Source organism: Neotamlana sargassicola (assembly GCF_020523965.1).
GTDB lineage: Bacteria > Bacteroidota > Bacteroidia > Flavobacteriales > Flavobacteriaceae > Neotamlana > Neotamlana sargassicola.
On sequence record NZ_JAJAPX010000002.1, the window covers coordinates 173,014 to 230,684 of the forward strand.

General features: G+C 33.5%; 59 protein-coding genes (2 of these 59 only partly in view). 40 read left to right on the forward strand and 19 right to left on the reverse strand.

Annotation, left to right across the window (positions count from 1 at the left end; genetic code table 11):
- The 4 genes from LG651_RS05555 to LG651_RS05570 all read left to right on the forward strand — a co-directional run.
- Positions 1–52, forward strand: the end of a protein-coding gene (locus LG651_RS05555) for a DUF4136 domain-containing protein (RefSeq protein WP_226695162.1). It extends 470 nt beyond the left edge of the window; 52 of the gene's 522 nt are visible here — the last part of the coding sequence; its start codon lies off the left edge, out of view; the stop codon is at positions 50–52.
- Between the two features lie 36 nt (positions 53–88).
- Entirely contained in the window at positions 89–814 is a 726-nt protein-coding gene (locus LG651_RS05560; RefSeq protein ID WP_226695163.1) for an SDR family oxidoreductase, read from the forward strand.
- Positions 815–958: 144 nt separating this feature from the next.
- Positions 959–1,966 carry a YHYH protein gene (locus LG651_RS05565; RefSeq protein WP_226695164.1) on the forward strand — a complete coding sequence of 336 codons (1,008 nt, stop codon included), beginning with the start codon at positions 959–961 and terminating at the stop codon, positions 1,964–1,966.
- 107 nt (positions 1,967–2,073) lie between these two features.
- Positions 2,074–2,670 carry a hypothetical protein gene (locus LG651_RS05570; protein ID WP_226695165.1) on the forward strand — a complete coding sequence of 199 codons (597 nt, stop codon included), beginning with the start codon at positions 2,074–2,076 and terminating at the stop codon, positions 2,668–2,670.
- Here the strand turns inward: LG651_RS05570 and LG651_RS05575 are convergent.
- The 3 genes from LG651_RS05575 to LG651_RS05585 are packed head-to-tail and all read right to left on the reverse strand — an operon-like array spanning position 2,660 to position 10,719.
- Entirely contained in the window at positions 2,660–4,042 is a 1,383-nt protein-coding gene (locus LG651_RS05575) for a T9SS type A sorting domain-containing protein (protein WP_226695166.1), read from the reverse strand. The two genes, LG651_RS05570 and LG651_RS05575, sit on opposite strands and share 11 nt — an antisense overlap.
- A gap of 2 nt (positions 4,043–4,044) precedes the next feature.
- Complete coding sequence (locus LG651_RS05580; protein WP_226695167.1) at positions 4,045–4,542, reverse strand: hypothetical protein; 498 nt, start codon at positions 4,540–4,542, stop codon at positions 4,045–4,047.
- 45 nt (positions 4,543–4,587) lie between these two features.
- Positions 4,588–10,719 (reverse strand): alpha-2-macroglobulin family protein, encoded by a 6,132-nt coding sequence (locus LG651_RS05585; RefSeq protein WP_226695168.1) that lies wholly within the window; start codon positions 10,717–10,719, stop codon positions 4,588–4,590.
- 217 nt (positions 10,720–10,936) lie between these two features.
- Here LG651_RS05585 and LG651_RS05590 point away from each other — a divergent pair, with 217 nt between their 5' ends.
- Positions 10,937–11,887, forward strand: coding sequence for a tetratricopeptide repeat protein (locus LG651_RS05590; RefSeq protein WP_226695169.1), 951 nt, complete (start codon positions 10,937–10,939; stop codon positions 11,885–11,887).
- 510 nt (positions 11,888–12,397) lie between these two features.
- Positions 12,398–13,753 carry a UDP-N-acetylmuramate--L-alanine ligase gene (locus LG651_RS05595; RefSeq protein ID WP_226695170.1) on the forward strand — a complete coding sequence of 452 codons (1,356 nt, stop codon included), beginning with the start codon at positions 12,398–12,400 and terminating at the stop codon, positions 13,751–13,753.
- A gap of 164 nt (positions 13,754–13,917) precedes the next feature.
- On the opposite strand, the gene LG651_RS05600 is transcribed toward LG651_RS05595, so the two are convergent.
- The 8 genes from LG651_RS05600 to LG651_RS05635 all read right to left on the reverse strand — a co-directional run bounded on the left by LG651_RS05600 (position 13,918) and on the right by LG651_RS05635 (position 24,146).
- Positions 13,918–15,855 carry a DUF3732 domain-containing protein gene (locus LG651_RS05600; RefSeq protein WP_226695171.1) on the reverse strand — a complete coding sequence of 646 codons (1,938 nt, stop codon included), beginning with the start codon at positions 15,853–15,855 and terminating at the stop codon, positions 13,918–13,920.
- On the reverse strand, positions 15,852–16,328 hold the full coding sequence (locus tag LG651_RS05605) for a three component ABC system middle component (RefSeq protein ID WP_226695172.1): 477 nt from the start codon (positions 16,326–16,328) through the stop codon (positions 15,852–15,854). Before LG651_RS05605 ends, LG651_RS05600 begins: the two co-directional genes overlap by 4 nt.
- Positions 16,315–17,427 carry a hypothetical protein gene (locus LG651_RS05610; RefSeq protein ID WP_226695173.1) on the reverse strand — a complete coding sequence of 371 codons (1,113 nt, stop codon included), beginning with the start codon at positions 17,425–17,427 and terminating at the stop codon, positions 16,315–16,317. The genes LG651_RS05605 and LG651_RS05610 overlap by 14 nt, the downstream gene beginning before the upstream one ends.
- A 167-nt stretch (positions 17,428–17,594) precedes the next feature.
- Positions 17,595–18,692, reverse strand: coding sequence for an adenylate/guanylate cyclase domain-containing protein (locus LG651_RS05615; protein WP_226695174.1), 1,098 nt, complete (start codon positions 18,690–18,692; stop codon positions 17,595–17,597).
- Positions 18,693–18,991: 299 nt separating this feature from the next.
- Entirely contained in the window at positions 18,992–20,479 is a 1,488-nt protein-coding gene (locus LG651_RS05620) for a TolC family protein (RefSeq protein ID WP_226695175.1), read from the reverse strand.
- Positions 20,439–21,806 (reverse strand): HlyD family secretion protein, encoded by a 1,368-nt coding sequence (locus LG651_RS05625; protein ID WP_226695176.1) that lies wholly within the window; start codon positions 21,804–21,806, stop codon positions 20,439–20,441. Before LG651_RS05625 ends, LG651_RS05620 begins: the two co-directional genes overlap by 41 nt.
- A 5-nt stretch (positions 21,807–21,811) precedes the next feature.
- Positions 21,812–23,476: a peptidase domain-containing ABC transporter gene (locus LG651_RS05630; protein WP_226695177.1), complete on the reverse strand. Its 1,665-nt coding sequence runs from the start codon at positions 23,474–23,476 to the stop codon at positions 21,812–21,814.
- Positions 23,466–24,146 (reverse strand): TetR/AcrR family transcriptional regulator, encoded by a 681-nt coding sequence (locus tag LG651_RS05635; protein ID WP_226695178.1) that lies wholly within the window; start codon positions 24,144–24,146, stop codon positions 23,466–23,468. The genes LG651_RS05630 and LG651_RS05635 overlap by 11 nt, the downstream gene beginning before the upstream one ends.
- Positions 24,147–24,348: 202 nt before the next feature.
- On the opposite strand from LG651_RS05635, the gene LG651_RS05640 reads away from it, so the two are divergent.
- Together LG651_RS05640 and LG651_RS05645 are read left to right on the forward strand one after the other, a co-directional pair.
- Positions 24,349–25,473, forward strand: a complete 1,125-nt coding sequence (locus LG651_RS05640; protein ID WP_226695179.1) for an FIST signal transduction protein — start codon at positions 24,349–24,351, stop codon at positions 25,471–25,473.
- Complete coding sequence (locus LG651_RS05645) at positions 25,467–27,218, forward strand: ATP-binding protein (protein WP_226695180.1); 1,752 nt, start codon at positions 25,467–25,469, stop codon at positions 27,216–27,218. Before LG651_RS05640 ends, LG651_RS05645 begins: the two co-directional genes overlap by 7 nt.
- 7 nt (positions 27,219–27,225) lie before the next feature.
- Here LG651_RS05645 and LG651_RS05650 read toward each other — a convergent pair whose 3' ends face one another.
- Entirely contained in the window at positions 27,226–27,669 is a 444-nt protein-coding gene (locus LG651_RS05650) for a DUF1569 domain-containing protein (RefSeq protein WP_226695181.1), read from the reverse strand.
- Between the two features lie 46 nt (positions 27,670–27,715).
- Here LG651_RS05650 and radC point away from each other — a divergent pair, with 46 nt between their 5' ends.
- The 6 genes from radC (at position 27,716) to LG651_RS05680 (ending at position 33,302) form a co-directional block, all read left to right on the forward strand.
- On the forward strand, positions 27,716–28,414 hold the full coding sequence (radC, locus tag LG651_RS05655; RefSeq protein WP_226695182.1) for a RadC family protein: 699 nt from the start codon (positions 27,716–27,718) through the stop codon (positions 28,412–28,414).
- A gap of 81 nt (positions 28,415–28,495) precedes the next feature.
- Complete coding sequence (locus LG651_RS05660) at positions 28,496–29,797, forward strand: polysaccharide deacetylase family protein (protein ID WP_226695183.1); 1,302 nt, start codon at positions 28,496–28,498, stop codon at positions 29,795–29,797.
- On the forward strand, positions 29,787–30,476 hold the full coding sequence (locus tag LG651_RS05665; protein WP_226695184.1) for a YjjG family noncanonical pyrimidine nucleotidase: 690 nt from the start codon (positions 29,787–29,789) through the stop codon (positions 30,474–30,476). Before LG651_RS05660 ends, LG651_RS05665 begins: the two co-directional genes overlap by 11 nt.
- 52 nt (positions 30,477–30,528) lie before the next feature.
- A complete protein-coding gene (locus LG651_RS05670; RefSeq protein WP_226695185.1) occupies positions 30,529–31,053 on the forward strand; it encodes a hypothetical protein in 525 nt (174 codons plus the stop codon).
- A 1-nt stretch (position 31,054) separates the two neighbouring features.
- Positions 31,055–32,467, forward strand: a complete 1,413-nt coding sequence (locus LG651_RS05675; protein ID WP_226695186.1) for a DUF5723 family protein — start codon at positions 31,055–31,057, stop codon at positions 32,465–32,467.
- Positions 32,457–33,302: a hypothetical protein gene (locus LG651_RS05680; RefSeq protein WP_226695187.1), complete on the forward strand. Its 846-nt coding sequence runs from the start codon at positions 32,457–32,459 to the stop codon at positions 33,300–33,302. The genes LG651_RS05675 and LG651_RS05680 overlap by 11 nt, the downstream gene beginning before the upstream one ends.
- A 279-nt stretch (positions 33,303–33,581) precedes the next feature.
- Here LG651_RS05680 and LG651_RS05685 read toward each other — a convergent pair whose 3' ends face one another.
- Positions 33,582–34,865: a replication-associated recombination protein A gene (locus LG651_RS05685; RefSeq protein ID WP_226695188.1), complete on the reverse strand. Its 1,284-nt coding sequence runs from the start codon at positions 34,863–34,865 to the stop codon at positions 33,582–33,584.
- A 181-nt stretch (positions 34,866–35,046) separates the two neighbouring features.
- Here LG651_RS05685 and LG651_RS05690 point away from each other — a divergent pair, with 181 nt between their 5' ends.
- Positions 35,047–35,775: a rhomboid family intramembrane serine protease gene (locus LG651_RS05690; protein ID WP_226695189.1), complete on the forward strand. Its 729-nt coding sequence runs from the start codon at positions 35,047–35,049 to the stop codon at positions 35,773–35,775.
- Positions 35,776–36,037: 262 nt separating this feature from the next.
- Here LG651_RS05690 and rlmB read toward each other — a convergent pair whose 3' ends face one another.
- The 6 genes from rlmB to LG651_RS05720 form a co-directional block, all read right to left on the reverse strand.
- Positions 36,038–36,772 carry a 23S rRNA (guanosine(2251)-2'-O)-methyltransferase RlmB gene (gene rlmB / locus LG651_RS05695; RefSeq protein ID WP_226695190.1) on the reverse strand — a complete coding sequence of 245 codons (735 nt, stop codon included), beginning with the start codon at positions 36,770–36,772 and terminating at the stop codon, positions 36,038–36,040.
- 182 nt (positions 36,773–36,954) lie between these two features.
- Positions 36,955–37,434, reverse strand: a complete 480-nt coding sequence (locus LG651_RS05700) for a lipid-binding protein (RefSeq protein ID WP_226695191.1) — start codon at positions 37,432–37,434, stop codon at positions 36,955–36,957.
- A gap of 64 nt (positions 37,435–37,498) precedes the next feature.
- A complete protein-coding gene (locus LG651_RS05705; protein WP_226695192.1) occupies positions 37,499–38,242 on the reverse strand; it encodes a BT_2262 family domain-containing protein in 744 nt (247 codons plus the stop codon).
- 11 nt (positions 38,243–38,253) lie between these two features.
- Positions 38,254–39,711, reverse strand: coding sequence for a SusD/RagB family nutrient-binding outer membrane lipoprotein (locus tag LG651_RS05710; RefSeq protein WP_226695193.1), 1,458 nt, complete (start codon positions 39,709–39,711; stop codon positions 38,254–38,256).
- Between the two features lie 14 nt (positions 39,712–39,725).
- Positions 39,726–42,956: a SusC/RagA family TonB-linked outer membrane protein gene (locus tag LG651_RS05715; RefSeq protein ID WP_226695194.1), complete on the reverse strand. Its 3,231-nt coding sequence runs from the start codon at positions 42,954–42,956 to the stop codon at positions 39,726–39,728.
- A 240-nt stretch (positions 42,957–43,196) separates the two neighbouring features.
- Positions 43,197–44,879, reverse strand: a complete 1,683-nt coding sequence (locus LG651_RS05720; RefSeq protein ID WP_226695195.1) for a POTRA domain-containing protein — start codon at positions 44,877–44,879, stop codon at positions 43,197–43,199.
- 299 nt (positions 44,880–45,178) lie between these two features.
- Here LG651_RS05720 and rpsL point away from each other — a divergent pair, with 299 nt between their 5' ends.
- The 25 genes from rpsL to secY all read left to right on the forward strand — a co-directional run.
- A complete protein-coding gene (gene rpsL, locus LG651_RS05725; RefSeq protein WP_044626943.1) occupies positions 45,179–45,553 on the forward strand; it encodes a 30S ribosomal protein S12 in 375 nt (124 codons plus the stop codon).
- A 22-nt stretch (positions 45,554–45,575) separates the two neighbouring features.
- The gene (rpsG, locus tag LG651_RS05730) at positions 45,576–46,052 is read left to right on the forward strand and encodes a 30S ribosomal protein S7 (protein WP_044631093.1); all 477 of its coding nucleotides are present in this window, start codon (positions 45,576–45,578) and stop codon (positions 46,050–46,052) included.
- 6 nt (positions 46,053–46,058) lie between these two features.
- Positions 46,059–48,185, forward strand: coding sequence for an elongation factor G (gene fusA, locus LG651_RS05735; RefSeq protein WP_226695196.1), 2,127 nt, complete (start codon positions 46,059–46,061; stop codon positions 48,183–48,185).
- An 11-nt stretch (positions 48,186–48,196) separates the two neighbouring features.
- Positions 48,197–48,502, forward strand: a complete 306-nt coding sequence (rpsJ, locus tag LG651_RS05740; protein ID WP_044626940.1) for a 30S ribosomal protein S10 — start codon at positions 48,197–48,199, stop codon at positions 48,500–48,502.
- A gap of 151 nt (positions 48,503–48,653) precedes the next feature.
- Positions 48,654–49,271: a 50S ribosomal protein L3 gene (gene rplC, locus LG651_RS05745; RefSeq protein ID WP_226695197.1), complete on the forward strand. Its 618-nt coding sequence runs from the start codon at positions 48,654–48,656 to the stop codon at positions 49,269–49,271.
- Positions 49,271–49,900 carry a 50S ribosomal protein L4 gene (gene rplD, locus LG651_RS05750; protein WP_226695198.1) on the forward strand — a complete coding sequence of 210 codons (630 nt, stop codon included), beginning with the start codon at positions 49,271–49,273 and terminating at the stop codon, positions 49,898–49,900. Before rplC ends, rplD begins: the two co-directional genes overlap by 1 nt.
- Before the next feature lie 7 nt (positions 49,901–49,907).
- Entirely contained in the window at positions 49,908–50,198 is a 291-nt protein-coding gene (gene rplW, locus LG651_RS05755; RefSeq protein ID WP_044631097.1) for a 50S ribosomal protein L23, read from the forward strand.
- A 10-nt stretch (positions 50,199–50,208) separates the two neighbouring features.
- Positions 50,209–51,036 carry a 50S ribosomal protein L2 gene (gene rplB / locus LG651_RS05760; protein WP_044626936.1) on the forward strand — a complete coding sequence of 276 codons (828 nt, stop codon included), beginning with the start codon at positions 50,209–50,211 and terminating at the stop codon, positions 51,034–51,036.
- A gap of 3 nt (positions 51,037–51,039) precedes the next feature.
- Positions 51,040–51,318, forward strand: coding sequence for a 30S ribosomal protein S19 (rpsS, locus tag LG651_RS05765; RefSeq protein WP_013869040.1), 279 nt, complete (start codon positions 51,040–51,042; stop codon positions 51,316–51,318).
- A gap of 6 nt (positions 51,319–51,324) precedes the next feature.
- Positions 51,325–51,732, forward strand: a complete 408-nt coding sequence (gene rplV, locus LG651_RS05770) for a 50S ribosomal protein L22 (RefSeq protein ID WP_226695199.1) — start codon at positions 51,325–51,327, stop codon at positions 51,730–51,732.
- A 9-nt stretch (positions 51,733–51,741) separates the two neighbouring features.
- Positions 51,742–52,461 carry a 30S ribosomal protein S3 gene (rpsC, locus tag LG651_RS05775; protein ID WP_044626934.1) on the forward strand — a complete coding sequence of 240 codons (720 nt, stop codon included), beginning with the start codon at positions 51,742–51,744 and terminating at the stop codon, positions 52,459–52,461.
- Positions 52,462–52,482: 21 nt separating this feature from the next.
- The gene (gene rplP / locus LG651_RS05780; protein WP_044626933.1) at positions 52,483–52,902 is read left to right on the forward strand and encodes a 50S ribosomal protein L16; all 420 of its coding nucleotides are present in this window, start codon (positions 52,483–52,485) and stop codon (positions 52,900–52,902) included.
- A gap of 12 nt (positions 52,903–52,914) precedes the next feature.
- The gene (rpmC, locus tag LG651_RS05785; RefSeq protein ID WP_044626932.1) at positions 52,915–53,106 is read left to right on the forward strand and encodes a 50S ribosomal protein L29; all 192 of its coding nucleotides are present in this window, start codon (positions 52,915–52,917) and stop codon (positions 53,104–53,106) included.
- 12 nt (positions 53,107–53,118) lie between these two features.
- Positions 53,119–53,376 (forward strand): 30S ribosomal protein S17, encoded by a 258-nt coding sequence (gene rpsQ, locus LG651_RS05790; RefSeq protein ID WP_044626931.1) that lies wholly within the window; start codon positions 53,119–53,121, stop codon positions 53,374–53,376.
- 2 nt (positions 53,377–53,378) lie between these two features.
- Positions 53,379–53,747, forward strand: coding sequence for a 50S ribosomal protein L14 (gene rplN, locus LG651_RS05795; RefSeq protein WP_027138502.1), 369 nt, complete (start codon positions 53,379–53,381; stop codon positions 53,745–53,747).
- Between the two features lie 12 nt (positions 53,748–53,759).
- On the forward strand, positions 53,760–54,071 hold the full coding sequence (gene rplX, locus LG651_RS05800; RefSeq protein WP_226695200.1) for a 50S ribosomal protein L24: 312 nt from the start codon (positions 53,760–53,762) through the stop codon (positions 54,069–54,071).
- 2 nt (positions 54,072–54,073) lie between these two features.
- The gene (gene rplE / locus LG651_RS05805; protein ID WP_226543758.1) at positions 54,074–54,625 is read left to right on the forward strand and encodes a 50S ribosomal protein L5; all 552 of its coding nucleotides are present in this window, start codon (positions 54,074–54,076) and stop codon (positions 54,623–54,625) included.
- A 3-nt stretch (positions 54,626–54,628) separates the two neighbouring features.
- Complete coding sequence (gene rpsN, locus LG651_RS05810; protein WP_044626928.1) at positions 54,629–54,898, forward strand: 30S ribosomal protein S14; 270 nt, start codon at positions 54,629–54,631, stop codon at positions 54,896–54,898.
- A 73-nt stretch (positions 54,899–54,971) separates the two neighbouring features.
- Positions 54,972–55,370 carry a 30S ribosomal protein S8 gene (gene rpsH, locus LG651_RS05815; RefSeq protein ID WP_044626927.1) on the forward strand — a complete coding sequence of 133 codons (399 nt, stop codon included), beginning with the start codon at positions 54,972–54,974 and terminating at the stop codon, positions 55,368–55,370.
- Positions 55,371–55,388: 18 nt separating this feature from the next.
- Complete coding sequence (gene rplF, locus LG651_RS05820; protein ID WP_226695201.1) at positions 55,389–55,931, forward strand: 50S ribosomal protein L6; 543 nt, start codon at positions 55,389–55,391, stop codon at positions 55,929–55,931.
- A gap of 11 nt (positions 55,932–55,942) precedes the next feature.
- Entirely contained in the window at positions 55,943–56,299 is a 357-nt protein-coding gene (gene rplR, locus LG651_RS05825; protein ID WP_044626925.1) for a 50S ribosomal protein L18, read from the forward strand.
- Between the two features lie 6 nt (positions 56,300–56,305).
- Positions 56,306–56,830, forward strand: coding sequence for a 30S ribosomal protein S5 (rpsE, locus tag LG651_RS05830; RefSeq protein WP_044631107.1), 525 nt, complete (start codon positions 56,306–56,308; stop codon positions 56,828–56,830).
- A gap of 12 nt (positions 56,831–56,842) precedes the next feature.
- Complete coding sequence (gene rpmD / locus LG651_RS05835) at positions 56,843–57,022, forward strand: 50S ribosomal protein L30 (protein WP_044626923.1); 180 nt, start codon at positions 56,843–56,845, stop codon at positions 57,020–57,022.
- Between the two features lie 16 nt (positions 57,023–57,038).
- Positions 57,039–57,491, forward strand: coding sequence for a 50S ribosomal protein L15 (gene rplO, locus LG651_RS05840; protein WP_226695202.1), 453 nt, complete (start codon positions 57,039–57,041; stop codon positions 57,489–57,491).
- Between the two features lie 14 nt (positions 57,492–57,505).
- Positions 57,506–57,671, forward strand: the start of a protein-coding gene (gene secY / locus LG651_RS05845; protein WP_044631110.1) for a preprotein translocase subunit SecY. Its footprint extends 1,181 nt past the window's final position; only the first 166 of its 1,347 coding nucleotides appear in the window; the start codon lies at positions 57,506–57,508; the stop codon falls past the right edge of the window.

The following is a 57,671-nucleotide window of genomic DNA, read 5'->3' on the forward strand; positions in this document are numbered from 1 at the left end:
AATGCAAGCGATTGCTAAAAAAATATTGGCAGCATATCCGCCAGAATTATAATTTAAAAGAAAAACGAACAATTAAATAAACTATATTTTGAATACATTAAAACATAAAACCGCTTTAATAACCGGCGGATCAAAAGGCATAGGTTACGCAGCGGCTTTAGCTTTATTAAATGAAGGTATTAACGTTGCTGTAACGAGCAGAGGTAAAGAAGCTGCCAATAAAGCGGCTTCAGAATTAAACAAAACTAAAACTACAGAAGCTGAAGCTATAGGCGTAGAAGCCGATGTTAGAAGTTTTGAAAGTCAAGAAAATGCCGTAAAAGCAATTTTAGAGCGTTTTAAACAAATAGATATTGTAGTTGCCAATGCAGGTTTAGGGCATTTTGCAAGTATAGAAGATTTAACTTTGGAACAATGGCACGACATTATAGATACCAATTTAACAGGTGTTTTTTATACCATTAAAACTACGGTTGAAGCTTTAAAGCAAACTCAAGGTTATTTTATTAGCATTTCGAGTTTAGCGGGAACAAATTTTTTTGCAAAAGGGTCGGCTTACAATGCGAGCAAATTTGGTGTAACAGGGTTTACCCAAGCCGTAATGTTAGATTTACGCCAGCATAATGTAAAAGTTAGTACTATAATGCCAGGTTCTGTATCGACTTATTTTAACGGAAGAACACCAAGTGAAGACGAAGCATGGAAAATTCAAGGTGAAGATATAGGCGAGTTGGTGGTAGATTTGCTTAAAATGAATCCGCGTACTTTACCAAGTAAAATAGAGGTGCGCCCAACCATGCCGCCACAAAAATAGAATACGAAGAATTTAGATTTTTTTTTGATAATTAACGATTGAAGCTACATCTGTAGTTTTGGTCGTTTTTTTTTATTTATTCAAGCACAAGTTTTTTGTGAGTAAAGCATCTAAAACTATAAATCACGAAATTTTATATTAAATATGAAAAGTAATCTCATCTATAGTTTTGCAATCGCGTCTGTGTTTATGTTGTTTAATGCTTGTAGTGGGGCAAGTTCCTCAGATGATGAGGGTGATGAAACCTCTGAAGCTTCAACATTAGTATTAAATACAAGTTTATTTTCAAGCTATTCGCGAACTAGTGAGTTTGAGTTGGTAGATTGTACGTTGTCTGATGGAACGGAAACAAAATGTTATAAAGTAAGTTATACAAATTCACCTGAAGCTTGGGGTCCAGGTTGTCCTGAATATGTTGGTGAAGTAGGAGGCCTTGGTGTTTGGGATGGAAATACCAACCCAGGTTTACGAGCTTTAGATGATGAACTTTGGGCAGATTTTGCCACCGACGGTTACGATATAATTAACGACGATGGTTCAATTAATATACAAATTCCTGCTGGTGGTCCTGGTTCTGGTTTCATTGATGCTGGTTCTGGAATAAATGGCTCATGTTTAGATGCTAATTTAAACGATTTAACCATTACCTATTACATACCAGCGTATCCTGTAAAAACAACAAGAGCTTCTACAACAACTACTTTAGAGTATTGGGGCGTATCTTTAGATGGATTTCCTTATGCCGAACAACCACCAGGAGCAGCAAGTGCGGTTGGTGCGGCAATTCCAGCTTTAGACCCATGTGGTGGGCATCCGCAACCCGATGGGCCTTATCATTATCATTTAATTCCACAGGTAGTAAATCATTTATTAGATCAGGAAGGTGTAACCAGCGTTTCGTGCACAAATATTGAGCAAACAAGTAGTGAAGTTGTGGGTTACGCACGCGATGGTTTTGCTATTTATGGCTATGAGGATTATGATGGTTCAACACCAACAGATTTGGACGATTGTAATGGGCACACACATGTAACCGATGAATTTCCAGAAGGTATTTATCATTATCATATTACTAATGAAGATGTGCCAAATATTTTGCCATGTACTTATGGTGCAACAGTTGCAAGTAATAGTTTTTCAACATACGAATAAATTAATTTAAACTTTTAGAAGCAAAAGCGTTGTAACTAAATATGTTTTGCTTCTTTTTTTGATGTCTTTTTAATATGAAATTTTTCCTAAAGTGTTTTTGCATTTGTTTGCTTGGGTTTCAAAGTTTAGCATTTGCGCATAACCCATATCAATCTTCATTAAAATTACATGTTTTAGAGCATGAAGGATGGTTGGCCATAAGCTTATCTCAATACGGAATAGAACAAGCCTTAGTAAAAAAATATCCCGAGTTAGATTTAAAGGCGGTAGATTTAACAGAGTTTAAGGAGCTTTTAATTAAATATCTACGAGAAACCATTGCGATATCAATTAATGGTGAAGCCTTAAAAATAGGTAAAGGCGCTATTAAGTTAGGAAACCATCAAAGCGATTTAAAATTTAAAATTAATTATTTGCCAGCTAATCCGAATATTATAAAAGTTACTGCACCCTGTTTTGAAGAAAATCAAAATCAAATAAACTTTTTTCAGATTGTTTATAAGGATTCTCATGTTCGAGAAAAACTTACCAAGGACAACGCGTTTAGTGCTTCTTTTCTTATTGAAAACAATACCGTTGCAGTTTTTTCAGAATCTGATTCTGAAAATTTTTATAACAATTATATTTTATGGGTAAGTCTTGCAATTGTAGCTATTGCTATTTTAATTTTTGTATTTAAAAGAAAAAATAAAACTACAGCTTAATAAGTTTTTTTGTAGATAACAACGCATTATCAGAATAAAAATTGGCTAAATAAACTCCGGAGTTTAATTTGCTAATATTTATACTTTCGGTTTCAAAATTTTTAAGCTTTAATGTTTTTATTCGCTTACCGTCTAAACTTATAATTTCAATTTTTAGGTTAGAATTATTTCCGTTTTCAAATGAAAAACTAATGGTGTTTTTAGTAGGATTTGGATACATTTTAATACTCAAATTGTTTTCGCTACTAATAGTTTCAATACCTAAAGTAGAGTAATTAATGCTCCAAGTTACGGTGTGTATATTTATGGTTTCGTAATTGTCAATTCTTATGAGGCTTGTGTTGTCTGTAATGGCAGTTACAAGTGTGTTTTCACCTTCAATTAAATCGGTTTCGTTAATAGAAATTTCATCTAAATTATTAGCAAAAATATCGTTGTTTAATGTCCAAGTGCTCTCCAATGTATTTGGGTCTGGCTTAATTAAAGATAGGCTAAAATTAATTGGAAAGTCTGTTGCTTCAATTGTATTGCTATTTGGTAAATAACTATCAATTGGAGAAACCAATTCATGAATTTTTGCCACCATACCTTCTTTACAAACCGAGCAAAATCCTTTGTCTATTTTTTCCATAATGCAGTTTTGGTGTGGTTTATACCAATCTGCACAATTTCCCGTGTCGCAAGTATATTGATAAATGCCAACGCTATTTGTGTTAATCCAGTTTTTCCATTTAACTAAAGCGGCATCGGTTTCTTGTGTCATGTTTAAAGCTTCTGCCGCTAATTCATCTCCAGGGTAATATTCATCTTTTAAATCGAACAAGGAATGTCCTAGTTCATGCATAATTACATTATTTCCCCAATAACCATTATAAGCCATAGGGAAACTACCACCGCTGCCACCATAATCGGGAGAATTTACTAAAATAAGTCCCACATCATAATTTGGTGTATTATCGGCTAGAACACTGAGTATTTTTGCTTCGGTATTGTTGGCACTATACCCATCGACTTCGTAATAAAGTAAATATTGATTGCCAAAAGCTTCGTAAGTGGCGTTAAAATAAGTGTCTACGTAAGTGTTTGTAGAAGGCCTATCGGCACCACTTTCGTTAGATGGTACTTTCACTGCATAAACGTTAAAATAGCTAGCATAATTTGAAAAAGGAGGTTGAGCAAAAACGGTTGAGGTGAATTTTTCCGCATCAGAAATAAAATCTGATAATTCACTTTCTTGATAGCCTTCACTTAAAATAACTAGGTTAATACGATTATTGTCATCACCAGAATATTTAATAGTTTCAACATCAAAAACCTGAGCGTTTAAAAAGCTTGATAACATCAATACGATAAAAAATTTAACCTTTTTCATTTTTAATCCAGTTTTGTGGTTATAAGCTCTGTGGTGCTTTTTTTGTTATCGGTTATTACAAGTAATCTTAAATAATGCGCTTCAGGATGTAATTGTAATTTAAGTGAAATTGGAGCTTTTTTTAAAATGTGTTTTTGTCGTGAAAACTCAAGCGATTCGTTTGATGTTTCGGTAAACTTAATTAACGGATTTTTTATATAGTCAATGTGAATTGCTTTAGAATTTTTATCTAATTGCACACATTTAATATCATCAATATTGGGTTCGTTAGTAAATTTATGACTTTGGGTTTTTACCAAGCCATCTGTGATTTTTTTACTAATTAGTTGTATTTTTTTTGTGTTTTCTTCCTTTGCTTCTAAAGTGTAATTAATAAATAACAGTTTAGGGTTTTCGGTAATAGGAATGCTATTATAGCCAATTTGTTTTTGCCCACCACAAGCTAGAAGGCATAACAAACCAAGCAGGAAAATTAATTTAAAAGATAAAAACCGTTTCATAGGCGTAATAGATTTTGGGGCAAATCTGTTACAAATTTAAACAATTTAGTTTACATGTAATCTTACGCCTTCGCTATGGCTACTAAATTCGGGTGCGTACATGCTTTGTATGGTGGTAATTCCATTGCTCATGTTACCAGCATTGTTAACACGTAAATCGTATTCAAAAACATAAATTCCTTTTGGTAAATAGTCGAAAAAGAAGTTTGTGCTCGCATCTTTTGTGCTTTCGTAATAGCCCAAACCATCTTGCCATTTGTATTGACTAATTACATTTACGGGTTCTAAACCTGCGGCACGCATGTCTTTCATGTGTATAAATTCCATAGCACGATCGCTACGCAACTCAATACGAACACGAACTAAATCGCCAACTTCAAGTTTGGTGTTTTCAGTAATTTCAGTGATTTCTTCTCCAAAATCTGTGTTTGTTTTTTTGAAAAGCTTCTTTTTAAGGCTTAATGGTGTTTCTGCCGATGAAATTTTATCTAAATCTTCAAAATACTGCCAATACAATCCGCCCCAAGCAATACCATCGCCTTTTTTGGTTAGTGTAACGTTGGCCATTTCGGGTTTAATTTCTGACCGATTCCATGAGGTTTTAAAATAACCCGTTCCGGCTTCAACTTTTACGTTTTCTATCTTTTTAGGTTCAATTTTTTTATTAGCTACTAAAACATCAACAGCTTCAGTAACGCTTAACCAATCACTACCTTGAAGCAATAATGCATAAACCGCTTCGGTAGTTGCTTTGGTAGTTTTCCAACGGTTGGTTTGCTTATTTTTAAGTAACCAGATTTTTAGGTTGTCGATGGTTGTGAGATTTTTCTTTTCAGCTTCGACTGCGCTCAGCTTGACATACAGCGATTCGCCTGCTTCAGAAAAGGCTTCAATTAAAAGCGCTTGTGTTTCAATAGGTGCTTGATACCAAAACCATGAGTTCGTGTTTGCTTTCCAGTACATGCCCAATTCTTCATTAGTAATACTCGTTTCTTTTAGCGATTTTAAAATTTTTGATGCTGTGTTTTTGTCATCTTTTCTATAGGAAACGAGCGCCATTAATCCTTTTGCGTATAAACTTCTACTTATCCAATACTTCTGAATTTGAGTTTGGTAATAACCCATTATGTTTTCAACTTCCTTTGAAGGTTTAATTTCAGGGAAGAAGCTTCGCATGTATAAATATTGAAGCTGTGTGTAGCTTAAATGATCTTTGCTTAAATCAACTTTAGCATTGTATTTTGTTAGGTCTTTATATTCTTTAACAAACTGCGCATCTAAATATTTGATGGCTTTTTGAATCATTTTAGAGTTTTCATCATAATTATTTGTGACATTGAGTTGTTTAAGATGCCCAAAACCAGAAATAATATGTTGGGTAATGTAGCGGTTTTCGCGTCCGCCTTTAAACCAGCTCCAAGCACCAGAGCTCATTTGGTTAGATTTTAGTTTGTTGATTGCCGATTGTAATTCATTATTCATTTTGTTTAAATTGAATAATAAGGCGATGCGTTTTTTCTGCTCGGTTTCGCTTTGTGCATCACGAAGCCAAGGCGTTTCTTGTATTAAAATAGATTTTAATTCTTCGTTTTTTTCAAGGTTAGAAACAAGAGCATCTGCATTGGCCCATTGGTTAAAAACCTCCTGAATTTGCGGATTAGAATTTGCAATATGGCTTGCCAAAGCATTCGCATAATACCTGCTAAAGGTTTGCTCGTTACATTCGTAAGGATATTCCATTAAATATGGTAAAGCTTGCACAGCGTACCATGCCGGATTAGAAGTTATTTCTAAAGTTAGCTTATGATGTTTTAACGTAGCAGATGAATTTGTCTTTAATTTATCGAGTGTAAAGGTTCGGGTTTCGTTACTTTTAATCCACATAGGAAGCGTTTCGGTAACTAACATACGATTACTTAAAACCGGTAAAGCGTTTTGCTCGCCATCGCTAAAGGTGTCGGATTTTGCGATAATTTTATATTGAACCGCATCGATAGTGTCTGGAATACTAAGTTGCCATGACACTTGCGTGTTGGCTTGGGGGTTAACCACGAAGGTTTCGACTGCGCTCAATCTGACTAGTTCTTTTGTGACATCCTCACCAGAAATAGCATCTGTAAGGACTAAATATGCATTTCCTGATAATTGGTTGTCTGTTAGGTTTGCAATTTTTGTACTAATGGTAATGCTATCGCCATGGCGTAAAAAGCGTGGTGCGTTAGGTGTTACCATAAGTTCCTTTTGTGTAACTGTAGTAAGTGTTTTTGTAGCGCTTTCTAGGTTTTTGGTATGTGCTAAAAGTTGCAATTTCCATTGGGTTAAAGCTTCAGGTGTGGTGAAACTAAAACTTACATTTCCAGCTTCGTCGGTTTTTAGCTGAGGAAAAAAGAAAGCGGTTTCTTGTAAATTTTTTCGAATTTGAATTTTATCGAAATTTGGGGTTTCTGTGGCTAATTCTTCGGAAGTTTCTTCTATTACATCTTCATTAAGACTGTCTGCTTCGGCTTCTGCAGGAGCGCTTGCAATTGCTCCAACTTTAGCGTTTCTTTTTTGTGTACCGTAACCGACAACAACTACTTCATCTAAAATGGCTTCGTCTTCAACAACCTGAACACCAGCTACATGACCACTAAGCGCGCTCGAAACATTACTCATGCCTCTTATCATTAAATTTCCATTACCAAACCTAAATCCAAACCAGTTTAATTCGTCGTAATATTGCTTCGGAAAGCTAAATCGCGGGTTGTAATTATAAACTTGAAAATTAGTGTTGCCAAAGCTGTTATAGGCTTTATTGTTACTTCGTGAATAATATGTTGGGTTATTCACAGGATTGAAATACCAATTATGAGGTTTAAACTGGTCGAGTGAAGCATCATACATGCTTGCTAAAAGTTCGGCGCTTACTTTTTCGCCTTTCGGGCCTTTAATGTTAAAACTCCAAGTTTCGTTGGTTCCTGGTTGTAATTTATCGCGAAACGTATTGGTTTCAATGTTTAAATCGGTTTTAGGATAAGGCACAGCAATATAGGTTGTACCAGATTTATAACTGTTATAGGCGGCAAAACTATAATGCACTACAAAACCGCCAATTTCGTTAGTTTCAACGGGAACTGAAATGCTTTTTTTATTATTGTTAAGCTGAATTATTTCGGTTTTTATAATTTTTTTGTCTTTTTCAATACGAATAGTAACCGATACATCTTCGGAAGCAGAAGTTACAGTAACAACTGCAGTTTCACCAATAGTGTATTTTGATTTGTTGGTTGTAATACTAAACAATTGCTTATCGGCTAAAGTTTTATCGGTTTCACTAAACAAGGTGGTTTTAACTTCGTCTTTAACTAATTGTCCGAATTTGTCTTTACTTTCTAAAGTGATGAGGTATTGGCCAGATTCCCATTTTTTAAGTTTTCCTAAATCTATTTGTTTAGCGTTTTTGGTATTAAAATCACTACTAAAAACAAGTTTGCCTTTTTCCCAATTAGCCGAATTATCTTCATTTGTATAAGCTTCATTTGGGAATAAGTTTTTGTATGCTTCTTTCGAGAATTCTTGATAATCTGGCGTTGCCCAAGGGCGAGGTCTTACAACGGTTTCTGGAGCTTTAAGTTTGTATATTTTAATATTGCCTTGAGCCGAAACAAATTCACCATTTAGGTTTTTTGTATCAATAGAAATACTGTGGTTTTTCTTGTTTTTATCAATTAAAGCATCAACGGTTAATTGTGCGGTTAAGGCATGATAACCAACGTTAACAATGGTTGTTGCACTTCTGGTTTCTCCGTTTAAATCGGTTACATCGGCAGTGATTTCGTAGTTAAAAATGGGCAAACTGTTTTTATCTACACTTTGGTCTGGAAGTGCTTTAAAAGTAATTTGGAAGTTTCCGGAAGCATCGGTCATGGTTTCGCCATGTGTAATTTCTTGAGCTTCGCTGCTAAAATAGGGTCTGTACCAAAAATACCAACGCGGATATTGTACTTTGCGGTGTACGCGGTAAACCACTTTAGCATCTGTAATATTGCTGCCAGCATAAGCTAGTGCATTTCCTGTTACGGTAACCGAATCGTTAATTTTGTAAGTGTCTGTAACGGGTGTAAATTCGGTTTTAAATTTAGGACGTTTGTACTCTTCTACAGAAAAATAGTGCTCTGTATAAAAGTCTTCATTGTCGCCATCAAACTCGATATAATAATTACCATTTAAACCGTTATTTGGTAAAATAAATTCACCGGAAACCGAGCCAAATTCGTTGGTTTTAAATTCTAATTCGCTAACTTCCTCATCGTTTACGTTATAGAGTGTAGCGTAAACAGGTTCGTTGTCAACAACTTCAGATTTATTGTTTTTAGTTTTTATGGCAATAGCTTTAAAAAACACGGTTTGCCCTGGGCGATAAATGCTTCTATCGGTAAAAATGAAAGCTTTGTATTGTGTTTTTTCTCGTGATTCTTGGTACTTAGTATAGACGGTATAATTGCCAAAATAGGCCGTTTCGTTAGCGTTGCTTACTTTTAAAGTTATGTTTCTGTACCAATCGTTGGTTTTTTCAATACGTATTTCTCCGTAGTTGTTGGTGGTGTATTCTTCACGACTAATGCCGCGTGAATTTCTTTCGTAATAACTCATTTCAACTTTAGCGTTGCTAACAGGAGCGCCGTTAGTTCTGTTAATTACTTGAAATATTTTTTGCGTATTCGTTTCGGTTTCAACTAAAGCCAAATCGGTAACCTGCACCGTTGTGTAAGCAAAATTTTCTGGGCTGTTTTTTATTTCGGCATAAATTAAATAATCGCCACCAACTAATTTTGGTATTAAAATTTCGGTGCTATGTTGTTGGTAATCGTTTTCGTTTTTTAAAACACTTTCCCAAGATTGGTTTTCGTTTAAGGCTTTTATAAAATCTAGTTTTTCTTCTTTACGGTAAATGTTTTCAAACTTCTCAAGCTCTTTTCTTTTTAGCTTAAATAGTTTAAAATTTAAAGATTCAATATTTTTATAGTCCACTAAAACTTTGGCGTGCTTTTGTATTGGTAAAAAGCGTTCTGCAGTTATTTTTAAAGAAGTTGCTTCAATGGTTTGTTTTAAAACTTGGCATTTTTCGGCGGCATGACTTTTTGGGTAATCTGCAATGACATTATTACAAATTTCTAGAGCTTCTTTTGCTTTCCAACGATAGTTTTCTTGAGTTTTTGCATTGTATTTTGTGCTTTGCTGTTGGTGAATATTGGCAATTTCAAAATGGTATAAACCCGAAACTTCATGGTTTTTAACTTTGTTTTTACCTGTTTCAAGAGCTTTTAAAAAGAGCGCTTCTTTATTACTAAATGTGGCATGCTGGTTTACAAATTTTAAGCGTTCAATATCGTTATACGCCTTAGCGTAAAGTGCCTTGTCTTTTAAATGAAATTGAATTAAATCTTGATAAATTTTTAGAGCATTTAATTGTAACGAAGTAGAATCTTTTGAGGTTATTTTTAATTCGGAAAAGGTTTTGGCATCGGCTAAAAAATCTGGAGTATCAATTTCGAATTTGTAAGACGGTCTGGTAATATGGGTTTCACTGGTTTTATAAAATTCAAGCGCTTCATGGTTTAAAAAATCGAATAGGGTAGGGCGGTATTTTTTAGAGTCCTTTTGAAGAATTAAAATATCATTAAACTGGCTTAAATCTTCTTGCTGAAGCATTAACCCGTTCGCTAAGGCCTTTTGGTAGTGTACATGAATTTCGTTAAACAGTGTTTGTAAATCCCAGGTTCTAAAATCGGTTTTATCTACCTTTTCGCTTGTTTTCGTGCGGTTGTAAAACTGCCAACGGTTTTGCTGAAAATACTGCCAATACATTTTGGCAAGCATGCTTTCTAATACATTTTTAGTAGGGAATTTGCTAGCTTCAATTTGGGTTTTAAAATCGTTTATTATGTTAAGTTGGGCATCTTCTTCTAAAATAAGGGCAAATTTGCCTTTAAAAACCATGGTTTTTATAAGTTGCGGCGTGTTATTGTCTTGTTTTGCTTTTGTTACAATGTCTTCTACCACTTTTAAAGCCGATTTAGGTAGGCCATCAGCTTCAAATTTTTCAACTTGTTCCCATAATTCGTCGTAGTTTTTATGTTGTGCCGAAGCAAAATTTGCAAAAAGTATAATCATTAAAAAAGTAAGTGTCTGTTTCATACGGTTTAATTTCTCTTAAAAATTAAAATCAAAAGCCATTCCAAAAAAATATAAAAAGTAAAAAAGCTTGTGTTGGTTGAGTGAAGTTAGTCTTTTTTCGGGTTAAAAAAAGGCAGCAACTTTTAATTTATAGTTAAATTCGTAAAAAAATAAACCGCTGCATGGTTTAATACGTTAATAATAGAAAGTTTAATAAAAAACCGCCGACGAAGTTATTATGAAAAGGATTTTAGTGTTTTTATTGATTCCAGTTAGTGTATTTGGTCAAATAAATACCGCCGAAATGGACGCTTATTTTAAAAATAAGCAATATAAAAAAGCCGAAAATGTATTAACCGATTTTATAAAAAGCAACCCAGAAAATTTAGAAGCTTTGGAGTATCTTGGCGATGCGTATGGTTACCAAGAACGTTGGGATAATGCTATATCAATATACAAGAAATTAGTAAATTTTAAACCTAAAGAAGCCAATTATCATTATAAATATGGTGGTGCTTTGGGCATGAAGGCTTTACAAAATAAGTTTAAGGCCATTGGCTTTATTGGCGATATAAAAAAAGCATTTATTACTGCCGCAGAACTTGATAAAGATCACATAAATGTGCGTTGGGCCTTGGTAGAATTATACGTGCAGTTGCCTTTGGTTTTTGGTGGTAGTTCAAACACAGCTTTAACATATGCTAACGAGTTAGAAAACCTCTCGAAAGTAGATGGTTATTTAGCTAAAGGTTATGTGTACGAGTACGACGACGAACCAGAACTTGCCGAAAAATACTATAAAATGGCAATAAAAACAGGAGGTTCTTTAGTGTGTTTCGATAAGCTGACCCAGTTTTACGAAAATAAAAATAAGCCAGGACATGCTATAAAAAACATTGAAGAAGCACACGAAAAACATCAACGCAACGCTATGCATTATCAAATAGGTAAAGTGGCGGCCGAGTACAACGTAGAGCTCGATAAAGGCGAAAAATGCCTTATTATTTATCTGGAAAATTATAGCTCAAAAGATGGTGTTCCAAAAGCTTGGGCCAACTATCGTTTGGCGCAAATTCACTATCACAAAAAAAATAAAGAACAAGCATTAAAGTACATTAATTTAGCATTAAACGAACTGCCAAAAATAGAGCCGTTTAAAACACATAAACAGAAGGTTTTAAATATGTAAATTATGGGCGTTCCCCCGAATTTTCGTGGTCGGGCTTTTATTCATGGTGCTTTATTCTATATTTTTGAATTCATGAACATAAATGTTTCTCTATACCTGCCTGCTGGCAGGCAGGTCTTTTTTTGCTTCTCGATACATTTTACTCATACTTCGTAAAACACTCGAAGTGACAAAAAAAAGGATGCCGCTACAATCCCTAACGCGCTACACCAATGGCTAGTTTTTATAACCTAAGGTAAGTTTTATTTAGCCTCACTTTTATTAGTTTAAAATTAAAAACAATATTTTTTGTCAGGTTGAGCGCAGTCGAAACCAAATTAATATAAGATAGTTTTAAGACCTTTCGACTACGCTCAAGGTGACAAGTATTTTTTTTTATAGCATTTTCGGATATTCTTTTACGGGTTTTATATCGAACTCAGGTTATCCAAAAACATAGAAGCCACCAATGCTTTTAAAAAATAAAAGCATAAACTTTGAGATTTAAGCTTATAAACAGATATTTGCTTTATGAATGTACATTTTATAGCCATAGGCGGTGCAGCAATGCACAATTTAGCCATTGCATTACATAACAAAGGTTACCAAGTTACAGGTAGCGACGATGTTATTTTCGATCCATCAAAATCTAGGTTAGATGCCAAAGGATTGCTGCCAGACGCATTTGGTTGGTTTCCAGAAAAAATCTCCGAAAATTTAGATGCCATTGTTTTAGGAATGCATGCCAAAGCCGATAATCCAGAGCTTTTAAAGGCGCAGGAATTAGGGCTTAAAATTTACAGTTATCCAGAGTTTTTATACGAGCAATCTAAAAATAAAACACGTGTTGTAATTGGTGGTAGCCATGGTAAAACAACTATAACTTCTATGATTTTGCACGTTATGCATTATCACGATCGCGATGTCGATTTTATGGTAGGCGCGCAACTAGAAGGCTTCGATGTTATGGTAAAACTCACCGAAGAAAACGACTTTATAGTGCTGGAAGGCGACGAGTATTTAAGCTCACCTATAGACCGCCGACCAAAATTTCATTTATACAAACCTAATATTGCCTTATTAAGCGGTATTGCTTGGGATCATATAAACGTGTTTCCAACCTATGAGAATTACGTAGAGCAGTTTAAAATATTTGTCGATTCTATTGTGTTAGGAGGCAGTATAAACTACAACGAAGAAGACGAAGAAGTAAAGCGTGTTGTAGAAACTAGCGAAAACCCTATACGCAAAATAGCTTACCAAACTCCAGAATATACCGTTGAAGACGGTGAAACTTTATTAGAAACTCCCGAAGGCCCAATGCCAATAGAAGTTTTTGGTAAACACAACCTTAATAATTTAGCTGGTGCCAAATGGATTTGCCAACACATGGGTATTGATGAAGACGATTTTTACGAAGCCATTTCAACTTTTAAAGGCGCTAGTAAACGTTTAGAGAAAATAGCCGAAAGTAGTACTAGTGTGGCTTATAAAGATTTTGCCCATTCGCCAAGCAAAGTCGCTGCAACCACAAAAGCTGTAAAAGAGCAATATGCTAACCGTACTTTGGTTGCTTGTTTAGAGTTGCATACTTACAGCAGTTTAAATGCTGAATTTTTAAAAGAATATAATGGCGCGCTCGATGCTGCCGATGTGGCTGTGGTATTTTACAGTCCGCATGCCGTTGAAATTAAAAAGTTAGAAGCTGTTAGCGAACAACAAATAGCCGATGCTTTTAAACGCGACGATTTAATAATTTACACCAACCCAGACGATTTTAAAAACTATTTATTCTCACAGGATTTCGATAACAAATCACTTCTTTTAATGAGTTCTGGTAATTATGGCGGGCTAGATTTTGATGTGGTTAAAAAATTAATTAACTGATTTTGTTATCCTGAACTTGATTCAGGAGTTTACAAGGTGAGGTTTTGCTTTTATGGATTCCTCATCTGATGTTGGATGATAAAAAGCTTGGGTTTAAATAAGTTTAACCGTGGGATTGGGTGGTTTTGTTTTATGGGTTTGTGTATGATTTTTGCAGACCGTTTTTATATTAAACCACCGCCTTCACTTTTTACCCAATCTCGTATTATATATTTCTCAAAATTATCTTCCTTAGCGTGTTCTAATACTATAATTTGAGGTTTAACTTTTGTGTTTTTATGTATTAATTGAATTTCTTCATTTAAAACAGTAAATATGTTGATTACCTGTTTAATGTTTTCATCATATTCTTCTGCGTCTTCAGAGTCTAATTCATTCTTTTTAGCTGTTCTTGGAAAATAAACTTGGCTTGGTTGATCGATCATTAAAAATGTCGGAATTATAGATTCAGAATTGCTACAAGATAAATGCAAGAAAGATAAAAACAAAGAAAGATGACAGGCTAACCAATTTGCTCCACTTCCCATTTCATATAATCTTATTTTATCTGATTTGTGTTTATGATAAAAACTAAAATCATCAATATTAAAGTGAAAATCAATAGGTTTAAGTTCTTCTTCAAAATCTAATTTGCTTGCAATTCTATCCATTTGTTCTTTTATAAATAGTTCAGTTTCTACTTTGAATTGCTTGATATTCTTATATTTTGATATTCTTTTTTTGTACTCTTCTAATTGTTCTTTTAACGCATTTAAATCACTATTGAACTTAGATAAATCGTTAGATTCTAAAAGATGTTTAATTGTCGTTTCTAACACACCTTTTTGGTGTATTATTAACTCTCGTTTTCCTTTTATTTTTTCTACATCAACATTTTCTTTTGTGAGTATTTCAATATTCTTGGAAATTGATTTTATTTTTCCTTTTATATCCCTTAGGTCTTTTCTAAAATTCTCAATTATCTGTGTACTGTCTTTTGAAAATGTATTTACTTTAGTTAGTTCTTCTATTAGTTTATTTTTTGATTCATTTAACTTATTTATATTTTCACTGATATGCGAAACTGAATTATCACAAAGAGGGCAAGCTAATTCATCAATTGAAGTATTATACTTTTGCTTTGCATTGGTTTCTTTTAGATGTTTTGCATAACCTAAACTATCTTCTGAATTTGATAGAAGACTGGCAATAGCATTTTCAATTTCATTTTTCTCAACATAGAGCACTTCTCTTTCATTTTCTAATTGAGCTAGTTTAGTAAATGATTTTGTTTGGTCTGTGAGTATTTTTGGAGGAGCAGGCAGATTAAGACCTATCTTTTTTAATTCACGTAATGAAAGACCTTCCTCTAGAGTAAGGTCTAACATTGTATAGTAAATTTGTATTTGGTCTCTAATATTATCTATTTGGTTCGACTTTTTTTCTTGAATACGAGCTAAAACTTTTTCTTCAGCTGTTATTTTTCTTTCAGTTTCTTTAATTAGTTTCACCAATTGATAATATTCACTATCAACTATACCTAATAAAACTGGTAAAGCTTGAATAACTCTTTTACGTTTCGCTATGTCATCAAATCTATAGAATAATGAGTGTTTATTTGCAATTAAGTTTTGGTGTTGAAATAAAAAGGATACTGCATCTCTAATAGATAACTTTCCTGTTTTCCATTCATTATATTCGGATTCAAAATTTTTAAATGACAAACCCAGTATTTCTTCAAATTCAGTTTGAACATCATTCTTAATTGGTTTTAATGATACGTCATTAAAATAATCATACTTAATATCTTCAATTGTTTTATAATCGGTTTCAATCTTTAGATAAGCACTTTTCATATTCCCTGTACTTGGTGCAGGACGACCTATAACAATGTAGAACTCATTTACTTTATAAACAACTACAAATAACTTTGCAAAATCAGTTATCTTACCAACAGGAACACTAGACCTTGATGAAAATAAACAATAGTCAATTATTTCGATAAGTGCACTTTTACCAGTTTTAGAATCGCCAGTTATGATGTTTAGACCATCATTGAAAGGAATGTGACGCTTATTCCCTGTATCATTAAAAATGGCTATTTGTTTTATAGTTGTACTCATATTTCTGTAATTCTAAGTTTTTTAAATACCGATAAATACTGTTCTTTTCCTAAAATAACTCCTAAATTATACGCTGATTTATAAATAGGCTTTAAGTAAATATCTTTTTCTTCTCTGTAGTGAATTTTAGTCCTTGGAATCAAAAATTCATTTATATCTAAATCGATTTCATTAGCAAGAATAATAATAGCGGTATTTGTAGTTTTTCGATAGTCATTTATTCTTTGATTCAGAGAGCTAATGAAAATATCAAAATCTGGGTTTACAATAAAAGCATTGAATTTAGAATTTGCGTTTCGAGTTTTTAGTTTACTTTGAATTTGATTATTGTAAATAAATGGCAATACAAGATATACTAATTCAGTCTTTATACATTTTGAATTAACTGATTTTGCACCACTTAAAAAGTGATGTAAAATCTTACTAGTATGAAATGGTGAAAATACTAACCTTTCAATATCACTTGCTCTCATCTTCTAATTTTAGGTTAATATCAATTGTTTTAATTTCTACATTATGTAATAAACGACCTTTGGGGTAATAAGGTCTTATGTTTCTTATTCCCTCGATAGTTGTTTTTGAAGAAATTTGACTAATACTATCATCAAAAAAGCGCCTTGATTTTTCATTGGTGTCGCACTTGTCAGTTAGTTGGTCTAAGTGACTATCTTTAAGCTCTAAAACAACATCTTTGATAACTTCATCATAGTTGTCAAGGTTTTCTGATAAACTAGTTCTTGCTTCAATCATTTTTCTTTGACTCTCAGAAGCTTTTAAATAATTATCCATTGCTTTTCCTATTTTCTTTTGATATTGGATATTATTTAACTCGTTTACAAAATGAAAATTAATTTTTGTTGAATCGTCAGATGTAGCCTTTGAAATTGGAAAATTCAAATCATCAATTTTGTATCTATTAGCAAACGATCTTGAATTTTCTCGGAAAGAGTCTATTACAATTTCCCAAATGTAATCTGTTGAATTAATTAGTTGAAGAGAAATATAACCAAATAGAAAACATATATATTCCTCTCTGTTTTTTGGTTCTATATGATTTGTAACTGCTGGATGTTCTAATAAAATATCTTTATAATATTCTTTTGCTGATTCTTGATTTGCTTTTATTTCAAATTTTTCAAGAAGGTTTTCTAACTCTTTTTTATCAAATGCTTTTATATTATTGTAATACGCTTTAATTGTATCATTTGATGTTACAGCTAATATTTTCTTTTTTTTATCGGTTTTCTTTAATTCTTTCCACTTTTCAAATATTGAGCCTGTTTTTATTTCTGCTGTAGTATGAAGTATGAATCTGTCATAAAAACGGAAAGTATCGTATTCTGTAATTATATTGGAAAGAGTTTTCCAGAAGTCAGGATGTGTGTCAATTAATTTTTTGTCATCTTTAATCGAATGTTTAACTTCTGTTGATGTCTCTCCGTCTGAAATATCACCCAAACATTCTAAATAGATTTTTGTACCATCTTTTGCTTCAAAGCATTCTTTTAAAGCAACCATTTCTTGATATTTAAACCCTAATATTTTAGTGGAAGCATCAGATTTTGAACTCATATTTTGGTTATTTTCTTTAATGGTACACAACTTAAATAATACAACATCCTTAAAATGAATTATATCAGACGTTAAACGAATTTAGTAGAAATTTTTTACAAAATCTATCGATTAGATTTGTTTTTTAAAAAGCGTTTAAAAATTAGTATTCACCAGTTTTAGTAATTTCAATTAGTGTTTTCTGTAATAGTGTAAAGTTTTACAGGGTTTTCTTTTCCTCTTAATTTTTGATGCGCTATAAATTTGGGAGAAAACTCAGGGCCTAATTCTAAAATTTTTAATAGTGGTTCCGATACCAATAAATCTACAGAAAAGTCATTACATAAACTTTGTATTCTTGCGGTTGTGTTTAATGTGTCTCCAGTAAAAATAATGTCTTTCTTTATTTTTCCAATTTCCCCGGTAGTAACTTCACCAACGTGAATGCCTGCTTTAAATTTAGGGAAGTCTTTAAATTCGTTAATAAATAATTGTTTTTGCTCCAATAAATCATCTTTCATTTTAAAAAAGCATTTAATGCAATTTTCATTATTTTTAGCAAGGGAAACTTTCCAAGAAACTACCATCTCGTCTCCAACATATTGGTAAATCTCACCAGAATATTTTATAACACCTTCAGAAATTATGTTGTAATACCATTTTAAAAATTTAAAATATTGTTTGTGTCCAATTTTTTCGGCAATTGCAGTAGAGGATTTCATATCGAGAAACATAAAAACTCTAAGTTCGTTTTTAGGTTTATGGTATTTGCCAATAATAAAATTCCAGAAGGCATTAGCGCCAACTTTTTCGCTTATTTCGTAGTAAAATAAGGTAAAAATAAGTGAGACTGCCATTTGAAAAGCAGTGCTAAAAAAAGTAATGCTGTTTAAAAAGTCTAAAAATTTTGTCCAAACTTCAGTGCTTAAAACAGTTGTTTTTAATTCTATGCTGGCTGCAATTGGGTAGGTTATGCATATTATTACGAAAAGAAAAAGGGCGTATAAAATGAGCTTTCCAATAACTTTAAAAAAGAAACTTTTTTTGGTAAACAAATTGTTTATAAAAAGCAGTTCGATTAACCCAATAATAAAACCAACCATGGTAACGGCGGGTAATGCAAACAGGACAATTTTGAAATTAAGTTTTATAGCGCCATTAGTGCTGTAATGGAAGTCTTTAGTAGCAGCATGTTCTATTACCAAAAATATAATACCAAATAGGAGCCATATAACACCAAACGGAATAATTTGTTTTATAATTCTATTAATTTTTTGGCTAGTCAACTAAATGTTATTTTAATTAGAATATAAATTTTTTAAGGATTATTTTTTTTAATATTTATTAAGGGGCTTTTTAAAAGATATAAAAAAGACTGTTTTTTTTTATCTTGAAATTTCTAAAGTGAAGAATAGAGCTAATAAGGCAATTATTAAATAGTTTAAATCTAAACTTAAAATGGTATCTAAAATTTTCATATCGAATTATAACTTGGTTTTGCCTCCAAAGGAGGACTAAAAAACGTTTGCTAAATTCTTAGGAATGATAAAGTTAGTTAATTTTTTGCTTTAAAAGTGTTCTTATTTTAATTTTCAATGGTATTTAAAATCTGAGCAAAATTAGCTTTTGTGTTTAAAACCTTATTTATAACATCAATACGTTTAAGTTCGGTTTCAATAAGTTTGGCTTCGCGATAGTTTATTAAAAAAAGTGAGCCTTCACCTAATTGAAACTTTTTTTCTTCGGCAATAACTAGTTTTTTGTAGTCATTAACTAAGTTTTCTACAATACCATTTTGGGTTTCGTAGGAGTTAATTTCTTGTTGTACCGCATTTATTTTGTTTAGTAAACTTACACGTGTAGCCGATAAATCGAAATTTATATCTTGTAATTTAATCTTTGCAAGTTTTAAATCGCCGCGCTCTTTTCGTAAAAATAAGGGTATGCCTACATTGATGCCGGCTTTGTAATTGGCAGTGTTTAAGGCGTTTATTTGCTCGTAATCGCTAGTTAAAAAGTTGTATTGTACATCAATTTTAGGGAGTAGATTGCTGGTTTTTAAACGTTTTTCAAGTACCAGTTGTTTTTGTTTAAACTCTAAGGCTTTTATTTTTGGGTGGTTTTCTAAAATACTATCAGTAACTTCTAAAATACTACTGTTTAAAACAGCATCAATTTTAATAGGAGAATTTTCATCGGGTTTTAAACTGTAATCTAGTTCAACCGGCACATTGTTTTCTAACCACAAATAATTAGAAAGTTCTAATTGAGACTTTAAATATTTAATACGCGATTTTTCTACATCAAGTGCTCTGTTCTTGTAATTTATACTTGCTTCAAGCGTATCTACTGCGGGTTTGTCGCCCGCTTCAAAACTTGAGATAACGTTGTTTAAGCGCTGGTTGGCATTTGCTAAATAATCGTTATAAACTTTAAATTCTTGATACGATTTTAGCCAATTAAAGTAGGTTGAAATCGCGTTGTAAAGTACTTCGTTTACAACAGAACGTTGTTTGTTAATGGCAATATTTTTATAAAGTTTAGCTTGTTTTAAGGTGGTCATGCGCTTATTGGCCAAAAAACCTTTAGCTAACGACATAGATACACCCACGCTATACAAACCATCTTCTGGAACCGTGGCTTCGGGGTTTAAATAGTAACCTTCATTATCTTCGTAATTTGCTTTAAGCTCAATACCATACCAAGTTGGTATTTTAAAAGCAGCGTTTAATTTGTTGTAATATTCGGTGCCTTTAAATTCTTTGTTGTTAAAATCGACTTGAACTTTAGGATCGAATGCGCCACGTGCTTTAAGCAATTTGGCTTCACCTTCGCTGGAGATAAGACGTGCTTGTTTTGCAATAGGATGAAATTGCTTAACAATACCTAAATATTCTTCTAAAGTAAAAATACTATCGTTAGTTATTTGTGCTTCAGAAATAAACACAGAACTAAAGAATACTATTAAACTTAGTGTTTTAAGAAGAAAAACGGAGGTGTTTTTAAACATCATTTGTATCATTTTAAAATGATTATTTTTCTTTTTTAGCGTCACTATTTTTTGAAGCTTCATGTCCAAAAGGGGTGTAAAAGTTTGGAGGGAAACCATTTATTTGTCGCCAAATTTCGTACCAAATTGGCACATCTTCAAGCAAGGCTATGGTTTGCGCACCAGAACCAACTCTTAAGGCTTGTGGCCAAGGTTCGTAATCTGGGTCACGAGTTATTAAAACACGATATAAACCTTGGCTGTTAGCAAAGTTTTCAATCGCAACAATAACGGCGCCATAGGTTCCGTAAGATACGTTTGGCCAACCACTAAAAACAATAGCAGGCCAACCATCGAATTGTACTTGCACGTGTTCGCCTAAATGCAATAGTGGTAAATCCATTGGCTTTACATACATTTCTACAGCCAAATCGTAGTTGGCAGGCATAATACCAACAAGTGGTTCGCCTTCTTTAAAGGTTTCGCCAATACCAGATTTTATGGCTTTGTTTATGTAGCCATCCTGTGGGGCGGTAATATACTGCAAGCTGTTTCGTTTCGTATAATTTGCTAAACTATTTTCCAGTTTAGATACCTGTGCTTCGGTATCTAGAGCACTCGATTGTGCGGTGTATAAATCGCTTTGCGCCTTGGCTAATTTATCGTTGTAAGAGGTAACAATGGTAGAAACGCTTAGCTCTGCATTAATAACTTCGTTTTTAGAGGCTAATAATTTGTTTTGTTGTGAAATTAATTTAGCATTGGCTTCTTGTAATTTGTTTCGAAACTCCTCTACATCTTTCACGGCTTTTAGGCCTTCTTCTTGTAGATTAACCGTTCGTTCAAATTGTGTTTGTGCAATAGTAGCTTTAATTTTTACCGCTTCTAAATCAATACTATCTGTTGTTACTTTTAATTTAGATTGAAGTAATTTGTTTTTTGCTTGTTCTAACTTTAATTTTTGTTCTTGTTTTAAGGCTGAATATTGATTGCGCAAGGCGTCAACTTTTGAATTATAAGAGTCTACAGAAGCAGATTTTACCCGAATTTGGTCGCTGGTGCGTTGGGTTAGTTGCTCATCGAAATAATCACTTTTTATTTCGGATATTTTAATAATAGTATCGCCTTTTTTAACGTAATCGCCTTCTTGCACAAGCCATTCATCAATACGACCCGGAATAGGGGATTGTAATGTTTGCGGACGCTGATTTGGTTTTAACGTCGTAACGTAGCCTTTACTGGTAATGTTTTGAGTCCATGGTAAAAGTAAAATAATAAGCACCAAAACAGAACTTACAATAAGTAAGCGCCTAAATAATTTATGCTGATTGGTATGCAACGTGGCTTTTCCAGATTTATAACTATGTAAATCGAGAAAATTTGAAACTTTATTTGTAGATATATTAAGCATAAGTTTTACGATTTAATAATTCGACCATCTTCTAAAGTTATATGCTTGTTACACATACGTTTCCAGAAATTAAGATTACTTACTACAATAACACTCCAAGGGTTTGATGGTTCGCAAATAAAACTGAATATTTTTTCAGATTCTTCTATGTTAAACTGTTTTAATGGTTCTTCAAGTATTAAAACTTTAGGCTTTTTTAATATTGCTCTAGCTAATAATATTTTAGCCGAAATAAAATAAGGTATTTGTTTGCCTTCAGGGTTTAAAAGGGTGTTAAGCCCCTTTGGTTGTTGTTTTAAAAAGTTTGTTAAACCAACGCGTTCTAATACTTCAAAAATGTCGTCGTCCGATATTTCTTTATTACCAAAGGTTAAGTTTTCTCTAATGGTTCCCTCGAAAGGTGTTTCTTCAGACATAACCATGCCTAAATGCGACCGGTATTTATTAATATGTAAGCTTTCTAAGGATAAATTATTAATAAATATATGGCCATCGGTTGGGGTTAAAACGCCAGAAATTAACTGTAATAATGTCGATTTTCCAGAGCCACTTTCTCCTTGTATTAAAATGCGATCTTTAGGTTCTATAGTAAACGAAATATCTTCTAAAATAGGTTTCTTTCTGTTTTCTACACGATAATCGGCATTATTTAGTTCTATGGTAATTGGTTTATTTTCAGATACTTCTTCGCCAGATTGTTTTTCAATTGATTTATCTACTACTTGTCCAAGTTTTTCTATGGCAGTTAATACATCGTAAAACGATTCTAAGCCTAAAATAAGTTTTTCAACAGATGCAATAATTAATAAGATGATGATTTCGGCAGCGACAAATTGTCCAATATTCATTTGTTGATGCAACACTAAATAACCACCAACAAGAAGTAGTCCGGCAGTAACAACCACTTTAAAGCCTATCATTTGTTTAAACTGAAGCACTAAAATACGGAAGTGTTTTTCACGAGAATCTACATAATCATAAACTAAATCGTCTGTTTTTGTTAAAGCCAATTTAGTTTTACCCGAAAGTTTAAAGCTTATAACGGTTCGTGCAATTTCCTCTAGCCAGTGTGCTACTTTGTATTTGTATTTCGATTCTTGTAAACTCGTATCTAAACCTTTTTGTGCGGTATATTTAAAAACAATAAAAATTAAACCTATTAGTAGTAAACCAAAAAGAATAAAAAATGGGTGATAAAAAGCTAATAGAATTAATGCGAAAATAATTTGAATAAACGCCGAAGGAATATCAATTAAAATTTTAGATAGTCCTTTTTGAATACTTAAGGTATCGAAAAAACGATTCGCCAGTTCTGGTAAATAGTAGTTTCGCATTTCGTTCATTTTAATTTTTGGAAACCTGTAAGCTAATTCAAAAGACGCTCTGGTAAAAATACGTTGTTGTATATTCTCAATAATTCGTATTTGAATTAGTTTTAAAATACCTGTAAAAGCAACGCCTGTGGTTACCAATATTACTAAAACTATCCATGAGGTAGATACTTGTCCGCCTTGTAATAGGGTAATAATAGCCTGAATACCTAATGGTAAAGTTAAGGCCAAAACACCTTCGAAAATAGCGAAATTGGCAACCTTAAAAATGTCTTTCTTTTCTAATTGTATTAAACCTAAAAAGCGTTTCCAGGGTGATAGTACGCTGTTATTTTTCATGCTTTAACGTGTTAAAGATTAAGTTTGTATAAAACTTAGTTACAGATGTCTTTTCGTTACAGTTGGTAATATTTTTAAAATGATTTTTAAAGAAGTGCTGTTGTAAGGCGCCTTCAATAATGGTGTTTGCTAAACTTAATGGGTATTTATAAGTGGTGTTAAAATCTGAAATTAATGAAGCAAAGCGTTTAACTACACGTTTGTAAGGCATAAAAAAACCTTCTTCGTTTTCGTTATCTACCTCGTGTGTTAAATACACTTTGGCATTTTCGTTAATTACAATTTTATTAAGTAAAACCTCATTAATATGTTCGAAATTGCTGTCCTCCTTGGTGGTGCGAGTTAAAACAGCAATACTTTTTTTTAATTTTTTTTCTGGGTTTTTTAACGCAAAAGTTTCTAACACGAGTTGGTATTCTATCCAAACCCAATACCATGAAGTTAAATACATAAGTAAATGGTGTTTGCTCTCGAAATACCTGTAAATAGAGCTCTCGTTAGAATTTATAGCAGCGCCAAGTTTTTTAAAAGTGAACTGCTCAAACCCAAGTTCATCAATTAGTAAAATACTATGTTTTACAATGCGTTTTCCTAAATTAGAAGTTTCAGGGTCTTTTATAAATATGCCTTCGGGCACCTCAATTTTAAAACTTTCCAGTAAATCTATCATTAAAAAATAATAATGGTATACATTACAAATTTAATAGTAATACTTTTAATATTGCGTTAATTAATATTAAATTTTGTTAAAGTTTTATCGACTATTTTATAAGTAAATTATTAAAATTACAGATGTTTGTATGAAAAAAATCGGTTAAAGTGTAATTTTTTCACGATAAAAAGCTATATTGCAACAGTTTTGATTATCTATTATGAAAGTAGACCAACTATTATTGTCTGAAAATAACTGGAAAACTAAATTAAGCTCGATTAATTTTAATCCTCAAGTATTCTTATGTTTTGTAGCAAATTCATTTGAGAGTAAAGAGTCTGTAGTTCAATTTTTAAAAGCAAGTTATCCTGATGCTTTAATTGCTGGTTGCTCTACTGTTGCAAGCATTAGTGGTGTTTCAGTAAGTAATAGAGATATGTGTGTAACAGCCATTAAATTTGATAATTCGACAATAAAAAAAGTTGCGGTTAAAATAGATAGTATATGTGGTAGTGAAAATGCAGGTGAGGAAATTGGAAAAAAACTTTATAACAAAGATTTAAAACATGTTATTGTTTTTAGCGATGGTATTAATATAAATGGATCTGATTTAGTTGTTGGTTTAAAAAAGAAACTTCATAACGTGAGTGTATCTGGAGGTTTGGCCTCGACTAATATGGAGGATAATAAAAATTTTGTAATTAATGACGATGATATTGTTGCTAAAACGGTTGTTGGTATTGGATTTTATGGAGATCGTTTAAAAATAGGAAATGGTTCTCAAGGAGGCTGGGGTAGTTTTGGAGTTGAGCGTTTAGTTACAAAATTTAATAAAAACATCCTGTACGAAATTGATGGAGTTCCGGCCTTAACCATGTATAAAAAGTTTTTGGGCGATAAACTAAATGCGTTTTTAAAAAAGCCAGATTTAACTTTTTCATTTAGTATGAGAAATGGTAATAGCGAGACTCGTACAGTGCGCGCTATTACAGGAGTGAATGAGGATGATCAAAGTTTAATTTTAGGAGGAAATATATACAACAATGCCTCTGTACGACTATTAAAAGTTACTGTAGATAGATTGATTAATGGGGCTGAAGCTTCGGCTATTGCGGCAAAATTAACCGATAAAACAGAGCTTGCTATTTTATTTAGTTGTGTAGGTAGAAAAAACTTTTTAAAACAACTTGTAGAAGAGGAGGTTGAGGTTGTTAGCGACATACTTGGAGAAAATACTTGTATGACTGGATTTTATGCTTTTGGAGAGATAGGGCCTTTTAAAAATTTATCTACTTGCGAATTACATAACCAAACTATGACTATTACAACCATAACAGAATGTTAAAAAATAACCAACATAGACTACTAATAAGACAGCTTAAAAAAGCGGATTTAACCGAATTTAAGGATGAACGATTTTTAAAGTTTTTAAATCTAATTAATGAGGCCTATATAAATTATGACGAGGACATAAAATATGTAGAACATGTTTTAGATAAAAGCTCCGAAGAACTTTTTAAAGCAAACCAAAAGCTAAAAAAAGAGAGAGACCAAACAAAAACACAACTGGAAAATATTGTTGCTAATGTTGGTGGAGTAATTTTTGAAACGGATTTAAAAGGTAATTTTACCTTTTTAAATGATGCCTGGAGAAAATATACTGGCTACACCGTAGAAAGCTCAATAGGTAAAAGTTTTCGCGAGTTTTTAATTGAAGAAGATATAGATAAGATTGGAAACTTAGAAAAAACGCTTTTGTACACTAAATCTGCATCAAAAGAATTTATTTTTAAGTTTAAAAAAGACGAAAAATTATTTTGGTTCGAAGTAAAATCTAACCTAATAAAGGATGATTTTGGAGAAGAAGTTGGTTATATAGGTACAATAATAGACGTTACCGATTTAAAACAAACCGAGATAGAACTTCAAAAAGCAAATGAGGCAAAGGATGATTTTTTATCAACCATGTCTCACGAAATTCGAACCCCACTAAACGCTGTTACGGGTTTAACCAATATTATGCTCATGGAAGATTACATGCCAGAGCAAGAAGAAAATTTAAAAGCACTAAAATATTCGGGAGAACATTTACTAGGTTTAATAAATGATTTATTAGATTTTAATAAAATTGAGTCCGGAAAAGTAGATTTGGTTGAGAAAACTTTTAATCTATCGTATTTTCTAGAAAATATTCAGTCGCATTTTGGTTTACGAGCTAAGAAAAAAGGTGTTGTTTTTAGTGTTGTAAAGCAAAATGGGGTACCTGATTTTGTAATTGGTGACGAGTTAAAATTAGCCCAGGTAGTTAAGAATTTATTGAGCAATTCTTTAAAATTTACAAAAAAAGGAAGTATTATTTTATGTGTAAATAATTTAGGTGTATCAGAAAATAAGATTGATCTTCAATTTAAAGTAAAAGATACAGGCATTGGTATTTCTAAAAATGTTCAAGAAACAATTTTTGATAGTTTTATGCAGGCCACTAAAGAAACATCTTTAAAATACGGAGGCACGGGTTTAGGGTTAGCAATTTGTAAAAGACTTTTAAACCTGCAAAAAAGCGATTTAAGTGTTGAAAGCGAACTTGGAAAAGGATCGGTGTTTTCGTTTAAAATTACCTATAAAGCAAGTAATAGATTATCGGTTTACAAGCCGGAATTAATTAAGCCAAAAACCGATTTTGCCCCCTTAAATTTAAAAGTTTTAATTACCGAAGACAATAAAATGAATGTTCTCATTTTAAAAAGATTCTTTAAAAAATGGGAGGTTATTTTTGAAGTTGCAAATAACGGCAAAGAAGCATTAGCCTATTTTAGTAAACCTGATTTCGACTTTGATGTTGTGTTAATGGATTTACAAATGCCCGTTTTAAATGGTTATGAAACAACAAAAGCCATTCGAAATTTATCCGATCGCGTAAAAGCAACCATTCCTATTGTTGCTTTAACGGCATTTGCACAAAGCGATATAAAAACCAAAACCAAAGCTTATAAAATGAATGATTTTGTTGGCAAACCATTTGCGCCTGAAAAATTATATAATGTGCTTTATAAATATTGTAAAAACAACATAAAACCGCTGTCTGTTTAAACTATTTTTAAGCTCCAAATTGTCGTAAATGATGATCGAGGTGTTTATATTGTAGTTGTCCCCACTGTTCGTTTGTAAAATATCCAAAAGCCGGATGCGGTGCCCATTCGGTTTTGTTACGTTGGCTATGTACTTGGTTTATTAAGGCTAATAATTTTGCTTTTTCCTCTTTTAAATGTTTGGTTTCAGTGGTCTTTAAAAATTTTGCTGTTGGTAAATTTTTTCGCCATGGTTTATCGTTGTAAAAAGATTTTTTAAAAAACAACTTAGCAATCCAACTTGAAGTCATTCCAAAGGTTTTATTTTGTAGCATTATATCTAATGGACCTTGGCAATGCCAAACCATTTGCCCAACATTCATTTTACCCCAAAGTGCACTATTATTATCGGTTAAATTGTTAATTCGAGTCTCTAATTCTTGTTTTGCGTCAGGGCTAAATATAGATTTCATACTACAGAATTTTTATTTCTAAAGTTACAATTTATATATTTATAAAATGCAAGAAAAATCAACTTCGTTTTCCATAAAAAATTGGAGTCAAGACGATCAACCACGCGAAAAATTACTGCATAAAGGTAAAGGTGCGTTAAGCGATGCCGAATTAGTAGCCATTTTAATTGGTAGCGGCAATCGTGAAGAAAGTGCCGTGGCCTTGTGTAAGCGTATTTTAGCCAGTGTAAATAATAATTTAAGCGAGTTAGGAAAACTTTCAATAAAACAACTCATGGCTTTTAAAGGTATTGGAGAGGCAAAAGCTGTAAGTATTTCTGCAGCTTTGGAGTTAGGACGTCGTCGTCGCGGAGAAGAGGCACTTCAAAAAAAACAAATTACATCAAGCCATTCGGTTTTCGAAATGATGCAACCCATAATTGGCGAATTACAACATGAAGAGTTTTGGATAATTTATTTAAACAATTCTAATAAAGTAATTCAAAAAAATCAACTTAGTAAAGGCGGTATAACAGGAACACTTGTAGATGTTCGATTGGTGTTAAAGCAAGCGCTCGAAGTTGGAGCTACGAGTTTAATTTTATCTCATAATCATCCATCAGGAACTTTAAAACCAAGCAGTGCCGATAAACAAATTACCGCCAAACTTAAAGTGGCAGCACAAAGTTTAGATATAAAAGTGCTAGATCATGTTATTATAACCGAAAAAGCCTATTTTAGTTTTGCCGACGAAGCCATTTTATAACCTATAATTAGCAAACTAACCTTAACCTTAAAAGCAAATTAAAACGGTTTAATTTGTTATTTTTAACCTAGAATTAATTTAATGCTTTTAGTTTACACTCATAAAATTACGCCACGATTAAAATATGTTTTTAAACATGTGTGTACGCGTATTTTAAAGGTTCAAGTTAGTTTTACTACAAAAATAGAAGATTTTATTGCGCACGACAGCTTAAAAATGTCTTATACCAAGCAGCCATTAAGTAATGAGTTTTTTATAAAAAGTCATGACATTTTATTCGAGCAAGGCTTAAGCGATGTAGAAATAAATGTGCAAGACTGGGAAAACACTAAATGTTTTTTTCCTAACGGAGAAAAAAGTGCCCTACCTTTCGATATTTTCGCAGCTTCGTTTTATTTATTATCGCGTTACGAAGAGTATTTACCTCATGTTAAAGACGCTTATGGGCGTTTTCCGTCAAGCGAAAGTTTAGCTTTTAATTCGGGTTTTTTGCAACAACCTGTAATAGATATTTGGGCTTATAAGTTTAAAAACGCCTTGCAAGAGCAATTTGCAGATTATAACTTTTTAGAACGAAAATATAGAATAAAACCAGTAATTGATGTGCCAACTGCGTATAATTATATGGCAAAGGGAATTGTTAGAACAATTGGTGGAACTATACGAGATTTACTTCATTTTAGGTTTAAAAGTTTATACGAAAGGTTTGCGGTTTTAATTGGTTTTAGGCACGACCCGTTCGATACCTTTAAGTATATAATTAACAGGCAACGGTATTCAAAATATAAGTTTCAATTCTTTTTTTTGTTAGGTGATTATTCTACGTTCGACAAAAGTATAAGCGTGAACAATAAAAAATTTGTTTCTCTAATAAAGCATGTGGCCGATTATTGTTTAGTAGGTATAAAAGTATCGTATTTTGCATTAAACGATTTACGACTTTTAAAGAAAGAAAAGTTAAGAATGGAAGATATACTAAACACGGCTTTACAAGCATCGCGACAATCTTTTTCTAAACTTAATCTTCCAGAATCTTATCGCAATTTAATTGAGTTAGAAATTAATGAAGATTATACTATGGGATACGTAAATACCATAGGGTTTAGAGCAGGAACATGTACGCCATTTTTGTTTTACGATTTAGATTACGAAATACAAACACCTTTGTTAATTAACGCCTACCATCTTATGGATTATGCACTTTTAAAACATAAATCTTTATTAGATAAAAAACAGGTGTTAAATCAAATTATAAACGAAGTAAAGCAAGTAAATGGAGAGTTTGTTGCTGTTTTTCATAATTATACATTTACAGACGAACCACGATGGCGAGGGTTTAAAGAATTGTTCAATTTAATATTAGATTCAGCTAATGAAGCTTAAGGGTATAACTGATGTGTTTTTCGATTTAGATCACACACTATGGGATTTCGATAAAAACTCGGCACTTACATTTCAAAAAATATTCAAAACAAATCAAATTACAGTAAGTTTTGATGCTTTTATAACAGAATATGTTCCAATAAATGAACATTATTGGAAGCTTTTTCGAGAAGGGAAAGTAGAAAAAGAAGCCTTGCGTTTTGGTAGGTTAAATGATGCTTTTAAGGCTGTTAATTATTCTGTTGAAGCTAAAACAATTTATAAATTATCAGAAGATTATATTACCTATCTATCTAGTTTTAATTACCTTTTTGAGAATACATTCGAAATATTAAAATATTTACAAACCCATTATACTTTACACATTATTACTAACGGATTCGATAAGGTTCAGCAAAAAAAACTAGTGAATTCTAACATTCATAATTTTTTTAAAACAGTTACAAACTCTGAGACTGTTGGAGTTAAAAAACCCGATCCTAAAATTTTTAATTATGCCATGCAAATAGCAAATTGTAATGGGCAACAAAGTGTTATGATTGGCGATAATTTTGAAGCAGACATTTTAGGAGCACAAGCTGTTGGTATGGAAGCTATTTATTTTAATAAAGCAGATATAAATCAACGAAATAATCTTAATAGAGTCAATAATTTAATTGAACTAAAGCAATTTCTATAATTAACAATAAACCAAGTTTTAAGTAGTTTATATATTTAAATTAATCGTATTTATGTTTAAAATCATTCCCTTTTTTATTGGTATTATTTTGTTAACATCTTGTACAGAAGAGGTGGATTTTAACCAAGCAAACCAAATTCAAATTTCACCAACCGTAGAGTTAAGCCTTGTTTACTCCCAAGCCGATGTAAACGATTTTTTAGTAAATGGGCAGGAAGTGGTAACCACAGAAACCGATTTTATTGAAGTCGATATTTTCAACGATCAGTTTATTAATGATAATGTTACAAAAGTTGATTTGCATTTTGAAACGGAAAACACTTTACCCAGAGAATTTCAATATGCAGTTAATTTTTATACCGAAACAGGAAATTATTTATATACCTATAGCTTTTCAAGTTTAGAAACTTCGCCACATATTGCCACTTTCGAAAATGATGATTTAAACATTATAAAAAATACATCCATATTAGAGTTTGTTATTTCTATGCTACCAGGTGAGGCATTAAACAGTGAAACTCAAGGCGCTATTTCTCTCAAATCAAAAGGAATATTTTATTTTAATATAGAAAGTTAAAATGAAGAATATTTTGTGGTTAGTAAGTTTTATAAGCGTGTTTTGCTTTTCGCAAAACAAGCAATTATTATATGGTTTTCCAGATATTCCTCAAAATTTACTGCTTAATCCTGGAGCCAATGTAAATCAAAATGGGCATGTTGGTATACCGTTATTGTCTCATTTTCATTTAAACGTTGGTACTTCAAAAGTAACGGTGTACGATTTATTTATAGATAACAATATAGATTTTAATACGAAATTAAGGACAGCTATTTACGGTACAACAAGTAAAGATTTTTTTACGGCAACTCAGCAATTAGAACTCTTTTCAGGAGGGTTTGCTTACGGTCCGAGTTTTAATAAAGATAAATACATAAGTTTTGGTTGGTATCAAGAAACCGATTTTATCTCATATATACCAAGAGACTATGCTATTTTAGCTTACGAAGGTAATGTTGGTAATACGAATAGAGTTTTTAATGTAGGTGATTTAAGTTTTAAATCAGAATTAATTTCTGTACTACATTTAGGTTTCAATAAAAAAGTTAACGATAAATTCACTTATGGCATTCGCGGTAAAATTTACTCTAGTATAGCCAATGTTTCTTCTACAGCGAACAAGGGTTCTATTGTAACGAGAGTTGGTGATAATAATTTATTGTCTCATACTTTTAATTTAGATATGGCGGTGCAAACCTCTGGTATTGCTAGTTTAATTAATGATGATAACTCTAATTTTAGTGAAGATATTTCAACCTTGCAAAAAAGGTTGCTTTTTGGAGGAAATTTAGGTTTAGGTCTCGATTTAGGGTTTACTTACCAAATTGATAAACAATGGCATGTCGACGGGTCTTTAGTCGATATTGGTTTTATTTCGCATAAAAAGGATGTTGAAAATTACGAGCTTAACGGCACTTATGTTTACGAAGGTATTGATCCGTTATTTCCAGAAACCGATGGAGAAACCGCAGATAGTTACTGGAGTGAAATTGAAGAAGAAATTGAAGAATTGTTTAAAGTTGATACCACCACCACACGTTACACTACATTAAGACCTGTAAAGTTAAATGCTTCTTTAAATTATGCGTTTGGAAAAAAACGCCTTAAAGATTGCGATTGCTTACAAGAAAATGGAGGCTATATAAATCGTGTTGGTGCGCATCTGTATGCAATAAAAAGACCAAAATCACCTCAGTTTGCATTATCTGCTTATTATTACCGACGTTTGTTTAACGGGCTCGATGCCAAAGCTACTTATACCATAGATAGTTATTCCTTTTATAATTTAGGTTTGGGGATTTCTACGAATATCTATGGATTAAATATTTATGCAATGGCCGATAATTTGCTTAATTTTAAGAATATTTATGATGCACGAAGTGTATCTTTACAATTTGGTATTAATTATATATTTAATAAAAATGAAAATTAAATTATTTTTTTTAGGAGTAAGTTTACTTCTTTGTTCTGTTGGTTATTCACAAAAAAACTTAAATAACTACAAATATGTTGTAGTTCAAAATAAATACGATTTCTTAAAAGAAGCAGATCAATACCAATTAAATTCGTTAACTAAATTTTTATTCGAAAAATATGGCTTCGAAGCTGTTTTAGAAGGTGAAAATTATCCAGAAGAGATGGCTTTTAATCGTTGTTTAGCTTTAAGCTCAGATGTTTTAAAAGATTCAGGTATGTTTAAAACCAAGTTGTCTGTGCAATTAAAAGATTGTAATGGAGCGGTGGTGTTTACTTCGCAGATAGGTGAGAGCCGCGAAAAAGAATATAAATTAGCTTATCATGAGGCTTTAAGAGATGCTTTTAAATCTATAGCGATCTTAAATCATAAATACGAGCCAAAAAAAGTGGTTAGTGCGCCAACACCAAAGGTAAAAAAAGAAGAAATAGCCACGGCTAACAATGAAAAAGAAGTGGCACGGTTAAAGCAGGAACTAGAAGTACTTAAAAAAGAGAAAGAAGCTTCAGCGAAGGCAGAAAAACCAATCGAGTCCCAACCAAAAAAAGTAGCACCAGTTGCAAAAAGCTTACCTGCTAAAGCTCAAATATTGTATGCTCAAGAAACACCAACAGGTTTTCAATTAGTAGACAGCACTCCAAAAGTAGTTTTCAAAATAAAAAAAACAGGTCGTAAAGATTTGTTTTTAGTAGAAGGCGAAGATTCGGTTATTTACAAACAAGACAATAAATGGATTTACGAGTACAATACCGATGCTGGCGTACAGCAAAAGGAGCTAAATATTAAATTTTAGGCTTTTAGTGTTTAGTAGGCATTAGGGCATTAGGCAATTGTTGCGTCTTGAATTTCTGTGTATGTATTGTTAGATGATTTATTCTTTTGTTAATAAAATATTTCTCTAATAGCACTATAATAATTCCATAAGTTTTAGTTTTTAAGAAACAAGAAACAAGAAACAAGAAACAAGAAACAAGAAACAAGAAACAAGAAACAAGAAACAAGAAACAAGAAACAAGAAACAAGAAACAAGAAACAAGAAACAAGAAACAAGAAACAAGAAACAACAAACAAACTAATACCCGTACTTATCCTTCCATCGTTCCTTTAAAAAACTACGATGCCCATTTTCACGAGCATTATTTCCGGGGTCGTAAAGTTTGGTGTTTTTAATTTCATCAGGCAAAAACTCTTGTTTTGCAAAATTGTTTTCATAGTTATGTGCGTATTTGTAATTATCGCTATAGCCCAAATCTTTCATAAGTTTAGTTGGGGCATTTCTTATTTCTAGAGGCACACTTAAATCACCAGTTTGTTTAACCAATTGCTGGGCTTTACCAATTGCAGCATAAGCCGCATTGCTTTTAGGCGAACAGGCCAAATAAGTAGCGCACTGACTTAAAATAATACGCGATTCTGGGTAGCCAATGGTGGTTACCGCTTGAAACGTGTTGTTTGCAATAACCAAAGCTGTAGGGTTGGCATTACCAATATCTTCACTAGCAGCAATAAGCATACGGCGGGCAATAAACTTTACATCTTCGCCACCTTCAATCATGCGAGCAAGCCAATACACTGCCCCATTTGGGTCGCTACCGCGAATCGATTTAATAAATGCCGAAATAATATCGTAATGCTGTTCGCCAGTTTTATCATAGCGCACCGTATTGTTTTGTACTTTTTGCAAAACTACGTCATCGGTAATAACCACATCGTCCGTATCAAACGAATTCACAATTAGCTCAAATATATTAAGCAGTTTTCTGGCATCGCCACCAGAAAGTCGCAATAATGCTTTAGTTTCTTTTAATGTTATATTTTTTTTCGATATGTATTCATCTTCAGAAATAGCCCGCTTTAAAAGCGTTTCTAAATCATCTTTATCAAAAGCATTTAAAATATACACTTGACAGCGCGAAAGTAATGCCGAAATAACCTCAAAACTCGGGTTTTCGGTAGTGGCACCAATCAGTGTAACCCAGCCTTTCTCTACAGCTTGTAATAGCGAGTCTTGTTGAGATTTACTAAACCTATGTATTTCGTCAATAAATAAAATAGGGTTTTTGGTAGTAAACAAGCCACCGCTGTTTTTGGCCTTATCAATAACCTCACGAACATCCTTAACACCAGAACTAATGGCGCTTAACGTATAAAACGGTCTACCAGATTGGTTTGCAATAATATTAGCCAAAGTCGTTTTACCAATACCAGGAGGTCCCCAAAAAATCATCGACGGAATTAAACCCTGTTTAATATGCTGTGTAAGCGTACCATTTTTACCCACCAAATGCTCTTGGCTTACATAATCTTCCAAGGTTTTTGGTCGTAATCGTTCCGCTAAAGGCTCGTTTGCATTCATAAATGTAAAATTACAGAAATTTTTAGGTTTTGGGCGTGCCCCTTCATATAATTACGGGTCGCGCTTTCCGTTGCAAGTCCTCGCTGCGCTGTGGGCTTTCCACTGCAATCGCTCACGCGGGCATACCTGCCAATTTAGCACATAAACCAAACTTGGATACTTTTTTGCTATTTTAACAGCAATGAATAAATCGCAACAATTTAAATTCTCAACAGGCGTAATTGCTTACCCTGTATTTTTTGTTCTCACCATCTGGATTGTTTTTTGGGCCGAGGTTAGGTTTGGGTATAATTTTAGTAAATATGGCGTTTACCCACAAACATTAAAAGGGTTGCGAGGCGTGTTGTTTAGTCCATTTATTCATGGTGGTATCGATCATATTTATCACAACACCATACCGCTGTTGGTTTTATCTACAGCCTTGTTTTATTTCTACAGACAAATCGCATGGAAAGTGCTTTTTTATGGCATTCTGTTATCAGGTTTCTTAACGTGGTGTATTGGTAGACCCTCTTATCATATTGGCGCAAGCGGATTAATTTATGTATTAGTTAGTTTTACTTTTTTTAAAGGCATTTTTGCTAAATATTACAGATTAATAGCCTTGTCGCTTTTGGTTGTTTTTCTATACGGAAGCATGATTTGGTATACTATGCCGGTAGATAATAGTATTTCCTGGGAAGGCCATTTAGCCGGATTAATTACCGGATTATTGTTTGCTTTATTATTTAAAAAAGAAATAGCAAAACCTAAAAAGTTCGCTTGGGAAGAAGAACATTATAACGAAGACGATGATCCGTTTTTAAAACACTTCGACGAAAACGGAAATTTTATAGAAAGTTTACCTGAAGATGGGGTGGAGGAAGAGCCGTTAGAAATACGTTATTTTCTAAAAAAGGAAGATGAGTAGACGGAAGTAGGCCGTATTCAGTAGGCAGTCACAGTTAACAGTCGCAGTATTCAGTAACAGTTTACAGTAGGATTAAGTGGTTGTAGAATAAAATTATTTTCGATAAAACCTTTTTTAGTGAATAAACAATTAATAAAAAATATGTTTTAAAATAGGTTGTAATTTATTGATTAGCAGTTTCAACCAACAACCAACAACCAACAACCAACAACCAACAACCAACAACCAACAACCAACAACCAACAGTCATCGGTCAAAAATATTATCGTCTCTGTCTAACAGCTTCGTACAAAAATGCACCACATGCCACAGAAACATTTAACGATTCAATGTCGCCCAATAAGGGTAATTTAGCTTTATCGTCGGCCACTTTTAATACCGATGGATTAATACCTCTGCCTTCCGATCCCATAATTATGGCGCAAGGTTCTGTAAACGAAACATCGTAAATCGTATTGTTAGTTTTTTCGGTAGCAGCAATTACTTTTATGCCCGATGCTTGCATATAAAATACGGCATCTTTAATATGGTCTACTCTACAAATTGGCACTTTAAATACGGCACCGGCACTAGTTTTTATAGTATCACCATTAATAGGGGCAGCGCCTTTTTTTTGTATAATTATACCGCTAACACCAGTACATTCGGCAGTTCTAATTATGGCTCCAAAATTTCTAACATCACTAAGTTGATCGAGTAGGAGGAAAAGAGGCGTTTTACCAGACTCCATTACGTTAACCACTAAATTTTCGATATCATAAAATTCTACAGGCGAAATTTGTGCCACAGCACCTTGATGATTTTTTTTAGTTAATCGGTTTAGTTTTTCTACAGGAACATAAGATTTGGCAATGCCTGTTTTATTAACTAACGACTCTAATTCGTTAAATAAATCGCCGTGTAAACCTTTTTGTAAAAAAACTTTATCAATAGTTTTTCCAGAATTTATCGCTTCAATTATAGCGCGAATACCAAAAATTTGTGTGCTATTTTCCATCGGTGTAAAGGTATAAAAAGAACTTCATTTTAGTATGGTTATTTTGCGTCTTTAACCACATAATTAGCTTTTGGTATTATAAGTTAAGAACCTTATTAAAGGTTTGTTATTATATAGTTTTTAATAAAAAAAATAGCCGTTTAAATTAATTTAAACGGCTATCTAATTTACTTAGAATTGAATTACTCGTAATAAGTTGGATATAAGTCATCAACTTTTGCTGTACTTTGATGACCTTTAAAAATATAAACTGTACCAGGGTCCCAACTAAATTCTGCTTCGAACATAATTGCATCAACAACTGTTCCTGTCGCAGTTGTGTATGAATCTTTAGTTATTACACCATTTGTAATAGTTACGGTGCCATCAGTATATAATTCAGGAGTATTTACATCACTTGAAAAAGTTAAAGCCTCAAGATCTAAAGTTGCTTTGGCTTTAAGTTCCATCCATGAGCCATGGTCATCTAACCAAAACGTATTGTCATTTTCTGATGTATTATAAATATCAATTTTTTGATAATCTCCTCCGTATGCAGGCGTTGTTCCATCTGGGTCTAGGGCAATAATCCACCAACCGCCGTCAATCTCGTCAACAACAATTCCATTTTCATCTGGAATTGATTCAACCTGATCACAAGAGACTATAGAGGATACAAGCACAAAACTAAATAGTATGTAGCATGTTTTTTTTAATATATTATATTTCATATTATTCGTTTTAATATTAAATCTGAGTTAAAGTATATTTCCAAGTATAGCCGTAAGCAGGCCATTCAGAGGTTACAGATATTGTACCTGCAGCTGCATCAACAGTAAATTCAGAAAGCGTAATAGTTCCTCCCCAAGGTAATGTTGAAGTTGTGTTGTTTAATGTGAAATCGTTAGCTGCAATATCATTGGCTACAATTGTTAAACCTTTTGCCGAATAATCAGGACCATATCCGTACTCATGTTCGTACCAACCACCAATAGCATCTGAAATACCATAAATTCCATTTCCTAGGTCTTTAATAATAATTGGACCTATATCGGCGGTAGCATATCCAGGAGAACGCACCAATGAGCTACAAGTATAAACGCCTGCAATACTTGTAACTAAATCACCATTACAAGGTTCCCAAACAACTTCTCTAAATGCAGTTGCAGGAATACCATCGTCGTTATAAGCAGAGTAAGAAACACTGTAAATATCGGCACCATCAACTGTAGTTCCTCCATAATATGTTCCAGAAATGCTTGTAAATAATTCTATTTCTGTGCCGCCTGCTTCAGCGATGGCACCAGGGTCTGAATAAGTTTCTGTATCACAAGGAAGTACAGTGTTTACATCACCGTCTAAAGTGATTTTAGGTAAATACGTAACTTGAGACACGTCTTCTGAACCAGGAGATTCAACACTAGGATCACAACTGGTAGCTAACAATCCTACGATTGATAACGTTACTAAAATTAATTTTGAATTTTTCATATTTGCAATTTTTAATTATCCCAAAAAATATTATCGGTAATTTCACGTTGAGCTGGAGCATTTGGGTTTAAGCTACGTTCTGTTGATGGGTATAACCAAGCAGAAGGAAACTCTCCAGCAGGTAAAACTGATAAAGGTGGTGTTTGCCATATACCGTCTGTAAATATTCTACTAGCTGGTCTATCGAATCTTCTGGCTTCAATCCAACCTTCATCTTCTTGAGTTCCATTAAATGAAATCCATTTTTGAACACCTATTAAATCTAATTTGTCATCCAAAGCATCAGCACTAGAGTAACCTAATGTTGAAACATACGAAGTTCCGTCTAATCCTAAGTACGTAAAGTTTGATAATACTGCTGTTTCAAAGGCAGTAGTTTCATCGTCTGCAGTGCCATAGCGAGCTGCAGCTTCGGCTCTTAGGAACCAAACTTCCCATGGACTCATTAATATTACTGGTTTAGAATCTCCATAGGCATAGTCAGAAGCTAAACTATAATTTGAAGATGGGTTTGTGAAATCTTCATTATCAACTGTACCTTGGTCAATACCATGTAAATTACCTTCAAAATCACCTGTTGTAGCCAATGTATAGAATACCTCGTCTCTAGGATCATTTAAATCCTGTAATACATTTAATGTTGCATTACTCGCGAAATAGAACATACCTACACCAAACTCTGCTCTGGCAAACATTGGGTTTTGATCACCTGATACTCCAGAAAAAGGAATGAACGGCATGTCATCTTCAGACTCAATAAAAGTTCCAGTTGAAACTAGAGATTGAATAGCGGCACCTTGAGGACTAACCTCTGATGTTCTCATTAAAATACGTAATTTTAATGAGTTTGCAAATTTTATCCACTTTGTAATGTCTCCTTCGTAAATAAAATCATCTTCTCCAATTAATTCTGTTTCAGCAACATCAAGATCAGCTAAGGCTTCGTCTAATATAGTAACTAAACCAGGGTAAATAATGGTTTCAGCAGAATCGTAATTAGGAGTTAAGTTTGATCCATCTTCAATAGCTCCAGAAACTGCTTCTGTAAATGGAATATCTCCAAAGTGATCTACTAATCCTTGATATAAGTAAGCCTTTAAAACATTGGCTACACCTCTATAAGCTGCAGATGTACTGTTTTTTGTAATATAATCTAAATCTGCTAAAGAATTAGCGTAAGCACGTTGCCAATAGCCGTCAAAATCTCCGGCTACTGATACATAACGTTCTTCGTTACCTATTGATACACCTATACCCCATGTATAGTATTGGCTCCAAACGAATGATTCGCTATAATTTAAATCGGTTTCAACTATATATCCCATAAATCCTATGGCAGCACTTAAAATTTGTGGGTCACCAGCAGAAGGGAATGTGTTGGGGTCTATATTAACTTCTTCTAAACTATCATTACATGAAAAGTTAAGTGTTAATAATAGAATTAGAAATATACTGAATTTGTTCTTCATCGTATTATTTTTTATTAAAATGATAATTGTAAGTTAAGTCCTAAACTTCTTGAAGAAGGAGTTTGTGTCGTTTCAATACCTTGAGCGTTACCAGTTAATGCTGGTCCGTTTACTTCTGGATCGGCATATTTGTTTTCTTCAGGTAACCAGTACCAAAGGTTTTTACCGTATAGTGCGATTCTAGCACTTGATAAAAATGTATTGTCTGTAAAACTTTTAGGGAAACTATAACTTAATTCAACTTCTCTTAGTTTCAAGTAACTCGCATCGATTAATTGCGTTGAAACAGGTGGGTCGTAATCTGTGAAATAATTTTGTTCTGTTATTGCATTAGTGTTTTCGGAGTATGTTCCGTCTCCATTATCTATAACAGAGTTAGGGAAAATGAAAGGCTCTCTATTATACACTGTTGTATTAACGTTGGTACCATTAAAGTTGGTGTTGTACTTAGTTTGTGATGCAAATTTACCACCTTCTTTTTTATCGAAAAGCATTCTTAATCCAAATCCTTTGTACTTAATGTTAGCACCAAAGCTTAATAAGTAATCTGGCTGGTAAGAACCTAAGTAAACGTCTTCATCAGTATAAACTGGGTAACCTGTATTGGCATCAACTATTACTTCTCCGTTTTCGTTAGTTTTAAAATCGTTTCCTTTAAAAGTACCAAATGGAAGACCTTCTTTAGCTACAATAGTTACTGTAGTACCGGCAGCAAAACCGAAAGTACCTACTGTTAATTCATCAATATCGTCGGTGATTTTGATAACTTCGTTTTCGTTTTTGGTATATGTACCAAATACTTCAAAGTCAAGTCCTTCAACAACACCTTTTAGAGGCTCTAAAGATAATGTAAGTTCATGACCTTTGTTTTCCATTCTACCAATGTTACTTACAGTTTGAGTATATCCTGTAGAACGTGGTAAACTAATAGTTACAATTTGATCGTCGTGAATAGAGTGATAGTATGTGTACTCTACATTAACTTTATTTCCAAAGAATCCTAAATCGGCACCAACTTCGTAAGTCGTTGTAAGCTCTGGCTTAAGTGTTGGGTTTCCAATTGTATTACCTATAGAGAAACCAGCAACACCGTTTTTAGGGAAAAACAATTCGTAGTCACCTAAATTTACTATTGAAGGGTTACCTACGAAGTAAGAGTTTAATAGGTAAAGACCTGCATCTTTACCAGATGTACCATAACTTCCTCTTAATTTTCCGTAATTTAAAACATCGTTTTTAATATTTAATAAATCTGTAAAAATTACAGAACCACCGACTGCACCGTATAGAAACGAATTGTTTGCTGAAGGAAGTGTAGATGACCAGTCATTTCTGGCAGATAATTCTAAAAATGCTGCGTTTTTGTATCCAATCGTTGCGTTACCTAAAACACCATAAATACGATATTTAGATCTGTACATATCAGATGTTGGTGTTTGTGCACTATTAGATAAATTGTAAACTCCAGGTACAACTAAACCACCTACTGAACTACCAGTTATATCTTGTCTTGTTCTTTGGAAGAAGTTATAACCACCTGCAATACTGAAGCTCAAGTCTTCTGTAATATCGGTGTTATAGTTAACCATAATTGTTGCATCTAGGTTTTCTACTTTACTGTTGTAATTAATGTATTCACCTAAAGAACTATGTTTAGAATTTCGAGTAGCAAGTCCGAAATCATCTGTCCAAACTAATTGTTCAGCTGGAGTGAAAGTTGGTGTCCATACATCTGTTTGTGTGTTCACAATGTTACCACCAAAACGTCCAGAAATTGATAAATTATCTAAAAAGTTGTAAGTTAAAGCAGCATTACCAATAATGTTATCGATATTCCCTTCGTTACCATATTCGTTTAAAATATAATAAGGATTTACAGAAGAATAAGACCCCCAGTAACCATTAATGTCATGGAAAGGGCTTGTGTAGTCTCTAAGTTCGTTAAACGGAATGTTAACCGGACTTTGAACAGCCATTGCATATGCGTTGTTACCTTCAAAAGCACGAGAACCTTCTTGAGCTGTGTTTTGCTTCACGTTAGCATAACTTATTTTAAAATCTGAACGAAGTTTAGGGCTTAATTGAGCAGAAGCCTTAAAAGTTAGGTTATTTCTTTTGTAGTACGTGTTATCAAGAGTACCTGTTTGGTCGGTATTACCATAAGATGCAAAGTATGAAAACCCTTCATTAGAACCAGAAAAGTTTAAGCTGTTGGTTGTAGTATAACCTGTATTGAAGAAATCTTGAAGTTGATTTTGAACAGCGCTGTAAGGTCTTGTTAGAGCTTCTAAAGCACCATCGCCATCAGAATCAATTGGTGTAGTCCAAGGTCTTACTACACCATCGAATGCAGGACCCCAAGCCCAGTTTTCACCAGAATCTAAATGAGCATTATCGTAACCTTGGCCAAATTTGCTTTGACGTTGTAAAAGTACAATAGCCGTTTCCATAGAAGTAGAGCCATTGTAAGTAACTTTCATTTTGTTACCTTGACCGCTTTTTGTTGTAACTAAAACAACACCAGAGGCACCACGTGAACCATATAGAGAAGTCGCTGATGGACCTTTAAGGATTGTTACAGATTCAATATCGTCTGGGTTAATATCATTAAATCTGTTTCCGAAATCGGCATATCCTGTAGTTGAAGCACCAGCTCCACCAGAAGTAGCGGTGTTATCAATAGCAACACCATCGACAACTATTAAGGCGTTGTTGTTACCTGTAAGAGAACCTTCACCTCTTAATACAATTCTTGTAGAAGCACCTACAGAACCAGAACCAGTAGATAATCTAACACCGGCAGTTTTACCTCTTAATGCTTCTAAAGCATTTTTACTTGGTGTAGAAAGTAAGTCTTCCGATTTCACCACTTGGTTAGCATAAACAACTTCTCTTGCGTTTCTGTCACCACTACCAAATGCAGTTACCACAACTTCTTCTAATGCTGCAGCATCTTCCGAAAGGGTAACATTGATTGTGCTCGAAGCACCTACTGTGATTTCTTTGGAAGAATATCCAACAAAACTGAATACAAGAATGTCTCCCGTATTGGCTTTAATTGCATATTTACCATCGAAATCTGAAGATGTACCAGAAGAGGTACCTTTTACTAAGACAGTTGCTCCAGGCAGAGGTAGTCCAGTACCATCTGAAACTATACCTGAAATTGTCTTTTCTTGTGCAAAAGTTAATTGCACAACAAACGCTAGTAATAGCGTTAAAATTCCACTAAACTTTGTTTTCATTTTAAAATTATTTGAATTAGTCAATGCCAAAAATCTTAATTATTAGTTAATAAAACAACAAAAACAAGTTAAAATTTAGAAAAAAGGGAAAAACGTTAACATAATAGCAACGATTTTTTAAGTTTATAGTATAATCTTTAGCTGGCTGTGTTCTTTGTTTTGGTTATGATTTTTAAGGCATAAGTGTGGAATAATGAAGATGTTATGTTAAAAATAGCTTTTTTGTATTTAATTTTTTAGTTAAAAACTGGTTTTTAAGCTAATGTGTATCTTGGAATTTGAAAAATTAAAATTAGAATCTTCAAATTTGCCATTTGCATAGTTTAATTTAAAAAGCCCTGATTTTGTTAGGATTCCTAGTCCTAAGCCATAGCCCAATAGTTTCTCTTTAGTTGATGTTATGTTGTTTTCAAAATAGGCTGCATCAAAAATAGTATTGATGTAAATATTACTAGATAGCTGATAGCGATATTCTGTGTTTATTACGCTAAATAGGTTTGCGTAAATGCTGTTTTCTTCAAAACCGCGTATAGAATTTATTCCACCGAATTGATAGAGTTCGTTTTCGAAGTATGCGTTGGATGATAACAAAGCGTTGTTTGTTTTTAAAAAAAAACTATTTCTATTATTTAAGTAAAATATATTGAAAGCTTCAAGTGTAAATTGTGATTGTTGTTGGTTGTTAATATTGGTTTTTCTATTTCCTAAGCCGCCTTCAATATAAAATTTGGATTTAATTGGGAAAAGCAGGTTGTTTGAATTTAAACTTAGGTATTCGTAATTTAAAGTGTAGAAGGTTGATTCGTAATCGTCAATGTTTGTGTTTTGTGTTGTGTTAAGTAAATTGCTTGATGTGGTGCTGTTAATTCCTGTAGATATTTTGTGTTTAGCATTTATTTGATAGTTAAGTTTAGCGCTTTGATTGGCGGTTGTAAAGGAAGAGTCTTTTTTAAATATGCGTAAGGTTAAATCAATTCCTATCGGCGTGTTAAACAAATAGGGGGCTTTAGTGTTTATTTCGAAGGTTTGTTGGTCGTTTTCATCGCTTTTATAAAATATATTTAAAGATTCTCCGAAATTAAGGTTGTTTACGAGATTTAAACTTAAATAGCCATCAAATTGAATTTTATTGGTTTCTTCATTGGTTCCAAAGCCTAAAAAACCATCAAAATTGTTGCTTGGTATTTTATCAATGTATAAATATAAGGTTGTAGAGTCTTGGGTAAAAAGGACTTCAGGAGACTTTAATTTGTTTGCAAAGTTTAAATTATTTAATTGATTGGTTTTAGTTTGTATCTCAGCTAAGTTAAATAACTGGTTTTGTTTAATTTTTAAATAATGTTTTAAATACGTTTTGGGGAATTTTTCGTAACCTTTAATAATAATGTTATTAACTACTCTTTTTTTTCTTGAATTTATTACAGTTAACTTTGCTTCTACCAAATCCTTGTTAATAGTGAAATTGGAAAGTTTTAGCTTAGTAAACGGGAATCCTGTTTTGGCGATTTCACGATTTAAGTAGTTTAAACTGTTTTCAATTTCTAAAAAAGGCAAATCAAAGTAGCTGCGAGTGTAGTTTTTCGATATTTTATTTATTATGTCTTCTTTTAAATATAATTCCTCGTAGTAAACTCTTAATTGTTTATATCGTTTGTATAAGGATAATTGAATTGTGAATAAGGAATCGTTTATCTTTTTAAGCTTGTTTGGTTTTAATTCGATATATCCTTTTTTTTCTAATGTACGGGTAATAGTTTCAATTTCATTTTTTATAAATAGGGTGTTTGGGTGGGTTTTAGTGTAATTTGTTGAATCAATAATTTTGGTTTCAAGGTCTGTTTTACCAAATATCTTTAAATTAATGTTTTGTGAATACGCCGATCCAAAAACAAGAGTGCAAATAATAAGTAGTAAAAAACGCAAATCTGTGAACTAAATTTTTGGATTTATTAATGTAAAACTAATGTAAAACTAACGTAAAACTAATAGATATAATGTGGTGAAATTATAAAAATATATTTTTTAAATAATATTATTAAAGTAATATGTTTAAGGTTAATGTTATTTAAAAACTTATTAGTACAATGCGTCTGTAAAAAACGTTTAGATGAAAAAAATGCCTATGATATGAAAATTAATGAATTAGGATTTGAATTATTCAATAAAATTTCTACCTTTGCAGCCCTTTTAACGAGGGATTATAAAAAATTAGTATAAAATATATGCCAACAATTTCACAATTAGTACGAAAAGGAAGAGCCAAAATAACCAAGAAGAGTAAATCGGCTGCTTTAAATTCGTGTCCACAAAGACGTGGTGTATGTACTCGTGTTTATACAACAACACCTAAAAAACCTAACTCAGCAATGCGTAAGGTGGCAAGGGTTCGTTTAACAAACGGTAACGAGGTTAACGCATACATCGGTGGTGAAGGTCACAATTTACAAGAGCACTCGATAGTATTGGTTAGAGGTGGAAGGGTAAAAGATTTACCAGGAGTTAGATATCACATTGTTCGTGGTGCATTGGATACCGCAGGTGTTCAGGGTAGAACGCAACGTAGATCTAAGTATGGTGCAAAACGCCCTAAAAAGTAATTTAAAACTTTAAGAAGAAGACATGAGAAAAAGAGCAGCGAAAAAAAGACCGCTTTTACCAGATCCACGTTTTAACGATCAGTTAGTAACTCGTTTTGTTAACATGATGATGTGGGATGGGAAGAAGTCTGTCGCTTTTAAGGTGTTCTACGATGCAATTGATATCGTAGATCAAAAGAAAACAGATGAAGAAAAAACAGCTTTAGAGTTATGGAAAGATGCTTTGTCAAATGTGATGCCTCACGTAGAAGTGCGTAGTCGTCGTGTTGGTGGTGCTACATTCCAAATTCCAATGCAAATTCGTCCAGATAGAAAAGTTTCAACAGCAATGAAATGGTTAATTGGTTATGCTAGAAAGCGTAACGAAAAATCTATGGCCTTACGTTTGGCTTCAGAAATTTTAGCAGCAGCTAAAGAAGAAGGAGCGGCGGTTAAGAAAAGAGTTGATACTCATAAAATGGCAGAAGCTAACAAAGCATTCTCACACTTTAGATTCTAAAATAACATGGCAAGAGATTTAAAATTTACAAGAAACATTGGTATTGCAGCTCATATTGATGCTGGTAAAACAACAACAACAGAGCGTATCCTTTATTACACTGGGGTTTCTCATAAAATAGGGGAAGTTCACGATGGTGCTGCAACAATGGACTGGATGGAACAAGAGCAAGAAAGAGGTATTACAATTACTTCTGCTGCTACTACTTGTACTTGGAAGTTTCCATTAGAAAATGCAAAACCAACACCTCAAACAAAAGATTATCATTTTAATATTATTGATACTCCGGGTCACGTTGATTTTACCGTAGAGGTAAACCGTTCTTTACGTGTTTTAGATGGTTTAGTATTCTTATTTAGTGCAGTTGATGGTGTTGAACCACAATCTGAAACTAACTGGAGACTTGCAGATAACTATAAAGTGCCTCGTATTGGTTTTGTTAACAAAATGGACCGTCAAGGATCTAATTTCTTAGCAGTTTGCCAGCAGGTAAAAGATATGTTAAAGTCTAACGCTGTGCCAATTGTATTAAATATTGGTGACGAAGCAGACTTTAAAGGTATTATTGATTTAGTGAAAAACCGTGCTATTGTATGGCACGATGAAACTCAGGGAGCAACGTTTGACGTTATTGATATTCCTGAAGATATGAAAGAGGAAGCTCGTAAGTACCGTGCGCTTTTAATTGAAGAAGTTGCAACTTACGATGAGAACCTTTTAGAGAAATTCATGGAAGATGAAGATTCTATAACAGAAGAAGAAGTGCATGCTGCACTTAGAGCTGCTGTAATGGATATGGCTATCATTCCAATGATTTGTGGTTCTGCTTTCAAAAATAAAGGTGTTCAGTTCTTATTAGACGCTGTATGTCGTTATTTACCTTCTCCAACAGATAGAGATAATATTGTAGGAACAAACCCTAGCACAGGTGAAGATGCGGTGCGTAAGCCAGATGCAAAAGATCCTTTCTCAGCATTAGCATTTAAAATTGCAACCGATCCTTTCGTAGGTCGTTTAGCTTTCTTCCGTGCTTATTCTGGTCGTTTAGATGCAGGTTCTTACATCTTAAATAACCGTTCAGGTAAAAAAGAGCGTATTTCTCGTATCTACCAAATGCATTCTAACAAACAAAATGCTATCGATTTTATTGAAGCGGGAGATATAGGTGCAGCAGTAGGTTTTAAAGATATTAAAACAGGTGATACTTTATCAGATGAAAAGAACCCAATTGTTCTTGAATCTATGGATTTCCCAGATCCAGTTATTGGTATCGCGGTAGAGCCTAAAACTAAGGCCGATGTTGATAAGTTAGGTATGGCTTTAGCTAAATTAGCTGAAGAAGATCCAACATTTACAGCAAGAACCGATGAGGCTTCGGGTCAAACAATTATATCTGGTATGGGTGAGCTTCACTTAGATATTATTGTAGATCGTCTTAAGCGTGAGTTTAAGGTTGAAGTAAATCAAGGTCAGCCACAAGTAGAGTATAAAGAAGCTATTACGCAACGTGCAGAACACAGAGAGGTTTACAAAAAGCAATCTGGTGGACGTGGTAAATTTGCAGATATTGTATTTACATTAGAGCCAGCTGAAGAAGGAACTGAAGGTTTAGTTTTCGAATCTCAAATTAAAGGTGGTAACGTTCCTAAGGAATTTATCCCATCTATTGAGAAAGGTTTCCAAATGGCAATGGTAAATGGTCCATTAGCAGGTTACGAAGTAGATGCTATGAAAGTAACTTTAACTGATGGTTCTTACCACGATGTGGATTCTGATCAATTATCATTCGAATTGGCTGCCAAGTTAGGATTTAAAGCTGCTGCAAAAGCTGCAAAAGCCGTAATTATGGAGCCTATGATGAAATTAGAAGTTATTACTCCTGAAGAAAACATGGGTGATATCGTTGGAGATTTAAACCGTCGTAGAGGTCAAGTAAGCGACATGGGAGATCGTAACGGTGCAAAAACAGTTAAAGCTATTGTGCCTTTATCAGAAATGTTTGGTTATGTAACCACGTTAAGAACATTATCTTCTGGTCGTGCTACTTCTACAATGGAATTTTCACACTACGCTGAAACTCCATCAAACATTTCAGAAGAGGTAATTAAAGCAGCTAAAGGAGTTGAAGCCTAAAATCTAAGAAAATGAGTCAAAAAATCAGAATAAAATTAAAGTCTTACGATCATAATTTAGTAGATAAATCTGCTGATAAAATCGTAAAAACAGTAAAAAGTACTGGTGCTGTTGTAACTGGACCAATTCCATTACCAACTCACAAAAAATTATTTACAGTACTACGTTCTCCGCACGTTAACAAAAAGTCTAGAGAGCAGTTTCAATTATCTTCTTACAAAAGATTATTAGATATCTACTCGTCGTCATCAAAAACAATTGATGCGTTAATGAAACTTGAGTTACCAAGTGGAGTGGAAGTTGAGATAAAAGTTTAATTCTAAATTCAGAATTCTGAATTCGGAATTATAAAAACATGTCCCACCGATGCGGTCGCGGGAAAAACGGCAAAAATACAATTCAAGGACGAAGCGTATTTTGTCCTTGAATTTTTTTTAAATAAGTAATAAATAAATTAATAATTAAATTATGTCTGGGTTAATTGGAAAAAAAATCGGTATGACCAGCATTTTCGACGAAAACGGGAAAAACATCCCTTGTACAGTAATCGAAGCTGGACCATGTATCGTTACCCAAGTCAGAACTGAAGAGGTTGATGGCTATGAAGCTGTTCAATTAGGTTTCGATGACGCGACAGAAAAAAGCGCTACAAAAGCAGACTTAGGTCATGCTAAAAAAGCGGGTACTTCTGTAAAACGCAAGGTTGTTGAATTCAAAGGTTTTGATGAGGAGTACAAATTAGGTGATGCTATAACAGTAGATCACTTTGCTGAAGGTGAATTTGTTGATATTTCAGGTACATCAAAAGGTAAAGGATTTCAAGGTGTTGTAAAACGCCATGGTTTTGGTGGTGTAGGTCAAGCTACCCACGGTCAGCATAACCGTTTAAGAGCGCCAGGTTCTATTGGTGCTGCTTCTTACCCTGCTAGAGTATTCAAAGGAATGCGTATGGCCGGAAGAATGGGTGGAGATAAAGTGAAAGTTCAAAATTTAAGAGTTTTAAAAGTAGTTCCTGAAAAGAATTTACTTGTTGTTAAGGGATGTGTTCCTGGACATAAAAACGCTTACGTAATTATTAGAAAGTAATGAAAGTAGCAGTTTTAGATATAAACGGAAAAGACACAGGTAGAAAAGCAGAGCTTTCTAACGATGTGTTTGCTATTGAGCCTAATAATCATGCGGTTTATTTGGATGTTAAACAATATTTAGCAAACCAACGCCAAGGAACTCACAAATCTAAAGAAAGAGGTGAGATTTCTGGTAGTACTCGCAAGATTAAAAAACAAAAAGGAACCGGTACTGCAAGAGCAGGTAGTATTAAGTCTGGTGTATTTAAAGGTGGTGGTCGTATGTTCGGTCCAAGACCAAGAAATTACAATTTCAAACTTAATAAAAACCTTAAGCGTTTAGCACGTAAATCGGCTTTAAGTATCAAGGCAGGTGAGCAGTCAATTACTGTTCTAGAAGACTTTAATTTTGATACAGCAAAAACTAAAAACTTTACAGCTGTGTTAAAGGCCTTAGAATTAGACAATAAAAAATCTTTGTTTGTGTTGGGCGCGTCAAATAATAATGTATATTTGTCATCGCGTAATTTAAAAGGTTCCGAAGTTGTAACTTCTTCAGAATTAAATACTTACAAGATTTTAAATGCAAATCAAGTGGTTCTTTTAGAGGGCGCTTTAGAAGGAATTGAATCAAACTTAAGTAAATAAGAAACAGATGAGTATCTTAATTAAACCTATAATCACAGAAAAAGCGACTGCTGATAGCGAGTTAAGAAACTGCTACACTTTCGAGGTGAATACAAAGGCGAACAAGATAGAAATTAAAAATGCGGTTGAAGCTGCATATGGTGTTTCTGTTGAAAAAGTTCGTACAATAAATATCCGTCCAGATAGAAATACTAAGTACACAAAAACTGGTATTCAACATGGTAAAACTAATGCTAAGAAAAAAGCATTAGTACAACTGGCGGAAGGTGAAATGATTGATTTATACAGTAACATGTAATTAGACAAAAATGTCAGTAAGAAAATTAAAACCAATCACACCAGGACAGCGTTTTAGAGTAGTAAATGGGTATGACGCCATAACTACTGATAAGCCGGAAAAAAGTTTACTTGTTCCGAATAAAAGGTCTGGTGGTAGAAACAGTCAAGGAAAAATGACCATGCGCTATATTGGTGGTGGTCATAAAAGAAAGTATCGTATTATCGATTTTAAACGTAATAAAACTGGAATTCCAGCGGAAGTTAAGTCTATCGAGTACGATCCAAACAGAACAGCTTTTATCGCATTATTGAATTATCAAGATGGTGAGAAAAGATACATTATTGCTCAAAATGGTTTACAAGTTGGTCAAAATGTAGTGTCTGGTACAGAAGGAATTGCTCCTGAAATAGGAAATGCAATGCCACTAAGTGAAATTCCATTAGGTACAATAATCTCTTGTTTAGAGTTGCGTCCAGGTCAAGGTGCCGTTATGGCTCGTAGTGCTGGTGCATTTGCTCAATTAATGGCAAGAGATGGTAAGTTTGCTACGGTAAAATTACCTTCTGGAGAAACACGCTTAATTCTTGTAACGTGTATGGCTACAATAGGTGTAGTATCGAATTCAGATCACCAATTACTTGTTGGTGGTAAAGCAGGTAGAACGCGCTGGTTAGGACGTCGTCCAAGAACTAGACCAGTAGTAATGAACCCAATCGATCACCCAATGGGTGGTGGTGAAGGACGTGCTTCAGGTGGTCACCCACGCTCTAGAAACGGTATTCCAGCTAAAGGATTTAGAACACGTTCTAAAACTAAAGCAAGTAATAAATATATTGTAGAACGTAGAAAGAAATAAGACATGGCAAGATCATTAAAAAAAGGACCTTACGTTCATTATAAATTAGAAAGAAAAGTAGCTGCTAATGTAGAGGCTAACAAAAAAACAGTTATCAAAACTTGGTCAAGAGCTAGTATGATAACTCCAGATTTTGTAGGACAAACTATAGCAGTGCATAATGGCCGTCAATTTGTTCCTGTTTATGTAACAGAAAACATGGTAGGTCATAAATTAGGAGAATTTTCACCAACACGTTCATTCCGTGGGCATGCAGGTGCTAAAAATAAAGGTAAAAAGTAGTAAGCTATGGGAAGTCGTAAAAAACAAATGGCAGACGCTATTAAGGAAGCAAAGAAGCAAGTTGCTTTTGCAAAACTTAATAACTGTCCTACATCACCAAGAAAAATGCGCTTAGTAGCCGATTTAGTAAGAGGTGAAAAGGTAGAAAATGCACTAAATATCTTAAAATTCAATCAGAAGGAAGCTTCAGGTCGTTTAGAAAAGTTATTACTTTCGGCTATTGCTAACTGGCAAGCTAAAAACGAAGATGCTGATATTGAATCTGCTGAATTATTCGTAAAAGAGATTAGAGTAGATGGCGGATCTATGTTAAAAAGATTACGTCCAGCTCCTCAAGGTCGTGCACATAGAATTAGAAAACGTTCTAACCACGTAACATTAGTGGTTGGTGCTAACAATAACACACAAAGCTAAGATAGAAGTATGGGACAAAAAACAAATCCAATCGGAAATCGCTTAGGTATTATCAGAGGATGGGAATCTAACTGGTACGGAGGTAATGATTATGGAGATAAGCTTGCCGAAGACGATAAAATTAGAAAATACGTTCACGTACGTCTTTCTAAAGCTAGTGTAAGTAGAGTAATTATTGAGCGTACGCTTAAACTTGTAACCGTTACTATCACTACAGCTCGCCCAGGTATCATAATTGGTAAAGGCGGACAAGAGGTAGACAAGTTAAAAGAAGAGCTTAAGAAAATTACTGGTAAAGAAGTTCAGATTAACATCTTTGAAATTAAAAGACCTGAACTAGATGCGTTTTTAGTAGCATCAAGTATTGCAAGACAAATAGAAAATCGTATTTCTTATCGTCGTGCAATCAAAATGGCTATTGCTGCTACAATGCGTATGAACGCTGAAGGAATTAAAATCCAAATTAGTGGTCGTTTAAATGGTGCTGAAATGGCACGTTCTGAACACTACAAAGAAGGACGTATTCCTTTATCAACCTTTAGAGCCGATATTGATTATGCTTTAGTTGAAGCACACACTACTTATGGTAGATTAGGTGTAAAAGTATGGATCATGAAAGGTGAAGTATATGGTAAAAGAGAGCTTTCTCCGCTTGTAGGTTTATCTAAAAAGCAAGGAAAAGGTGGCGCTGGACGCGGAAACAAAGGACCTCGTCGCAGTAGAAAGTAATTTTTTATAAAGTAAAGAAACATGTTACAGCCTAAAAGAACAAAATTTCGTAAGCAGCAAAAAGGACGTATGAAAGGAAATGCCGGAAGAGGGCACCAACTTTCAAACGGAACTTTTGGAATAAAAGCATTAGACTCTGTATTTATAACATCACGTCAAATTGAAGCAGCACGTATTGCCGCTACACGTTACATGAAAAGAGAAGGGCAACTTTGGATTAAAATATTTCCGGACAAGCCAATTACAAAAAAGCCTCTTGAAGTACGTATGGGTAAAGGTAAAGGTGCCGTAGAATTATGGGTAGCTGTTGTAAAACCAGGAAGAGTACTTTTTGAAATAGGTGGTGTGCCATTAGACGTGGCTAAAGAAGCATTACGTCTTGCAGCACAAAAACTACCAGTTAAAACTAAGTTTTTAATCGCTAGAGATTACGAAGCATAATAATTTAAGATTATGAAACAATCAGAAATTAAAGAATTATCTGTTGCTGAGTTACAAGAAAAACTTAGTGAAGTAAAAAAGAGTTATTCAGACCTAAAATTGGCTCATGCAATTTCTCCTTTAGAAAATCCAATTCAATTACGTAGTGCAAGACGCACTGTTGCAAGAATTGCGACCGAATTAACTAAAAGAGATTCACAATAATTCTGCTTAAATATGGAAACAAGAAATTTAAGAAAAGAACGTATAGGAGTTGTTACAAGTAACAAAATGCAGAAATCGATTGTGGTTTCTGAGGTGAAAAAAGTAAAACACCCTATGTATGGAAAGTTCGTGTTAAAAACAAAAAAATATGTTGCGCACGACGAGAAAAATGACTGCAACGAAGGAGATACTGTAAGAATCATGGAAACAAGACCTTTAAGTAAATCTAAATGTTGGAGATTAGTTGAAATAATTGAAAGAGCGAAATAATTATGGTACAGCAAGAATCAAGATTAAAAGTAGCAGATAACACTGGAGCAAAAGAGGTTTTAACCATTCGTGTTCTAGGTGGTACTAAAAGAAGATACGCTTCTGTTGGTGATAAAATTGTAGTTTCTGTTAAAGATGCTACACCAAACGGTAACATTAAAAAAGGTGCCGTATCAACTGCAGTAGTAGTTCGTACTGTAAAAGAAGTAAGAAGACCAGATGGATCTTATATTAGATTCGACGATAACGCTTGTGTATTATTAAACCCAGCGGGTGAGATGAGAGGTACACGTGTATTTGGTCCTGTTGCTAGAGAACTTCGTGATAAACAATTCATGAAAATTGTATCATTAGCACCAGAAGTGCTTTAATACATTATTAAGATGACAAAGCTTAAAATTAAAACTGGAGATACCGTAAAAGTAATAGCTGGAGATCATAAAGGTTCGGAAGGTAAAGTACAGAAGGTATTAATAGAAAAAAACAAAGCCATTGTTGAGGGTGTAAATTTGGTTAAGAAACACACTAAACCAAGTGCTCAAAACCCGCAAGGTGGTATTGTAGAGAAGGAAGCGCCAATTCACATCTCTAACTTATCGTTGTTAACTGCTAAAGGTGAAACAACTCGTGTAGGTTACAGAGTAGAAGGTGATAAGAAAGTGAGATTCTCAGTAAAATCTAATGAAGTAATATAGTTATGGCATATTCACCTAGACTTAAAGAAGAGTATAAAAGCAAAGTAATTGCAGCTCTTACAGACGAATTTGGATATCAAAATGTAATGCAAGTTCCAAAATTACAAAAGATAGTAATATCTAAAGGTGTTGGTGCTGCAGTTGCAGATAAGAAATTAATCGACTACGCTGTAGAAGAATTAACTACAATATCTGGACAAAAAGCCGTAGCAACTTTATCTAAAAAAGACGTTGCTTCTTTTAAATTACGTAAAGGCATGCCTATTGGCGCTAAAGTAACTTTACGTGGTGAAAGAATGTACGAATTCTTAGATAGATTAGTAACTTCTGCTTTACCTCGTGTAAGAGATTTTAACGGAATTAAAGCTACAGGTTTCGATGGTCGTGGTAACTACAACTTAGGAATCACAGAACAAATTATCTTCCCTGAAATAAATATCGATAAGGTAAACAAAATTTCAGGTATGGATATTACATTTGTAACTTCTGCCGAAACAGATAAAGAAGCAAAATCATTATTAACCGAATTAGGATTACCTTTTAAAAAGAACTAAGATATGGCTAAAGAATCAATGAAAGCCCGTGAGGTAAAAAGAGCTAAAACAGTTGCTAAGTATGCTGAGAAACGTAAAGCTTTAAAAGAAGCTGGCGATTACGAAGCATTACAAAAGTTACCTAAAAATGCTTCGCCTATTCGCATGCATAATAGATGTAAGCTTACAGGAAGACCTAAAGGTTACATGAGAAACTTTGGTATTTCTCGTGTTATGTTTAGAGAAATGGCTAACAAAGGCTTAATCCCAGGGGTTAAAAAAGCTAGTTGGTAAAAAAAGAATTATAAATTGGTTTTAGGTTCAAGAGAAAGAGTTTCTTGAAAACCACTACCGCAAATTAATAAATATGTATACAGATCCAATCGCGGATTATCTTACTAGAATTAGAAACGCAGTGCGTGCTAACCACAGAGTGGTTGAGATTCCTGCTTCTAATTTAAAGAAAAACATAACTAAAATATTATTCGAGCAAGGATATATTTTAAGTTATAAGTTTGATGATTCAACTGTACAGGGAACAATTAAAATTGCTCTTAAGTACAACAAAGAAACAAAAGAACCAGTAATTAAAAAGCTTCAACGCATTAGTACTCCAGGTTTACGTAAGTATGCTGGTGCCGATGAGTTACCAAGAATTCTTAATGGTTTAGGTATTGCCATCGTTTCTACATCTCATGGTGTAATGACAGGTAAACAAGCCAAAAAAGAAAATGTAGGTGGCGAAGTTTTATGTTACGTTTACTAATTTTAAAACCTAAAAGAAATGTCAAGAATAGGAAAAAATCCAGTAGCCATTCCAGAAGGTGTAACAGTTAGTGTTAAAGATAACGCTGTAACTGTAAAAGGAAAATTAGGAGAATTAACTCAAAGTTTCGATACAGTTGAAATTGCAGTAGAAGATGCAAACGTAGTTGTTTCTCGTTCTGCTGAAACTAAAGATCACAAAGCTAAACACGGTTTATATAGAGCGTTAATTGCTAACATGATTGATGGTGTATCAAAAGGGTGGACTAAAGAATTAGAATTGGTTGGTGTAGGTTATAGAGCATCAAACCAAGGACAAAAGTTAGACCTTGCTATAGGTTTCTCACACAATATCGTTATGGACATTGCTCCAGAAGTTAAAGTGGAAACTGTTTCAGAAAAAGGTAAGAATCCAATTGTAAAACTAACTTCTTTTGACAAACAACTTGTTGGTCAAGTAGCTGCTAAAATACGTGGCTTTAGAAAACCTGAACCTTACAAAGGAAAAGGTATTAAGTTTGTTGGTGAGGAAATTAGAAGAAAAGCAGGTAAATCAGCTTAATAAATTTAGTTATGGCATTAACAAAGAACGAAAGAAGATTAAGAATAAAAAACAGAATTCGTAAGGTTGTTTCTGGTACAGAAGCAAGACCTAGATTAGCTGTTTACAGAAGTAATAAAGAAATTTATGCTCAAATAGTTGACGATGTAACTGGTGTAACACTAGGATCGGCATCTTCAAGAGATAAAAGTATAGATACTGCTAAAGTTAATAAAGTTGAAGCTGCTAAATTAGTAGGTAAGGCTATAGCTGAGAAAGCACTTAAAGCAGGTATAGAAACTATCGCTTTCGATAGAGGTGGTTATTTATATCATGGTAGAGTAAAATCATTAGCTGAAGGAGCTAGAGAAGCAGGACTTAAATTCTAAGATATTATGTTTCAAAAATATAAAAGCGCAGAGTTAGTAAAACCAAGTGGATTAGATCTTAAAGATCGTTTAGTTGGTGTACAGAGAGTTACAAAAGTAACTAAAGGTGGTAGAGCATTTGGTTTCTCGGCAATCGTTGTGGTTGGTGATGAAGCTGGTGTTGTAGGACAAGGTTTAGGAAAGTCTAAAGACGTAGCTAGTGCGATTGCAAAAGCGGTTGAAGATGCTAAAAAGAACCTAGTTCGTATTCCAATTATTAAAGGAACTTTACCTCACGAGCAAAAAGGTAAATATGGTGGTGCAAGAGTAAACATTATTCCTGCAGCTCCTGGTACAGGTGTAATTGCCGGTGGTGCTGTAAGAACAGTATTAGAAGCCGTTGGTGTACATGATGTATTATCTAAATCTCAAGGGTCTTCAAATCCGCATAACGTAGTAAAGGCAACTTTTGATGCTTTATTACAATTAAGAGATGCGAAAACTATTGCAAAGGATAGAGGGATTTCACTTGAACAAGTTTTTAACGCTTAATAAGAATCAGAAATGGCAAAGATTAAAGTAACAAAAGTTAAAAGCGCAATCAATCGTACGTTAAGACAAAAAAGAACTTTAGAAGCTCTTGGTCTTAGAAAGATTGGACAAGTAAAAGAATTTGAAGCTACACCAAACATTCTTGGTATGGTTGCAAAAGTGTCACATTTAGTTTCTGTAGAAGAAGCTTAAAAAATAAAACTGAAAAATGGATTTAAGTAATTTAAAACCTGCACAAGGTTCAGTAAAAAGCCAAGGAAAGCGCGTAGGTCGTGGTCAAGGTTCTGGTAAAGGTGGTACCGCTACACGTGGTCACAAAGGAGCAAAATCGCGTTCTGGTTATTCTAAGAAATTAGGTTTTGAAGGTGGGCAAATGCCGCTTCAAAGACGTGTTCCTAAGTTTGGTTTTACAAACATTAACCGCGTGGAGTATCAAGGTGTAAACTTAGACACTTTACAACAATTGGTTGATGACAAGAAAATTAATGATACTGTAGATTTTGAATCATTATTCGCAAACCGTTTAGTTGGTAAAAACGATTTAGTAAAAATATTAGGTCGTGGTGAATTAAAAGCAAAATTAAAAGTATCTGCTCATAAGTTTACTGCTTCCGCTAAAGCTGCTATTGAAGCCGCAGGTGGTGAAGCTGTAACAATTTAAGACATTTTATAAGTATGAAGTTTATAGAATCAATAAAAAATGTTTGGAAAATTGAAGAACTAAGAAACCGTATAGTAGTTACTTTAACGTTATTATTAGTTTATCGATTTGGTGCTCAAGTAGTTTTACCTGGTATTGACGCTGCTCAATTAGGCGGCTTATCTGATAGTACAGATAGCG

What these genes read in the sequence shown, in the direction of transcription:
- LG651_RS05565 (WP_226695164.1), top strand. Translation starts at nt 959, where the DNA reads ATGAAAAGTAATCTCATCTATAGTTTTGCAATCGCGTCTGTGTTTATG.
- LG651_RS05575 (WP_226695166.1), bottom strand. Translation starts at nt 4,042, where the DNA reads ATGAAAAAGGTTAAATTTTTTATCGTATTGATGTTATCAAGCTTTTTA.
- LG651_RS05580 (WP_226695167.1), bottom strand. Translation starts at nt 4,542, where the DNA reads ATGAAACGGTTTTTATCTTTTAAATTAATTTTCCTGCTTGGTTTGTTA.
- LG651_RS05585 (WP_226695168.1), bottom strand. Translation starts at nt 10,719, where the DNA reads ATGAAACAGACACTTACTTTTTTAATGATTATACTTTTTGCAAATTTT.
- LG651_RS05590 (WP_226695169.1), top strand. Translation starts at nt 10,937, where the DNA reads ATGAAAAGGATTTTAGTGTTTTTATTGATTCCAGTTAGTGTATTTGGT.
- LG651_RS05595 (WP_226695170.1), top strand. Translation starts at nt 12,398, where the DNA reads ATGAATGTACATTTTATAGCCATAGGCGGTGCAGCAATGCACAATTTA.
- LG651_RS05600 (WP_226695171.1), bottom strand. Translation starts at nt 15,855, where the DNA reads ATGAGTACAACTATAAAACAAATAGCCATTTTTAATGATACAGGGAAT.
- LG651_RS05605 (WP_226695172.1), bottom strand. Translation starts at nt 16,328, where the DNA reads ATGAGAGCAAGTGATATTGAAAGGTTAGTATTTTCACCATTTCATACT.
- LG651_RS05610 (WP_226695173.1), bottom strand. Translation starts at nt 17,427, where the DNA reads ATGAGTTCAAAATCTGATGCTTCCACTAAAATATTAGGGTTTAAATAT.
- LG651_RS05620 (WP_226695175.1), bottom strand. Translation starts at nt 20,479, where the DNA reads ATGAAGCTTCAAAAAATAGTGACGCTAAAAAAGAAAAATAATCATTTT.
- LG651_RS05625 (WP_226695176.1), bottom strand. Translation starts at nt 21,806, where the DNA reads ATGCTTAATATATCTACAAATAAAGTTTCAAATTTTCTCGATTTACAT.
- LG651_RS05630 (WP_226695177.1), bottom strand. Translation starts at nt 23,476, where the DNA reads ATGAAAAATAACAGCGTACTATCACCCTGGAAACGCTTTTTAGGTTTA.
- LG651_RS05635 (WP_226695178.1), bottom strand. Translation starts at nt 24,146, where the DNA reads ATGATAGATTTACTGGAAAGTTTTAAAATTGAGGTGCCCGAAGGCATA.
- LG651_RS05640 (WP_226695179.1), top strand. Translation starts at nt 24,349, where the DNA reads ATGAAAGTAGACCAACTATTATTGTCTGAAAATAACTGGAAAACTAAA.
- LG651_RS05645 (WP_226695180.1), top strand. Translation starts at nt 25,467, where the DNA reads ATGTTAAAAAATAACCAACATAGACTACTAATAAGACAGCTTAAAAAA.
- LG651_RS05650 (WP_226695181.1), bottom strand. Translation starts at nt 27,669, where the DNA reads ATGAAATCTATATTTAGCCCTGACGCAAAACAAGAATTAGAGACTCGA.
- radC (WP_226695182.1), top strand. Translation starts at nt 27,716, where the DNA reads ATGCAAGAAAAATCAACTTCGTTTTCCATAAAAAATTGGAGTCAAGAC.
- LG651_RS05660 (WP_226695183.1), top strand. Translation starts at nt 28,496, where the DNA reads ATGCTTTTAGTTTACACTCATAAAATTACGCCACGATTAAAATATGTT.
- LG651_RS05665 (WP_226695184.1), top strand. Translation starts at nt 29,787, where the DNA reads ATGAAGCTTAAGGGTATAACTGATGTGTTTTTCGATTTAGATCACACA.
- LG651_RS05670 (WP_226695185.1), top strand. Translation starts at nt 30,529, where the DNA reads ATGTTTAAAATCATTCCCTTTTTTATTGGTATTATTTTGTTAACATCT.
- LG651_RS05675 (WP_226695186.1), top strand. Translation starts at nt 31,055, where the DNA reads ATGAAGAATATTTTGTGGTTAGTAAGTTTTATAAGCGTGTTTTGCTTT.
- LG651_RS05680 (WP_226695187.1), top strand. Translation starts at nt 32,457, where the DNA reads ATGAAAATTAAATTATTTTTTTTAGGAGTAAGTTTACTTCTTTGTTCT.
- LG651_RS05685 (WP_226695188.1), bottom strand. Translation starts at nt 34,865, where the DNA reads ATGAATGCAAACGAGCCTTTAGCGGAACGATTACGACCAAAAACCTTG.
- LG651_RS05690 (WP_226695189.1), top strand. Translation starts at nt 35,047, where the DNA reads ATGAATAAATCGCAACAATTTAAATTCTCAACAGGCGTAATTGCTTAC.
- rlmB (WP_226695190.1), bottom strand. Translation starts at nt 36,772, where the DNA reads ATGGAAAATAGCACACAAATTTTTGGTATTCGCGCTATAATTGAAGCG.
- LG651_RS05705 (WP_226695192.1), bottom strand. Translation starts at nt 38,242, where the DNA reads ATGAAAAATTCAAAATTAATTTTAGTAACGTTATCAATCGTAGGATTG.
- LG651_RS05710 (WP_226695193.1), bottom strand. Translation starts at nt 39,711, where the DNA reads ATGAAGAACAAATTCAGTATATTTCTAATTCTATTATTAACACTTAAC.
- LG651_RS05715 (WP_226695194.1), bottom strand. Translation starts at nt 42,956, where the DNA reads ATGAAAACAAAGTTTAGTGGAATTTTAACGCTATTACTAGCGTTTGTT.
- rpsL (WP_044626943.1), top strand. Translation starts at nt 45,179, where the DNA reads ATGCCAACAATTTCACAATTAGTACGAAAAGGAAGAGCCAAAATAACC.
- rpsG (WP_044631093.1), top strand. Translation starts at nt 45,576, where the DNA reads ATGAGAAAAAGAGCAGCGAAAAAAAGACCGCTTTTACCAGATCCACGT.
- fusA (WP_226695196.1), top strand. Translation starts at nt 46,059, where the DNA reads ATGGCAAGAGATTTAAAATTTACAAGAAACATTGGTATTGCAGCTCAT.
- rpsJ (WP_044626940.1), top strand. Translation starts at nt 48,197, where the DNA reads ATGAGTCAAAAAATCAGAATAAAATTAAAGTCTTACGATCATAATTTA.
- rplC (WP_226695197.1), top strand. Translation starts at nt 48,654, where the DNA reads ATGTCTGGGTTAATTGGAAAAAAAATCGGTATGACCAGCATTTTCGAC.
- rplD (WP_226695198.1), top strand. Translation starts at nt 49,271, where the DNA reads ATGAAAGTAGCAGTTTTAGATATAAACGGAAAAGACACAGGTAGAAAA.
- rplW (WP_044631097.1), top strand. Translation starts at nt 49,908, where the DNA reads ATGAGTATCTTAATTAAACCTATAATCACAGAAAAAGCGACTGCTGAT.
- rplB (WP_044626936.1), top strand. Translation starts at nt 50,209, where the DNA reads ATGTCAGTAAGAAAATTAAAACCAATCACACCAGGACAGCGTTTTAGA.
- rpsS (WP_013869040.1), top strand. Translation starts at nt 51,040, where the DNA reads ATGGCAAGATCATTAAAAAAAGGACCTTACGTTCATTATAAATTAGAA.
- rplV (WP_226695199.1), top strand. Translation starts at nt 51,325, where the DNA reads ATGGGAAGTCGTAAAAAACAAATGGCAGACGCTATTAAGGAAGCAAAG.
- rpsC (WP_044626934.1), top strand. Translation starts at nt 51,742, where the DNA reads ATGGGACAAAAAACAAATCCAATCGGAAATCGCTTAGGTATTATCAGA.
- rplP (WP_044626933.1), top strand. Translation starts at nt 52,483, where the DNA reads ATGTTACAGCCTAAAAGAACAAAATTTCGTAAGCAGCAAAAAGGACGT.
- rpmC (WP_044626932.1), top strand. Translation starts at nt 52,915, where the DNA reads ATGAAACAATCAGAAATTAAAGAATTATCTGTTGCTGAGTTACAAGAA.
- rpsQ (WP_044626931.1), top strand. Translation starts at nt 53,119, where the DNA reads ATGGAAACAAGAAATTTAAGAAAAGAACGTATAGGAGTTGTTACAAGT.
- rplN (WP_027138502.1), top strand. Translation starts at nt 53,379, where the DNA reads ATGGTACAGCAAGAATCAAGATTAAAAGTAGCAGATAACACTGGAGCA.
- rplX (WP_226695200.1), top strand. Translation starts at nt 53,760, where the DNA reads ATGACAAAGCTTAAAATTAAAACTGGAGATACCGTAAAAGTAATAGCT.
- rplE (WP_226543758.1), top strand. Translation starts at nt 54,074, where the DNA reads ATGGCATATTCACCTAGACTTAAAGAAGAGTATAAAAGCAAAGTAATT.
- rpsN (WP_044626928.1), top strand. Translation starts at nt 54,629, where the DNA reads ATGGCTAAAGAATCAATGAAAGCCCGTGAGGTAAAAAGAGCTAAAACA.
- rpsH (WP_044626927.1), top strand. Translation starts at nt 54,972, where the DNA reads ATGTATACAGATCCAATCGCGGATTATCTTACTAGAATTAGAAACGCA.
- rplF (WP_226695201.1), top strand. Translation starts at nt 55,389, where the DNA reads ATGTCAAGAATAGGAAAAAATCCAGTAGCCATTCCAGAAGGTGTAACA.
- rplR (WP_044626925.1), top strand. Translation starts at nt 55,943, where the DNA reads ATGGCATTAACAAAGAACGAAAGAAGATTAAGAATAAAAAACAGAATT.
- rpsE (WP_044631107.1), top strand. Translation starts at nt 56,306, where the DNA reads ATGTTTCAAAAATATAAAAGCGCAGAGTTAGTAAAACCAAGTGGATTA.
- rpmD (WP_044626923.1), top strand. Translation starts at nt 56,843, where the DNA reads ATGGCAAAGATTAAAGTAACAAAAGTTAAAAGCGCAATCAATCGTACG.
- rplO (WP_226695202.1), top strand. Translation starts at nt 57,039, where the DNA reads ATGGATTTAAGTAATTTAAAACCTGCACAAGGTTCAGTAAAAAGCCAA.